The organism is Sphingomonas pseudosanguinis (assembly GCF_014196255.1).
Lineage (GTDB): Bacteria > Pseudomonadota > Alphaproteobacteria > Sphingomonadales > Sphingomonadaceae > Sphingomonas > Sphingomonas pseudosanguinis.
Genome location: NZ_JACIDH010000001.1, coordinates 112,978 through 169,537 on the forward strand (window position 1 = coordinate 112,978; position 56,560 = coordinate 169,537).

Below are 56,560 nucleotides of genomic sequence, written 5' to 3' on the forward strand. Positions count from 1 at the left end.
AGGCGGTGGCGTTGAAGGACGCGTTCGGGCCGGGGGTGATGGTCGACTGGGCGATGCGCTATGGCCGCCCCGCCATCGCCGAGCAGGTGCAGGCGATGAAGGATGCCGGGTGCGAGCGCATCCTGCTGGCGCCGCTCTATCCCCAATATTGCGCGGCGACGACCGCGACCGCCAATGACAAGGCGTTCGCGCACCTCGCGACGATGCGATGGCAGCCGGCGATCCGTACCCTGCCGCCTTATTATGACGACGCGCTCTATATCGATGCGCTGAAGACGCAGGTCGAGGCGCAGCTCGCCACGCTCGATTTCGAGCCCGAGGCGATTCTGGCCAGCTTCCACGGCATGCCGCAGCGGACGCTGGAGCTGGGTGATCCCTATCACTGTCATTGCCGCAAGACCGCGCGGCTGCTGGCCGAGGCGATGAAGGACACGCTGGGCGGCCGCGAACTGCTGGTCGCGTTCCAGTCGCGCTTCGGCCGCGCCAAATGGCTGGAGCCGGCGACCGACACGGTGCTGGAGGCGCTGCCGGGGCGCGGCATCAGGAAGGTGGCGATCCTGGCCCCCGGCTTCTCCGCCGATTGCATCGAGACACTGGAGGAACTGGCGATTCGCGGGCGCGAGAGCTTCGAGGGCGCGGGCGGCACCCATTTCGCCTATCTGCCCTGCCTGAACGATACCGATGTCGGGATAACCATGCTGCGCGGTTTGATCGAACGCGAGCTTCAGGGCTGGTTGCCGTAGCGTAATATTACATTGCACCCGGTCTTCGCCATTGCGGAGAATCGTCGCCCCTTTTAAGCCACAATCTCAAATGGGAGAGGTTTGATGGCTCGGGTTGCAATCGTGACGGGTGGTACGCGCGGTATTGGCGAGGCGATCAGCCTGGCCTTGAAGGACGCCGGCGTCACCGTCGCGGCCAATTATGCCGGTAATGACGAACGTGCGCGCGAATTCTCGGAGCGCACCGGGATCAAGGCGTATAAGTGGGACGTGGCCGATTATGACGCGGTCCAGGCCGGCGTCGCGCAGGTCGCCGAGGAACTGGGGCCCGTCGACATCGTCGTCAACAATGCGGGCATCACCCGCGACGGCACGCTGCTGAAGATGACCTACCAGATGTGGAAGGAGGTCATGGACACCAACCTCGGCGGTTGCTTCAACATGGCCAAGGCGGTGTTCCCCGGCATGCGCGAACGTAAGTGGGGGCGGATCGTCAATATCGGCTCGATCAACGGCCAGGCGGGCCAATATGGTCAGGTGAACTATGCCGCCGCCAAGTCGGGCATCCATGGCTTTACCAAGGCGCTGGCGCAGGAAGGCGCGCGCGTCGGCGTGACCGTCAACGCGATCGCGCCGGGCTATATCGACACCGACATGGTCGCCGCCGTCCCCGCCGACGTGCTGGAGAAGATCGTCGCCAAGATCCCGGTCGGCCGTCTGGGCCAGGCGCATGAGATCGCGCGCGGCGTCGCCTTCCTGTGCTCGGACGAGGCGGGTTTCGTCACCGGCTCGACCCTGTCGATCAACGGCGGCCAGCATATGTATTGAGGCGGATGCCATCCCCACAAGCCGTTCGCGCCGAGCCCTTCGGCTGGCTGGCAAGCCAGCCGCTCAGGATGAACGGAGGTTTTGCAAAATCGTCTCGTGGGGAGGGATAGGACATAAGCAAGAACGCCGGCCTCCCAAGGGGGACCGGCGTTCCGTTCTCGATACGCTACGCGAGAAAACTGGGGCGGGTGGGGCAGATACAGGCTCCGCCCGCCCTAACTATTTAGCGGCAATAGCCCGGACGGCCCGACCGCTCGATCGCCCGGCCGGCCAGCGCACCGCCCGCACCGCCGATCAGCGTGCCCAGCGTGCGATCGCCATCGGTGTCGATGGTGCGACCCAGCAGACCGCCCGCGACCGCGCCGACGATGGTGCCCGTGGTGCCCGAGCGGCGGCACTTGCTCGCCTGATATTCGGCGCGGGCGCCATCGCTGTAACCCCGGTTGTACCGGTCGGCATGATAGGACCGGCGATAGCGATGCGCATCCGCGGCGGTCGCGGGCAGAACAGCGCCGCCGATCATCGCCAGCGTGGTCGCCGCCAGGGTCAGGGTCTTCATCATGGTGTCACTCCCGATACTGTGTTTCGATCGACGGTCCCGTCCGCCGTTAGCCTGCTTCTGGGCGATTCGCGTTGAGCGCTTCCTGAATGCCGCCGTTATCCGCCGTTCATGCAAATGCCGGCGGGACGGGTGGTCGGGAAATGGCGGCTGTCCTGTTGCGGCGCAGCGCGTATGAGGCGGCATGCGCTTGCTTCTGTCCTGTCTGTTGCTGCTGGCCTTCGTGCCCGGATGGTCGGGCGAACAGCGACTGGGCCTGCTGGGCCGCGTGCCGCAGATGGAGGCGCGGCCGGTCGCGCTCGATCCCCGCGATCCGGCGCGGCGGCGGCTGGGCGCGCTGACCTATTTGGGGGGCGTCAGCCTGCATAGCCGCGACCCGGCCTTTGGCGGCTTCTCTTCGCTGGTGGTGACGGGGGACCGGTTCACCCTGCTGAGCGATGGCGGCAATGTCGTGCAGTTCCGCATGGGGCGGGACTGGCGACCGCATGCGCTGCGCTTCGGCAATCTGCCGGCGGGGCCGAGCATCGGCTGGCAGAAGCAGGACCGCGACAGCGAATCGCTTGCCCGCGATCCGCGCACCGGCGCGCTGTGGGTCGGGTTCGAGCGCTATAACCAGATCTGGCGCTATGCGCCCGACTTCACGCGCGCCGAGGGCTATGTCGCGCCGCGCGCCATGGCGGGCTGGCCGCGCAATGGCGGGGCCGAGTCGCTGGCGCGGATGCCCGATGGCCGATTCGTGACCATTTCCGAGGAAGCGACCGCGACCAAGGCCGAACGGCGCGGGTTGAAGGTCGCCAAGAAGGTGACACGACAGGGGCTGATCTTCGCAGGCGACCCTTTGCGCTTTCGTCCGCGCCGCTTCCTCTATCAGGTGTCGCCCGACCATGACGTCGCCGATGCCGCCGCGCTGCCCGACGGATCGCTGATCGTCATCGAGCGGCGATTCCGCCTGCCGTTCCACTTTTCGAATCGGATCATGCTGGTGCCGGCGGATGGAATCGTACCGGGGCGATTGGCGAAGGGGCGGCTGCTGGCGGAGTTGGACGCGCCGCTGATCCACGACAATTTCGAGGGCGTGGCGGTCACGCAGGAGGACGGCGCGACCATGTTGTGGCTGGTATCGGACGACAACCAGACGGTGCTGGAGCGGAGTTACCTGCTGAAATTCCGGTTGGAGGCGCGCGTGGAGAGGTAGGGACGTGGCCTTCGGCTTCGGCGCCGTGCGCCGAAGTTTATCCTGAGCGGCTGGCTTGCCAGCCAGCCGAAGGGCTCAGGCTGAACGGTGTGAGGGGTTGTAGCCATTATTCCAACGCCCGTTCGGCCTGAGCGAAGTCGAAGGCCACGTACGTCACGCAGCCACGAAAATCCGCAAACAACGAAAACCCGCCGCTCCGGAGAACGGCGGGTTTCGAAACCTCAGGCACGCGGCGCGAAATTACGCGGCGGCGGCTTCGGTCTTGGCGCCGGCCAGCTTCTTCACGACGTCGCGCTTCAGGCGACGGGCGCGCAGCGAAAGCTGGTCGTCCGAGGTCTTGACGAGCCAGTTGTCCAGGCCGCCATTGTGCTCGACCGAGCGCAGGCCGTGGGTCGACACGCGAAGACGCACGCTCTTTTCGAGCGAATCGGAAATCAGCGTGACGTTCTGCAGGTTCGGCAGGAACGTACGCTTGGTCTTGTTGTTGGCGTGGGAAACGTTGTTACCCACCTGCCGGCCCTTGCCGGTCAGCTCGCAAATGCGCGACATGATCGTTATCCTGGTTTCAGGCAATGCCCGGAAAGGCCGCGCGGATAACCCGGACCGGCGTCCACGTCAACCGATTCCCTGTGATCGGCCATGCACGATGGGCCGTGCAACCGCCCCCGGGACGAGGCGTTGTTACGGCAACGAACCTGATGGAGCCAGACCCATGCGCGCCTTTCTCGTCCTCATCGGCATCGTCCTGCTGCTGGCCGCCGGCGCCATGGCGATGGGCTGGATCAGCATCGACCAAACCCGCCCCGCCGTCGTCCAGGCGCCGACCTTCCGCGCCGAAGGGCCCAAGGTGTCGGTCGGCACCACCCAGAAGACGGTCGAAGTGCCCACCGTCTCGGTTCAGAAGCCCACCGATAACGCGCAATAACCACGGAGCCTTCCATACCCTTGCCCGCGCGCATCACGCGGGGCAGGGGGATGTGATGTTCCCGCTGCCCGATCCGATGCGCCTCGCACTCGATGCCGCCCGCCAGGCGGGGCAGGCGGGGGAGGTGCCGGTCGGCGCGGTAGTCATGCGACAGGGCGAGGTCATCGCCACCGGGGCGAACGCGCCCCGCCGTCTGCACGACCCCACCGCCCATGCCGAAATCCAAGCGATTCGCGCTGCTGCCGCCAGGCTCGGCCGCGACCGGCTGGAGGATTGCGATCTGTGGGTGACGCTGGAGCCCTGCGCGATGTGCGCCGGGGCCATCGCGCATGCCCGAATCGCCCGACTCTATTATGCGGCCAGCGATCCCAAGGGCGGCGCGGTGGAACATGGCCCGCGCTTCTTCGCCCAGCCGACCTGCCATCACCGGCCCGACATCTATAGCGGGATGGGCGAGGGCGAGGCGGCCGGTCTGCTCCGCGATTTCTTTACGGCGCGTCGCTGAGCGATCCCGGTCGCATCGACATTCCGACCAACCCGCCCTCATTCCTCCGCTGCAAGGGCGCGCGAGGAACCTGACCTCTCCCACGGTACCCCTCCGTCAGGCCTGCGGCCTGCCACCTCCCCTTGCAGGGGATCGCTGCAAAACGCTTTACACCATCCCGGGGCAGGCCGGGGTCCAGTCGGGTAAGCGCTGATAAGCGATGAAGAGCGTTCGGCATCTGGACCCCGGCCTTCGCCGGGGCGGTGCGTGAAGAGCGGGAAACGCCAATTCCGCAACGACGCTCTGCAAGGGGAGGAATAGCGCGAATGTCAGCCAGCGCTAACGCCGCTTTCGGTCATGGAAGAAGCGGACCAGGAACATGGCGACCACGCCGCTTGCGCCACCCACAATGGCCCCGCGGAAGGACGAATGGGGTGCGATGTTCCAGGCATTCAGAATCAGAAGTGCGGAATAGGTCAGTCCACCCGTCAGCAACGCGCCGATCCACAAGACCGCGCGCGACGGTCCGTCCGGTCTTTTCGTCATTCCGATTCGCGTTCTTCGTTGGGAAGGATGCGTGCCTATTGAACACCGGCTGGCGTGACGGACGCATGACGGCGCGATGAAGGCATGAAAAAAGGCCCGGACGGCATCCCGTCCGAGCCCTTTCTTCCCATGCGATATGGCGTGTTTAGCGCAGATCGCCCTCGCGGATCGGTACGATCTTGATCTCGACGCGGCGGTTGGCGGCGCGGCCGGCATCGGTGTCGTTCGACGCGACCGGCTGCGACTTGCCGAAGCCGCGCGTGCCGATACGGGCCGGCTGCACCCCGCGCGAGGCGAGATAGTCGGCGACCGCCACCGCGCGGCGCTCGGACAGCGCCTGGTTATAGCTGTCGCTGCCGGTCGAATCGGTGTGGCCGTACACATCGATATAGGTCTGGCGATACTGCGACAGGATGTCGGCGACCTGATCCAGCGTCTGGCGGAACTGCGGCTGCACCGTCGACGAATCATAGCCGAAGGTGATGCCCGACGGCAGGTTCAGCAACAGGTCGTCGCCCTGGCGGACCACCTGCACATCGGTGCCGGCGGTGCGGGCGCGCAGGTCGCGCTCCTGCTTGTCCATATACGCGCCGATGCCGGCGCCGGCGAGGCCGCCAATGCCGGCGCCCAGGATCTTCTCGGTCCGGTCGCGCCGGCCGCCGACCAGATCGCCGAGCAGATAGCCGCCGACCGCGCCGCCCAGGCCGCCGATCGCCGCCTTGGACAGGCGCTGCTGGCCGGTTTCCGGATCGGTGGTGCAGGCCGAGGTGGCGACCAGCGCCGACAGCGCGGCCATGGTCAGGAACTTTGCGGACGTCTTCATGCGCATAACCCTTGTTAATGTGTCGCGTCTCTTCCCCCGAAACGCGAACCCGGTGGCGCTTGTTCCGCAGGCGATCTGAACGGAAGATGACGACAGGAGTTGTCGAAGACCTGTCCGGCCCGCTATGAGCACTCCACACCGATGGCCACGCTGCCCCCCTTTCCCTGGATCGACGTCCTCATCATCCTCGCGCTCGTCGCGTTGAACGGGGCCTTTGCGATGAGCGAACTGGCGATCGTGTCCGCTCGTCGCGCCCGGCTGGAGGGGATGGCCCGGGGCGGGAGCAAGGGCGCGCAGGCCGCGCTGACGCTGGCCGCCGATCCGGGCAAGTTCCTGTCGACCGTTCAGATCGGCATCACCCTGACCGGCATCATCGCCGGTGCCTATTCGGGCGCGAGTCTCGGCACGCCGACGGCGGCGCGGTTGCAGGCGCTGGGCATCGCGCCCGCGACCGCCGCGACCTTGGGCTTCGCGCTGGTCATCGGCCTCACCACCTATGCCTCGCTGATCCTGGGCGAATTGGTCCCGAAGCAATTCGCGCTGCGCAAGCCCGAGCCGATCGCCGCCTTCGTCGCGCTGCCCATGCGCTGGCTCGCGGTGGGGACCGCGCCGATCGTCTGGGTGCTCGATTCGACCAGCGGCATCATCTTCAAGCTGCTGGGCCTGAACCGCGACAATGAGGATCAGGTGACTGCCGAGGAGCTGCACCTGATCGTCGCCGAGGCGTCCAAGTCCGGCGTGATCGAGGAGCATGAGCGCTCGATCATTTCGGGCGTCGTGCGCCTCGCCGACCGACCGGTGCGCGAGGTGATGACGCCGCGTACCGAGATCGACTGGCTCGACTGCACGCTGGACGACGAGGCGATTCGCGCCAAGCTGCTCGAAAGCCCGCGTACCCGCCTGCCGGTGGGCGAAGGGTCGATCGACGCGGTGGTCGGCGTGGTCCAGGCACGCGACATCGCCATGGCGCTGTTCCGCGGCGATCCGCTCGACCTCAAGACGCTGATGCGCAAGGCGCCGGTGGTGATCGACCGGATCGACGCGATGGACGTGCTGCTGGCGCTGCGTCAGGCCGAGGTGCCGATGGCGCTGATCCATGACGAATACGGCCATTTCGAAGGAATCGTGACCCCGTCCGATCTGCTCGCGGCGATCGCGGGCGAGTTCGCCTCAGACGCCGATCCGGGCGACGCGCCCTCGGTGGTGGAGCGCGACGACGGTTCGCTGCTGGTCGCCGGCACCATGGCGGCCGACGCGCTGGCCGACCGGCTGGGCATCGACCTGCCCGATGACCGCGACTACGCGACCGTCGCCGGCCTGGCGCTGGCCGTGTTCCGCCACCTGCCGGCCGAGGGCGAGAGCTTCGTCGAACAGGGCTGGCGCTTCGAGGTGGTCGATCTGGACGGCCGGCGGATCGACAAGCTGCTGGTCAGCGAGGTTTAGGGGCTTTCGGCTTCGGCGCTGGCGGCAGCGCCACGAAGTCGATCCGCTGAAAATCCGCCTGGTTGACGACGAAGATCACCGCAGCGGTACAGCGATAAGGGATGTCGGCCTCGCTGCCGATCGCAGCCGATACCCAGCTTCGACGGGCTTCCCGTAACGTCGCCACCGCAGCGACATCGTCTTTGGGCAAAGTGAAGAGCTGACCCGCAACCGTCATCATACAGATGTCGGGCGGCGTGTGCGCCATCGTGATCGGCAGGGATGCTTCGACGTTTTTGCTGGATGGTGGCGCAGGCAAAGCCATACCGGCCATCGCCAAGATCGAAGGCACGGTGTCGGTCGACCAGAGCATCATGACGGAAAGCTATCAGTGAGTCGAACCATCGGCAATGCGGATCGAAGCAGGGCGCTATATTGACCATTGTTGGTGCATGGAAATGCTGACAGGATGTGACCATGTCGATGATCCTGCCATTTCTGGTTGCCGCCCTATCTGTTTCTGCCGTGCCCTGTGCGGATGGTGACTGGATATTCAAGGCGGGTGATACATCTCTCTTCCGGTTCGGTGTCCACGCTTCACCCCAAGGGTTGAAGGCGACATGGGATCGGCCGCAAGATTTTGACTTTGATAAGGAAAACTTCACGAACGTCACGGGGCCGGTCATCCGCCGCACCGCGATCAAGGTGCAACCGGTGGGTGACGATCTGGAACTGACGTTCGACGATCCCCGGCCGGGCGCGACTCCGGATATTTTTCGTCTACACTGTCTGGCCGATGGGCAGGTCTCGGCCATGTATCAGGGGGTTGCGTTCGAACCCTTTCTTCTCGGCCGTGCCGTGCCCGGTAAGGATACACTGGGACCCTGGACGGCGGGGGGCATCTATCGGCAGAAAATGGACTATCCCACCAACGCCGAGATGTCGGCCATCTTCAAGGCGGATCAGGACGATCGGCGACGACCGAACATCGACTGGTCGGTGGTCGGCCCGGCCGATGCAAAGCGTAAGGCGCGGACGCAGGAACTGCTCGATGCCGGCGCTCTGCACAGCGGCGATGACTTTTACCACGCCGCCTTTCTGTTCCAGCATGGCGATGGGCCGGGCGACTATCTGAAGGCGCATCTGCTGGCGATGATCGCGGCGGCGCGGGGCAAGCCGAAAGCGGTGTGGATCGCCTCGGCGACGCTCGACCGCTATCTCCAGTCGATCGGCAAGCCGCAGGTGCTGGGCACGCAATATAGCATCCCGCGCGGTGGCGCGGTGACGCAGGAGCCCTATGACAAGGCGCTGGTGTCCGACGCGCTGCGTCAAGCATTGCGCGTGCCCTCGCTGGCGGAGCAGGACAAACGCCGGCAGGCGCTGGCCGACGAGGTGGCGGCGGAGGCGAAGGCGCAGACCGCCGTCTCGCCCAAGCCATGACGCGGGCGGTAAAAATGGTCGAGTGGTGAAACGGGCTTGCCATCATGATGGCATAAGCCCGACCGGTTCGATTCAGGGGGAGGCGCACGATGTTCGATCTGCTTGCACTGGCCGCCGCCGCGCTGACGTCCTGTCCCGTCGAGCGCGCGCATTATGTCCTGCGCGATCACCCTGATGTGACCGCCGATTTCCGATCGGTCGCCAGGGACCCGGACTGGCCGAGCGGTCTGGCGCTGGGGGTGCATCACACGGCGTCGGGCAGGACCTTCTGGTGGCTTCCCTGGAATGGCGGCAGCGATGGCCTGCAAAATGTCGCATCGACCGGGGATGTGAGCGCCAAGGGCTGGCATCCGCCCGATCCGGATGGCGGTCCCCGGCCCTTTGGTAGCCAACACTATATCGGGACGGATGCCGCCTATCACATTCTGAACCGCGTACCGAACCGGGGCGAGCCGGCACCGGCGCATATGCTGTTCCCCGATTCGGCAGGGTCGCAGGATCACGTCTTCGTCGCCCGACAGTTCTTTGATCTGGCAGGCTGCCGCCCGAGAGGCGGTTAGGCCTCCAGCCGAATATCCCCCGATGCCACGACGCGCGCGATGTGCGGGAAGATATGGTCGATCGCAAAGGCATGGAGTTCGCTCGATCGCGAGGCGCAGGCGTCCTCGGCGATGACCACGTCATAGGACAGCTCCCACGCCGAACGCGCGGTCGATTCGACGCCCATATTGGTCGAGATGCCCGCGATCACCACGGTGCGCACGCCACGCCGCCGCAGTTGCAGGTCGAGATCGGTGCCGGTGAAGGCGCCCCAGTGATGCTTGCGCACCACGACATCGCCGGGCTGGCGTAGGTCGGGGACGAATTCGCTGAATTCGGGCGGGGTGCCGGCCGCCGGCAGGCTGGGCCGGTCGACATTCTGGCTGGGCATCGTCTCGGGCGTGAAGCCGACATGGACGAGGATGACGGGCGCATCGGCGTCGCGGAAACGCTGTGCCAGTGCCTTGGCCGTCTTTACCACCGTGTCGCCGGAGCGCGGGCCGCCGGCATGCGGGACGATGCCCTGTTGCAGGTCGATGAGGATCAGGGCGGTGGTGCGGGGATCGAGCATGGTCATGCCCGCTCAACGGCATCCCCGCCGCGCCGTTCCGTGATCAGAGGCGTCCGAACACCGCCTCGAAGCCCTTGCGATCGCCGGCCGCCAGCAGCCTTGCCTGCTCCAGCCAGCGGTCGCGCGCCATGCGGCCGGAAAACGGCCCGAGCTGCGCGTCGAGCGCCTGCGCCTGCGCCTCGCTCAGTCCCGCCATGTCGCCGACCGTGGTGATGCCGTGTTCGGCCAGCTTCTGGGTCAGCTTGGGACCGAGACCCTTTAGCAGGGTGATGGGCTGATCCTGGGGCCGTACCTCCTCGGCGGCGGGCTGCGGTGCGGCCTCGGCGGCGGGGCTGGCGTCCATCGGCGCGGCGGCGGCGACGGGTTCGTCGTGCAGCGGATCGCTGGTGACCGCCGGTTCTTCGGGGACGGCGGGGGCCGGCATGACCGGCGGCGCGGCCGGCACCGGCGCGGGGGCGGGTGTCGGCGCGACGGTCGGTTCGGGGGCGGGAGCGGGAGCGGGGGCAGGGGCCGGCGCCGGCGTCGGGCTCGGCTGGGCAGCCTTGGGCTGCGTCAGTTCGGCCTCGTCCAGCGGCGCGCGGTCGGGCTGGCGCAGGTTCACGCCCGCTTCCTTTGCATTCCGGTCGACCTGTCGCGCGGCATGGGTCCGGCGGCGCTTCAGGCGCATGCCGATCAGGATGACCGCGATCGCCGCGATCGCAACCAGCCCGATGAAAACGAAATGGATGGTCGTGATGGCAGCCACGCCATCGGGGATCAGGCTTTCAGCCGGTGCTGCCGTCGTATCGTTCATCGCTTTACCCTATTGTGCCATCGCCCCGATCGCGAGCCCGATCGACGGGCCCAATCGACAGGCCTAGTGCGCGGTTCCCGTAGCGTCCGCTTCGCGCGCGACCTCGCGCCAGCCGATGTCGCGGCGGCAGAAGCCATCGGGGAAGTGGATCGCATCGACCGCGCGGTACGCGGCGGCCTGCGCCTCGCCCACGGTGGCGGCGCTGGCGGTGACGGCCAGCACGCGGCCGCCGCTGGCGACCAGCTGTTCGCCCTGCATCTTGGTGCCCGCCTGGAACACCACCGCACCGGTCGCCTCGGCGGCGTCGATCGCGTCGATGGACCCACCCGCCTTGGGCGTGCCGGGATAGCCCGCCGCCGCCATGACGACGGTCAGCGCCGGATCGTCCGAGAAAGCCGGTGCGGGCAACTCGGCCAGCCGCCCTTCGGCCACCGCCAGCATCACCGCCAGCAGATCGCCCTGGAAACGCAGCATCAGCACCTGGCATTCGGGATCACCGAAGCGCGCGTTATATTCGATCAGCTTGGGGCCCTGCTCGGTCAGCATCAGCCCGGCATAGAGCACGCCCGAGAACGGCGTTCCCTCGGCGCGCAAGCGTTCGACGGTCGGCCGCACGATCCGGTCGATCGCCTGGGCTTCCAGCTCGGGCGTCAGGACACGCGCGGGGCTATAGGCGCCCATGCCGCCGGTATTGGGGCCGGTGTCGCCGTCGCCGACGCGCTTGTGATCCTGCGCCGAACCGAACGGCAGGAGGGCCTCGCCATCGGTCAGGACGAAGAGGCTCGCCTCCTCGCCCTCCAGAAATTCCTCGATCACCACCTCGGCGCCGGAGACCGAGAACAGGTCGGTGATCGCGCCTTCCGCCTCGGCCTTGGTGAAGGCGACGGTCACGCCCTTGCCCGCCGCCAGGCCATCGGCCTTGATGACGACCGGCAGGCCGAAGGTGGTCGCGAGCGCGGCTTGCGCCTCCGCCAGCGTGTTCACGCGGACATAACCGGCGGTCGGGATGTCGGCGCGGCGGCACAGGTCCTTGGTGAAGCCCTTCGACCCCTCCAACTGCGCGGCGGCCTTGCTCGGCCCGAACACTGGAATACCCTCGGCGCGCAGCGAATCGGCCAGGCCATCGACCAGCGGTGCTTCGGGGCCGACCACGACCAGGCCGATGGCGTGGTCCTTCACGAACGCCACGACGGCGGCGTGATCGGTCGCGTTCAGCGCGACACAGGTCGCATGCTGCGCGATACCGGGGTTGCCGGGCGCGGCGTAGAGCGTATCTAACCCGTTCGACTGTGCCAGCTTCCACGCCAATGCGTGTTCGCGGCCACCCGATCCCAGCAGCAGGACGTTCATGCCCGATCCTTATCCCTATGACGAAAGTGCAAGGCTGGTAGCCGAGGAGATCGCCGGCGACAACGCACTCGCATTGTCGGTGGGCGAACTCAGCCTGAAGCTGAAGCGGATGGTGGAGGGCGAATTCGGCCATGTCCGCCTGCGCGGCGAAATTTCCGGGTATAAGCGCGCGACCTCGGGCCATGTCTATATGAGCCTGAAGGACGAGAACGCCGTCATCGACGCGGTGATGTGGAAGGGGGCGGCGAACACGTTGCCCTTCCAGCCGCAGGACGGGGTGGAGGTGATCGCGACCGGCCGCCTGACCACCTTCCCCGGCCGGTCCAAATACCAGATCGTCGTCGAGCGGATGGAGCTGGCGGGTGCGGGCGCGCTGATGGCGCTGTTCGAGAAGCTGAAGGCGAAACTGGCGGACGAGGGACTGTTCGCCCGTGAGCGGAAAAAGCCGCTGCCCTTCATGCCGCCGGTGATCGGCGTCGTCACCTCGCCCACGGGGGCGGTGATCCGCGACATCCTCCACCGGCTCGAGGATCGCTGCCCGACCCATGTCATCGTCTGGCCGGTCAAGGTGCAGGGCGCCGGCTCGGCGGACGAGGTGGCCGCGGCGATCCGGGGTTTCGACGCGATTGCGCCCGGCGGCCCGGTGCCGCGTCCCGACTTGGTGATCGTCGCGCGCGGTGGCGGTTCGATCGAGGATCTCTGGTCGTTCAATGAAGAGGTGGTGGTGCGCGCGGTGGCGGACTGCGCGATCCCGATCATCTCGGCGGTCGGGCATGAGACCGACACGACGCTGTGCGACTATGCCGCCGATCTGCGTGCACCGACCCCCACGGCGGCGGCGGAGATCGCGGTGCCGGTGCTCGCCGACCTGCGCCTGACGGTAGCGAGCCATCGCCAGCGCACTGAACGCTGCGCGCGCCGCTACGTCGAGCGGGGACGCGAACGACTCGAGGCGATGGCGCGGCTCCTCCCCAAGCGCGACCAGTTGCTGGGTCCCCAGCGCCAGCGTGCGGACGAAGCGGGTGCGCGGCTCGATCGCGGTCTGGAGCGGCGGGTGACGCTGGCGCGCGGTGGCCTCGACCGGGCGGGCGCGGCGCTGCGGCCCGCCATCCTGGAGCGGCAGGTCGAGCGCGGCCGCTACCGGCTCGCCGCGACCTGGCGGCTGGTCCAGTCGCTCAACCCCGACCGCATCCTGGAGCGCGGCTATGCCCGGATCACCGCACGACCGGGCGGCGAGACGCTGTCCTCGGCAGAGGCGGCGCGGGTGGCCGATACGCTGACGCTGCGGTTCCGCGACGGCACGGTCGATGTCGCGGTAGATCAGGCCGGACTTGAGCGCCCCGCACCCAAAACCTATGACAAGCCCAAGCGGGAGCCGAAGGCCGATCCGTCCCAGCCCAGCCAGCCCACGCTCCTCTGATCCAAGGCAGACCCATGTTGATGTCGAACACCGATCGTCCCGCGCGGCTCCACTATCTGGCCAATGGCTTTCGCGTCCTGTCGCCGGGCGATCATGTCGTCTGCGGGGTGACCGGACGGCGCATCGCGCTCGAGGACCTGAAATATTGGAGCGCCGAGCGGCAGGAAGCCTATGCCGACGCCCATGCGACCGCACAGGTGCTCGGCCCCCGATGACAATTGGGCGCGGGTTCGCGCTGGCGCTGCTGGCGGCGGGGCTGGCTCCGGCATCGGTGCTGGTCGCGCAGAGCGCTGCTCCCCAGTCCGCGTTCCGCTGGACCGGAGAGCTTAGCCAGGGCGGATTGATCCGGGGGCAGGCGCCGGCCGGCACCGTCTCGCTGACCCTCGACGGACAGGATGTGCCGCTGACGCCGGAGGCCGCGTTCCTGATCGGCTTCGATCGGGATGCCGGCCCCCAGGCCGAGCTGGTCGCGACGCTCTCGGATGGCCGCCAGATGCGCCAGAGCCTGAGTGTCGCCCCGCGCGCCTGGCGGATCGAGCGGCTCGACCGCCTGCCCAAATATCCCGTCCCCGATCCCGAGTTCCAGCGGCTGCGCCCGCCCGAGCTCGAGCAGATCCGCGCCGCCCGCGCCGAGACGACCGATGCGCAGGGCTGGCGCCAGCCGCTGCAATGGCCGGTCAAGGGCCGCATCTCGGGCCTGTTCGGCGCGCAACGCCTCTATCGCGGCGAGCCGGGCAGCTATCATTCGGGCACCGACATCGCCGCCGCCACCGGCACCATCGTCCGCGCGCCGGCCGATGGCGTCGTGATCCTGGCCGCCGACCAGCCCTTCACGCTGGAGGGGCATCTGCTGATGCTCGACCATGGCCAGGGCCTCAACAGCGCTTTCCTGCACCTGTCGCGCATCGACGTCCGCCCCGGCGAGCATGTCCGCCAGGGCCAGCCGGTCGGCGCCGTCGGCGCCACCGGCCGCGCGACCGGCCCGCACCTCCACTGGAGCCTGCAATGGCGCGGCCGCAAGCTCGACCCGCTGCTGGTGACGGGGCCGATGGGGTGAGGATACGCCGTTAGCGGATGCGTTTGGCGCCGATCGAGCGGCCACCTTCGACGGACAGGCGATAGCTGCCGAACGCGCCTTCCTTGATCGTGACGGCAGCGCCGGCCTTGGGCGGAAAATTCAACGCCTCTATCGTCTGCCAGACCGATCCATTGGCCAGCTGTATGTCGAACCGGCCATAGGCCTTAGCGGGCATGGCGGTGATGACCTTGCTGTCCAGTTGGCGGACTTCGGTCGATGCATCAGCGTCGCCGCCGCCGAACATCTCGCTGGTCGGCGTGATCAGGCCAAAACGCTGCTGTTTGCGCGCGACCACGGTCTTTCGGTCGAGGATCATCAGATCGCCCGATGCCCGTGCGTTTGAGGCGCTTTCCGCCGCGCGATCAAAACAGGCCAGCCGCGTCGCCGCTTCGCGGATCGTGCGGCAGCCGATCAGGTCGTCGATCGCCCCGGAGCGATCCTTCCCGTTTTGCGCGCAAACGGCCGCGGGTATCAGTAGCGCGGCCAAGGGTAACGATTTTAATGGGTTCGGCATATTTCGATCCTTTCCTTCTGCCGTAGCGCAACATTGCCGACCTTTATGTGACCCTTTTGTCACATCATGCATAAAGATGATCATGTCGGTCAAAGGGGGCTCGCTTTACGTTTGCGTCCGGAGCGGCCCCGTTTGTAATGAAATGGCAACGCTCGGATATTTTCGAGTGGCAAACGTCAGGTCACAAGGCCGGCTAAAAGGGGTTAACTCTATGAAAACAAACGCTCGCGTGCGTCTGCTCGCCTCGACGCTGCTGATGGGGGCAGGTTTCGTCGCCACGTCCGCCCAAGCTCAGGTCATCGCGCAGGATCAGGCCGTCGAACAGACCAATGCCGATGGCTCGCCCGTCACCACCGAAACCAGCCAGGGTGATATCGTCGTCACCGGCACGCTGATCCGCAATCCGAACCTCGTTTCGTCGAGCCCGGTCGCGGTCGTGGGTCGCGAGGAACTGACGCTGCGTCAGACCAACACTGCCGAGGAAGTGCTGCGTCAGCTGCCCGGCGCGGTGCCCAGCATCGGTACCGCCGTCAACAACGGCAATGGCGGCGCGTCGTTCGTCAACCTGCGCAACCTGGGTTCGAACCGCAACCTCGTCCTGCTCGACGGCAAGCGCATCGCGACCGCAGGTCTCGACGGCCAGACCGACCTCAACAACATCCCGCTCGCGCTCCTCGAGCGTATGGACGTGCTGACCGGCGGTGCGTCCACCTCCTACGGCGCCGATGCCGTGTCGGGTGTCGTCAATTTCGTGACCCGTTCGGACTTCGCGGGCGTCGATGCGACGGCCAGCCAGCAGATCTCGCAGCGCGGCGACGGCAACTATTTCCGTGCCGACCTGACCATTGGCGCGAATTTCGACGATGGTCGTGGTAACGCGGTGTTCAGCGTCGGCTATCAGGAAGCCGATCCGATCTATCAGGGTGATCGCCCCTATGCGTCGAGCACTATCAGCTCGACCACCGGCCGCGCTGCGGGCGGCTCGCCGACCTCCGTCCCGGCCTCGTTCGCGCTCGCGGGCCAGTCGGGCCTGCTGCAGGTGAATCCGGGTAGCAATCTGCTGGTCGCGCCGTATCAGGACTTCAACTTCAGCCCGTACAACATCTTCTTCACGCCGTTTAAGCGCTACAACATGTACGGCTCGGCGCATTACGATGTGTCGGACACAGTCACCGTCTATACGCGCGGCCTGTTCTCGAAGAACCGCGTGTCGACGATCATCGCACCATCGGGCATCTTCGGCGAATCGCTGACCATCCCGGGCAGTAATCCATATCTGCCCGCCGGCATTCGCGACCAGCTCTGCTCCGCTGCGGGGATCGCGCTGGGGGCGACCTGCAACAGCAACACCGCAATCCCGATGCCGGAAGTCTATCGTCGTACGGTCGAACTCGGGCCGCGCGTCAGCGAGTATGAGACGACCCTGTTCGACTATACCGCCGGTATTCGCCTCAACCTGACCAAGTCGATGAACCTGGACGTCTATGGTTCGTATGGCGAGAGCCAGAACACCCAGACCCAGTCGGGTTACGTGCTCCGCTCGCGCGTGCAGCAGGCGCTGAATGCCACCAACACCACGACCTGCACCGTGACCACCAACGGCTGCGTCCCGCTGAACCTGTTCGGCCAGGCGGGCAGCATCTCCCCCGGGCAGGCGGCGTTCCTGAACGGCCAGAGCACGATCACCACCAAGACCCAGCTGTCGCAGGTTCACGCGCTGCTGAACGGTGACTTCGGCTTCGCTTCGCCCGCCGCGTCCACCCCGATCAGCTTCGCGGTCGGTGCGGAATATCGTGATTACGGTGCGCAGCGCATTCCGGACGCCTATGCCCTTGTCCCGGGCGAGCTCGGCGGCGCGGGCGGCGCGGTCCTGCCGGTCAACGGCGGCTTTAACGTCACCGAATTCTTCGGTGAAGTGATCGCACCGCTGGTCGAAGACAAGCCGTTCTTCCGCAATCTGACGGTCGAAGGTGGTATCCGCCAGTCGCGGTACAAGATCGACGCAGCCGGCAACCCCAGCTTCAACGCTACCACCTGGAAAGCGGGCGGCAGCTGGGAACCGATCGCGGACTTCAAGCTGCGTGGTAACTATCAGCGCGCGGTCCGTGCGCCCAACATCGGCGAACTGTTTGCGCCGGTATCGACCTATCTGGTCAACCTGACGGTAGATCCGTGCGCGGGCACCGCGCCAACCGCCAATGCGAACCTCCGCGCAATCTGCTTGGCGCAGGGCGCTCCGGCGGCGGTGATCGGTACGATCCAAAGCCCGGCGTCGGGCCAGCCCAACGCGACCGGCGGCGGCAACCCGAACATTCGTCCGGAAGTCGCCGACACTTTCACCGTCGGCGCGATCCTGACCCCGCGTACGTTGGTTGAAGGGCTGACGATCAGCGTCGATTACTTCAACATCAAGATCAACCAGGCGATCACCGCCGCTACCCCGGCAGACATTCTGGCGGCGTGCTTCGGTAACGTTACGGCGGCCTCGGCTACCTCGACGGCCTGCACCAGCATCCGTCGTTCGGCTACCACGGGCCGTCTGAGCGGTTCGTCGGCGACGGTGGGGGGCCTGCCGCAGCCGCTGACCAACCTGGGCCGTATCGCAACCGACGGTATCGATCTTGGCGTCGACTATCGCCGCGATTTGGGCTTTGCGAAGCTGAACCTGAACTTCCAGGGTACCTGGACGAACAGCAACACCTTCCAGGCCTCGCCGAGCTCGGTTGTTCGCGAATGCGTCGGCTATTACAGCGCCAACTGCCTGACCATCCAGCCGAAGTTCGCCTGGAACCAGCGCACCACGCTGACCTTCGGTGATGTCGACCTGTCGCTGCTGTGGCGCCATATCGACACCGTCCGCTATGAGCCGGGCCTGACCCCGCTCTTCTCGGGTGCGATCACGGGCAACACCCCGATCGCGGGCCAGAACTGGAACTTCAACCGGATCAAGGCCTATAACTACCTCGACCTGGGCACGCGCATCCGCGCTGCCGAGAATTTCGAGTTCACGATCCTGGTCACCAACCTGCTCGACAAGCAGCCGCCGATTGTCGGCTCGAACGCCGGTTCGACCTCGTACAACAGCGGCAACACCTATCCGTCGACCTATGACGCGGTGGGCCGTGGCTTCCGCGTGGGTGCGCGCGTCCACTTCTGATCGGACGTTCGCGACTGACGTCGCTAAGGGAAAGGGCGGTCCGGCTTGGGCCGCCCTTTTTCATGGAAGGAGGATCATGGCGCATTTCGTGCCCGCCGGGGGAGCCATGGCCGCCAATGATGGGGCGACAGATGGGCGCCGCATGCCGGCGTTCCTGCTTCTGATCATGCTGACCATCCCGGCGCTGGGGGTCTGGTTCTTTTTGGCTCGGGGTTTCCGGCCCGACTTGCGGCGAACGGCCTTATTCTATGCCTTGGCAATCCACGGCATCGGTCTGCTCGGTGCGATCGCCACCTGACGACCTGCCCCATCGGCCTGGGGTGTCGCGGCGGAACGAGAGGCCGATCGGTGGTGGAGCGTGCGACACCCTTGAAACCATCCCGTTTCACCACGCATAACCAGTGTCATGACCCAGTCGCTTTCCGCGCCCGCCATGTCGTTGCTTCAACAGGCCCAGGCTGCGGGCAATGGGCCTGCGTCACGGCGTTTGCTCGAACAGGCCCTGGGGTACGATCCGGATCATCCGATCCTGTGCAACGCCATGGGAATGAACCTGCTCGCGAATGATCCAGCAGAGGCCGCGATCTGGTTCGCACGCGCCATTCGCGGCGATGCCGACGCCCCCCCGCTATGGATGAACCTGGCGACCGCACACCGCGACGCGGGCGATACGGCCGGAGAGCAGGAAGCATTGCGGCAGGTGCTCCACCGGGATCAGCGGCACGTCATGGCGAATGTCCGTATGGCGGAATGGCATGAGCGGGCGGGGGAGGACTCGCAGGCTCAGTTCCGCTGGCACGGCGTGGCGACGGTTTTGCAATCGCTACCGGAACGCTCGGCGGGGCTGGACCAGTTGCTCACCCATGCTCAGGCGCGCGTGGCCGCGCGCGCGCAGGTGGTGAGCGACCGACTAGACGCTGCACTGATGCCACAATGGGGCGATGTGCCACCCAACCGACGTCGTCGCTTCGATCGCTGCGTCGATGCACTGCTTGGGCGGCGCAGCATCTATCACAACATCTGTCACGGCGTTCATTTTCCCTTCCTGCCCGCCGACGAGTTTTTCGACCGGGCGCTCTTTCCCTGGTTTGCCGAATTGGAGGCCGCCACGCCTCTCATTCGTGCAGAGTTGGAAGCGCTGCTCGCGCGGCCCGACAGCGGCTTTGCGCCTTATGTTGCGATGGAGGCCGGGACCCCTGAGAATAAATGGACCGCGCTCGATCATTCCGAGGCATGGAGCGCTCGTTATCTGTGGCGCTACGGCGTGCGCGACGAGGAGATGGCGGCGGCTTGTCCCGGGACGATGGCGGTGCTGGGGCAGATGCCACTTGCCGAAATACCCGGTAAGGGGCCGACGGCTTTCTTCTCCGTTCTGAAACCAGGCACGCGACTGCCTGCGCATACCGGGGTCAGCAACATCCGGGCGATCGTCCATTTGCCGTTGATCGTCCCGCAGGGATGCGGCTTCCGGGTCGGTGGCGAAACTCGCGTCTGGACCGAAGGCGAAGCCTTCGCGTTCGACGACACGATCGAACATGAAGCCTGGAATGACAGCGCGCAGCTACGGGCCGTGCTGATACTGGACGTCTGGAACCCCCATTTGACGCAGGAAGAACAGGCGATGTTGCGCGATCTGTTCGTCGCGCTTGGTCGGATCGAAGGCGGCGGCGCACTGGCGGCCATCGCCGAATAGCGCCGTCCGCTCAACGGCATGACGTAAGGTCCATATTGCTCGCCACGGGCCGGCCTCGTGGGCGTGTCATCTGATCGACATTGCGAGCGAAGCTTTTCGAGCGCGCCCCTCCGCGTGATCAACAGTCACGCGCCTTTACCGTGATTCCATCCCATTGGTTCGGCGCTAGATGTGCGCCTCCTGCGCGCTGCCATAAGGCATAAATATTGTCGCAATTTGTATCAGCTGTTACCTGACAGCAATGTTTTGCAATCGATGGCAAAGGAGTGAGAAAGGGAAGGTGCCCCATCATGTGCGACGCAACAGGTCGCCCGTCCGAGACATTTTCCCATCTTTACAACGCGTCGACATCCCCGCAAGCAAGCAACATTCGGTTACCGAACGGAAAAGTCGTTCGATGGGGCCGAGATGTCGACGCACCGAAAACGGGCGTCGGGTGACGAAAAGGGGTAATGATGATGACCAATTCGTGGATCGGTCAGCGCAAGCGGGGCTTGCTGGCGACCGTCGCGCCATTGTCGGTGCTGCTGGCGGCGCCCGCCGTCGCGCAGAGCGTGCCGGCGGCGAACCAGAATGCCGAGGACAATGCCCAGGTCGCGCAGGGCGCCGAACAGGCGGATGCGGGCACCGGCGGCGATATCGTCGTCACCGGCTCGATCATTCGCGGCGCGGATGCCGGCGTATCGCCCGTCTCGACCATCACCGCCGAGAATCTCGATGCGCGCGGCATCAACACGGTGCAGGCGGGTATCCAGGCGTTGGCGTCGAATAACGGCCCGGCGCTGACCAACTCGTTCACCGCCAACGGCGCGTTCGCGTCGGGTGCGTCGTCGGTGTCGCTGCGCGGCCTGTCGACCAATTCGACGCTGGTGCTGTTCGACGGCCTGCGCGCCGCCTACTATCCGCTGTCGGATGACGGTACGCGCAACTTCGTCGACCTGAACACCATTCCCGACGACATCGTCGACCGTGTCGAAGTGCTGCGCGACGGCGCCTCGTCGAGCTATGGCGCGGACGCGATCGCGGGCGTGGTCAACATTATCACCAAGCGCTCGGTGAAAGGCGTCATGGGCCGCGCCGAGGCCGGCATTTCCGAGCGCGGCTATAACGCCAATCAGCGCCTGTCGCTGACCGCCGGCACCGGCGACCTCGATGAGCAGGGCTATAACGCCTATATCAGCGGCTTCTATTATCGCTCGGAGGGCGTGCGCGCGCGCCAGCTGCCCGGGCCGTTCAATTCGAGCGACGAGCGCGGCATCTGCTCCAACCGCACCGGCGACACGATCTGCGGACCCAACAACATCGCCAACGGCCTGGACCTGAACGGCCAGTATACCAATGGCTTCGCGATCAACACGCCGAACTTCTATGTCCGCCCGGCCGATGCGACCAACACGACCGCGCTGGGTCGCTATCAGCTGCTGAACCCGGCGGCGGGCTGCCTTACCGGCAATCCGTACAACCCGACCGCGGCCGAGCTGGCGCTGCCCGCCAACGCGACCGCCCCCGGCACCGTCTGCCAGGTCGACACCCAGCGTCTGTACGGCAACATCACGCCCGACATCGAGCGCGTCGGCGGTTCGGCGCGCTTTACCGCCAAGATCGGTGACACGTCGGAAGCCTATCTGCAGGTCAATTTCCAGCAGGCGACGACCAGCTATACCGGCTCCCCGACGACGATCCGCGCCAATGCGCCCGCCGGTATCCTGTTCCCGCAATATTCGACGTCGCAGAACCCGACCTCGGCGATCGATCCCAATTCGGCGATCCTGGCGCTGCCGGTCTATATCTGCCCGCGCACGACCGTCGGCGCGTGCAACGAAACCAATGGCACGCTGAATCCGAACAATCCGTTCGCCGCCGCCGGTCAGGTCGCACGGCTGGTCGGCCAGCTGCCGAACAGCTTCGAATCGACCAAGACCCGCAGCCGCGTCTATCGCGCCGCCTTCGGGATCAACGGCACGATCTTCGACGATGTCGACTACCGCTTCGACGCGACCGCGATGCACACCGACCTGCGTCTGCAGCAGGACGGCTATGTCTACATCCAGCACCTGCTCGACGTCATTAAGGACGGCAGCTACAACTTCCTCAATCCGGGCCTCAACAGCCAAGCGACGCTCAACTATCTGACGCCGACCAACATCACCAACGATAGCTCGGACCTGCTCCAGGCGCAGTTCACGCTGGGCAAGGCGATCATGGCGCTGCCGGGTGGCGATCTGCGCGTCGCGGTCGGCGGATCGATCTTCTACGAGGCGATCGACGCGCCCAGCGCCAACTCGGACGAAAATGGCCCGACCCAGCGCTATTTCCGCCTGAACGCGTTCGGCACCCAGGGCAACCGCACCGTCTCGTCGGGCTTTTACGAGGTCAACGCGCCGGTCCTCGACCAGCTGACGCTGAACGCCTCGGGTCGCTATGACCATTATTCGAGCGGCCAGAGCGCCTTCTCGCCTAAGTTCGGCGCGATCTTCAAGCCGATCCGCCAGCTGACGCTGCGCGGCACCTACTCACGGGGCTTCCGCATCCCGTCGTTCGGCGAGGCCAACGCCCTGCCGACCACGGGGTATGTGACCCAGTCGCTGAGCAGCATTCCGGACTCGTTCCTGCGCCAGTACAGCATCAATCCGGGCGCCGGGCAGATCTGTACGCAGAAGACGCCGACCAACTGCGCAGGCTATATCGCCAATTATTCGATCGGTCAGACGACGCTGGCGTCGCAGAATCTGGACCCCGAAAAGTCGCGCAGCTTCACCGCCGGCATCAAGGTCGATCCGGTGCGCGGCCTGTCGTTCACGGTCGACTATTACAACATCCGCAAGACCGGGGCGATCACCACGCCCGACCTGTCGCCCGCGATCGCCGCTTATTATGCCGGCACCGCGATCCCCGACGGCTTCACGGTCATCCCGGATGCGGTCGACGTCAACAACCCGACCGCCACGCCGAAAATCGCTTTCGTCCGGTCGCAGCTGATCAATGCCCAGACGATCAAGTCCGAGGGTATCGATTTCGGCATCAACGGCTTTTACGACTTCGGCACGTTCCGCTGGACCACCAATCTGAACGCCAGCCTGATCCTGGAGCTGAGCACCACGGTCGACGGCGTGCGCCAGACCTATGTCGACACGCTGGGCAACTTCAACCTGACCGCCGGTTCGGGCACGTTCGAGTGGAAGGGCAACTGGGTCAACACCTTCGACTTCGGCGACTTCGCGCTGACGGGGACGGTCAACTACACCTCGGGCTATGACCTGTCGGCCATGGACCAGGGCGATGCGTACAAGGATTGCGGCCAGGCCCCGGCCTATTTCGGTTGCCGCGTGAAGAGCTACATCACGGCGGATGCGAACGCGTCGTTCAAGGTCAACGACAAGTTCACCTTCTATGTGAACGTGCTCAACGTCTTCAACCGCCTGCCTCCGATCGATCCGGTCACCTACGGCGCGTATCTCTACAACGCGGTGCAGGGCGGCGACGGCATCTTCGGCCGCCAGGTCCGCGCGGGCGCCAAGTTCAACTTCTAACCCCGGTTCGCCTCGGCGAACCCCACTGGGGGCGGTTCCTGCGGGAGCCGCCCTTTTTGTTTGGGCTGATCGAGTGAAAGGTCGAATCGATAGAGGTGTCGTGCAGTATTATTCTAGCATATCACCTGTGTTCAGGCTTTAGGCAGGTCGCATCTAACATGCCGACAATTGAAACATTAGGGCAGAGGGTCTGTCTATAAGTGTGACTTTGCTGCACAGGCTGATCTGTAAAATAGATATTGTATTAAATTTCTGTTGCAATCGAATGTCACCTTTCTGACATAGATTAGGTGGGTGCCGCTCAGGGGAAGGCATCCGCGAGAGCCGTGACGACGCGGTTCGCAGAGGGGACATTGCTGATGACGAAGAGAGGGTTTTTCTCGAAAACCGGGCTGCGCCGTGGTGCCGCGTTGCAGGCCCTGGCGATGCTGGGTGCGGGCGCTGGTGCCGTCGCGATCGCGACGCCGGCGATGGCGCAGGACTATACACAGGTGAACGCGACCGGGCGTGTGCTAGGGACCGATGGGACGCCGCTGGGCGGCGCCACAGTGACGGTGACGTCGACGGCGCAAGGCTTCACACGCAGCGCGACGACGCAGGCGGACGGCTCCTACGCAATCGCCGCGCTGCCGCAGGGTACTTATAGTTTCACGATCACCGCCGACGGCTATGACAGCTTCACCGATCCCGCCGTCCGCCTGATCCGGGGCCGCGCGGCGAACCAGTTCAACCTCCAACCGGTGCATGCGGGCACCAGCGGCGACATCGTCGTGACCGCCGGACGTGTCCAGGTCATCGACTTCAGCAGCAACACGGTCGGGCAGACGATCGATGTCGGCGATCTGGCGACCCGCATTCCGGTTGGACGCGACCTCACCTCGGTCGTGCTTCTGGCACCGGGCGCTGTCGGCGGCGACAGCCGCTTTCCATCGCTACCATCGATCAACGGTGCGTCGGTGTCGGAAAATGTCTATTACATCAACGGCCTGAACGTCACCCAATTCCGTAACGGTCTTGGTGCGGTAACCGTGCCCTTCGAATTCTATCAGACGGTCGAGGTCAAGGTCGGCGGCATTCCTGCTGAGTTCGGCCGCTTCACCGGCGGTATGGTCAATAACACGACCAAGTCCGGCTCGAATGAATGGCATGGCGGCGTCCTGTTCAACTGGCAGCCGAACAGCCTCGTCTCTAAGACGCGCAACACCTACGCGGCGGACAACGATTCGGCCTATTCGGATCGCCATGAGTTCGTCGCGCAGCTGTCGGGTCCGATCATCAAGGACCATCTGTTCTTCTACGGCATCTACAACGCCCGTGACGTTCGTTCCGGTCAGGGTTACACAGGCGTCGCCTCTGCAACCGCCACCGGCGCCAATGGCTGTGCCAGCAATCCGGCGCTCTGTGCGAATTTCGCTGATCTGAACACCTTCAACCAACAGATCGTCGGCACGTCCTATAGCCAGAATCGCAATACCAGCCCGTTCTGGGGCGCCAAGATCGACGCCGTGATCGTCGATGGCCAGCGCCTCGAAGGTACCTATTGGGATACGCGCGGCACGACCGTCGAGAATGTCTATGGCACCAGCCAATATTCGCTCGCCAGCGGCCAGCGTTACAACCTGAACACCAATCGGCCGGGTGGCTATGTCGCCACCAACATCTACCGGTCGGGTGGTGAGAACTATGTCCTGCGCTATACTGGCAGCTTTACCCAGTGGCTGACCCTGTCGGCGGCCTATGGCGTCAACAAGAACAGCGACACCACCGAGTCGAGCCTCCCCGATCTGCCTTCGGTGGTCGATCAGCGTAACGGCGCGAACAGCAGCATCGGCAATACCCAGTCCAACGCTTCGTTGAACTTCGACAAGCGCACCTTCTATCGTGCCGATGCCGATGTGCGGTTCGAACTGCTGGGGTCGCATCACATCCGGGGCGGCTATGATCGCGAGGATTTGGACCTCAACTCGCTGACCGTCGCCAATGGCGGGGCGCAATACACGTTGCTGACCGCGTCGGGCAACGCCGCGACGATCGATCCGGTGGTCGGCCTGCCGGGCGGTACGTCCTATGTCACCGCGCGCACCTTCCGCACGGGTGGTGAATTCGCGACGCGGAACACGGCCTATTATGTGCAGGACCAGTGGACGCTGCTCGACGACCGGCTGAACCTGAACCTGGGCATCCGTAACGACCGCTTTGAGAGCCGCAATGCGGCGGGTGACGTGTTCTTCCTGGCGAAGAACCAGTGGGCGCCGCGCCTAGGCGCCAGCATCGATCCGCTGGGCGATGGCCGGACCAAGTTCTTCGGATCGTTCAGCCGCTACTTCCTGCCGGTGGCGGTCAACACCAACGTCCGTCTGGCCGGCGGCGAGCTGGACTCCAGTGCCTATTACCGCCTTGCCGGTCTGACCGCAAACAACACGCCGATTCTGGGTGCGCCGATCACGACCGGTGCGGGCTTCACCGCCTGTCCGAACAACTCGCCTGCCGGTACGGCGTGCGTCGTCAGCAATGACGGCACGGTGCCCAGCACGGTATCGGTCGTCGCCTCCAACCTGAAGCCGCAGTCGGTCGACGAGATCGTCTTTGGCGTGGAGCGTCGCTTCGCCAACCGCATCAAGCTCGGTTTCAACTTCACCCAGACGAAGTTGAACAACTCGCTGGAGGACGCCGCGCTCGACCAGGCGATCGTTCCGTACTGCATCGCACAGGGCAAGGCGGCGGCGGATTGCCGTGCGATCTGGAGCGGCGTGCATCAGTTCGCGCTGATCAATCCGGGCCGGGACGTGGCGGTGACGCTGAGCGATCCGTTGCCCGGTGAGACGACCGCACGTCAGGTCGTCCTGTCGGCGGGTTCGCTCAACTATCCGCGTGCGCAGCGCACCTATCGCGGCGTCAATGTCACGTTCGAGCGCGAATGGGACGGCATCTGGTCGCTGAACGCCAATTACACCTATTCCAAGATTTACGGGAATATCGAAGGTGGCGTGCGTTCGGACAATGCCCAGAGCGATGCGGGTCTCACGACGGCGTTCGATTTGCCGGTGCTGGTCAACGGCACCTACGGCTATCTGCCCAACGACCGCCGCCACAACTTCAAGGCATGGGGTTCGTACAAGGCGTCGGATTGGCTGACGCTGAGCTTCACCGCTTCGGTTGCGGCACCGCGTAAGTTCGGTTGCTACGGCCGTCCGCCGGCCAGTGCCGATTATGACGCCACGGCGCCGGGCGGTATTGCAGGTCTCTATTACCGGACGAGCGCGGCCTATTGTAACGTCGTGAACGGCTCCGTCGTCCGCAACCCCAATGGCTTCACCGTCATCAACGACCCGTTCAACCGGGCCGGCGGTGCACGCCCGAGCACGTTGCAGGTCGTCAATCGTGGTTCGCAGTTGAAGTCCGACTGGCTGGCGCTGCTGGGCTTCGATGCACAGGTTGCGGTGCCGACCGATGCCTTCAGCGGCTTCATCCGCGTGTCGGTGTTCAACGTCCTCAACTCGAAGCCGGTACTGCGCGTTCAGGAAACGGGCACGACCTCGGCGGGTGCACCGCAGCCGGTCTACTCGCTGCCGACGTCGTACAATGCCGGTCGTTCGGCCCGCATCCAGTTCGGGGTCAACTTCTAACCCCAGGGGTCCTCACGGACTCCAACTTCGGGGGCGGTCCTTTGCGGGCCGCCCCCTTTTTCGTCGGGTTTACGCCACCGACAGCGCCAGTTTGCCGTCGCCTTCGTCGACCGTGACGGTCGACCCGTCCTTGACGTGACCGCGCAGAATTTCCTCGGCCAGCGGGTCCTGGAGGTGGCGTTGGACCGCGCGGCGCAGGGGCCTTGCGCCGTAGACCGGGTCGTAGCCTACCCGGCCCAGCCATTCGCGCGCGGCGTCGGTCAGGTGCAGGCTGATCTTGCGATCGGCCAGCAGCTTGGCGACGCGGCCGACCTGGATGTCGACGATCGGGCCCATATGGCTCTGGCCCAGACGGTGGAACAGGATGATCTCGTCCAGCCGGTTGAGGAATTCGGGGCGGAAGTGACCGCGCACGATTTCCATCACCTGCGGCTCGACGCTCTCGACGCTCTGCCCGTCCTCGACCGCCGCCAGATACTGGCTGCCCAGGTTCGAGGTCAGAATGATCAGCGTGTTCGAGAAGTCGACCGTCCGGCCCTGACCATCGGTCAGGCGTCCGTCGTCCAGCACCTGGAGCAGCACGTTGAACACGTCGCCATGCGCCTTCTCCACCTCGTCGAACAGCACGACCTGGTAGGGCCTGCGCCGCACCGCCTCGGTCAGGACGCCGCCTTCCTCATAGCCGACATAGCCGGGAGGAGCGCCGATCAGCCGGGCGACGCTGTGTTTCTCCATGAATTCGCTCATGTCGATGCGGACCATCGCTGACGGATCGTCGAACAGGAATTCGGCGAGCGCCTTGGTCAGCTCGGTCTTGCCCACACCCGTCGGCCCCAGGAACAGGAACGAGCCCAGCGGCCGGTTCGGGTCCTGTAGTCCGGCCCGCGCGCGGCGCACGGCGGTGGAGACGGCGCGAACCGCATCCTCCTGCCCGATCACGCGCTTGCCGATCACCTCCTCCATGCGGAGCAGCTTTTCGCGTTCGCCCTGGAGCATCCGGTCGACCGGCACGCCGGTCCAGCGGCTGACCACGCCCGCGATGTCGTCGGCGGTCACCTCCTCGCGAAGCATCGCGCCCTCGGTCGCGGACTGCGCTTCGGCCAGCTGCTTCTCCAGCTGGGGGATGCGGCCGTAGGACAGCTCGCCCGCTTTCGCGAGGTCGCCCGACCGCTGCGCCTGGTCGAGTTCGATCCGCGCCTGGTCGAGTTGCTCCTTCAGCTTCGCCTCGCCCGCGATCTTGTCCTTCTCGGCCTGCCAGCGCTGGGTCAGCGCGTGCGACTGCTCCTCGAGGTTGGCGAGCTCCTCCTCCAGATGGCCGAGCCGGTCGATGCTGGCGGCGTCGCTCTCGCGGCGCAGCCCCTCGCGCTCGATCTTCAGGCGCAGGATGCGGCGGTCGAGCGTCTCGATCTCCTCGGGCTTGGACTCCACTTCCATGCGGATGCGGCTGGCGGCCTCGTCCATCAGGTCGATCGCCTTGTCGGGCAGGAAGCGGTCGGTGATGTAGCGGTTGGACAAGGTCGCCGCCGCCACCAGCGCGCCGTCGGTGATGCGCACGCCGTGATGGAGTTCGTACTTTTCCTTCAGTCCGCGCAGGATCGAGATGGTGTCCTCGACCGTGGGCTCGCCGACAAAGACCGGCTGGAACCGCCGCTGGAGCGCGGGGTCCTTCTCGACATATTTGCGATACTCGTCGAGCGTGGTCGCGCCGACACAGTGCAATTCGCCGCGCGCCAATGCAGGCTTCAAGAGGTTGGACGCGTCCATCGCCCCGTCGCCCTTGCCCGCCCCGATCAGCGTGTGCATCTCATCGATGAACAGGATGATGTCGCCCTCGGCGGCCTTCACCTCGTCGAGTACGCCCTTCAGCCGCTCCTCGAACTCGCCGCGATATTTGGCACCGGCAATGAGGGCACCCATGTCGAGCGCCATCAGCTTGCGGTCCTTCAGCGTGTCCGGCACGTCACCGTTCGCGATGCGCAGCGCGAGCCCTTCGGCGATCGCGGTCTTGCCGACGCCGGGTTCGCCGATCAGGGCGGGATTGTTCTTGGTGCGACGGGCGAGAATCTGAATGGTTCGGCGAATTTCCTCGTCGCGGCCGATGACGGGATCGAGCTTGCCGTCGCGCGCCACCTGGGTGAGGTCGCGGGCGAATTTCTTGAGCGCGTCATAGCGGTCCTCCGCGCCCGCCGTGTCGGCGGTGCGGCCCTGGCGCAGCTGTTCGATCGCGCCGTTCAGCGCTTGAGGGTTCACGCCACCCGCCGCCAGCGCCTTGCCCGCTGCCGTGGTGGACGACAGTGCGAGCGCCAGTAGCAGCCGCTCGACGGTGACGAAGCTGTCGCCAGCCTTTTGCGCGACCTGTTCGGCCTGGTCGAGCACGCGGACCAGATCATTGTCGAGGCCGGGCGAGCTCTGCGCGCCCGAGCCGGAGACGGCCGGGATCTTCGCCAAGGCCGCATCGGTCTCGCGCTCGACCCGCTTGGCGTCGCCGCCCGCCGCCTGGATCAGGCCGGACGCCATGCCCTGATCGTCCTCGATCAAGGCCTTGAGGAGATGTTCGGGGGCGATGCGCTGATGACTGTTGCGGATCGCCACGGTCTGCGCGGCTTGTAGAAAGCCTTTCGCGCGGTCGGTGAATTTTTCGAGGTTCATCTGGTCTTCCTGTCGCTTTCCAGGTCAGATGGTGTTGCATTTTGGCAACACAAGGGGTGGGCGGAATTTCCTGTCCGAGAACATGGGAAGGCCGTTTCGATTGCGAAAGGGTAACCGCGAAAGACGATGACATTCGCGCTTCTTAACCGGGATTGCGGTCCGCCGCCCGCCCGCTATGCTCGACCCATACACCGAGTGGGGAGACTCAAGGAAATGCGTATCAAGTCCGTGGCGCTGGCCGGCGTCGCCGCGCTGGCGTTCGCCATGCCCGGTCAGGCCGTCCTGGCCCAATCCGCGCCCGCCACCCAGGCCGCGCCCGTCGCCACGCTGGTGAAGGCGGTCGACATCCCCTATCAGCAATTCACCCTGAAGAACGGTCTGCGCGTCGTCGTCCATACCGATCGCAAGGCCCCCGTCGTCGCGGTGAGCGTATGGTATGACGTCGGGTCGAAACATGAGCCCAAGGGCAAGACGGGCTTCGCGCATCTGTTCGAGCATCTGATGTTCAACGGATCGGAAAACGCGCCGGGCGACTTCTTCGCACCGCTCAAGTCGGTGGGCGCCACGGACTATAACGGCACCACCTATTTCGACCGGACCAATTATTTCGAAACGGTGCCGACCGCCGCGCTCGACCGTGCGCTGTTCCTGGAATCGGATCGCATGGGGCACCTGCTCGGCGCGGTGACGCAAGGCGTGCTCGACGAGCAGCGCGGCGTCGTCCAGAACGAGAAGCGCCAGGGCGACAACCAGCCTTACGGCCTGACCCAGTACAAGATCCTGAGCGGCCTGTTCCCCGAGGGTCATCCTTATGCCCACTCCACCATCGGTTCGATGGCCGATCTGGACGCCGCCTCGCTCGACACGGTGAAGGACTGGTTCCGTAGCCATTACGGCCCGAACAATGCCGTGCTGGTGCTGGCGGGCGATGTCGATGTTGCGACCGCCAAGCCTTTGGTCGAGAAATATTTCGGCGACATCCGCAGCGGCCCCGAAAGCGTCCTGCCGACGGTGACGATCCCGACGCTGCCCGCGCCCGTCAACGAGACGATGACCGACCGGGTCGCCGCCGTGATGATCAGCCGCAACTGGGCGGTGCCCGGCCTCAACGATCCCGAAAGCGCGCCGCTGGTCGTCGCCGGGTCGGTCTTGGGCGGCCTCGCCTCGTCGCGGCTCGACAATATCCTGGTCAAGCAGGAGAAGCTGGCGGTGCAGGTCTCGGCCAGTGACCGGGTGTTCTCGCAGGTCGGCATGTTCAACATGACCGCGATCGTCCGCCCCGGCGTCGACCCGGCGCTGGTCAGCAAGCGGATGGACGAGATCCTCGCCGATTTCCTGAAGAACGGCCCCACCGCCGACGAGGTGAAGCGCGTCGCCACCTCCATGGTGTCGGGCCGCGTGCGTGGGCTGGAATCGGTCGGCGGCTTCGGCGGCAAGGCGGTCGCGCTGGCCGAGGGCGCGCTCTATTCCAACGATCCGGGATTCTACAAGAAGCAGCTGCAGGCGATCGCCGCGCAGACCCCCGCCAGCGTGAAGGCGGCGGCCGACAAATGGCTGTCGCGCCCGGCCTATACGCTGACCGTCGTCCCCGGAAAGCGTGACGCCTATGAAGAGGCCAAGGTGCCGCCGCGCGCCGATGTGCCGCCCGCGCCGGAACAGCCGGTCAAGGGCACGCGCGGGCCGCTGCCCGAGGTGGGCGAGGTCAAGCCGCTGAGCTTCCCGGCCATCCAGCGCACCCGCCTGTCGAACGGCGTCGAGCTGGTCTATGCCCAGCGGACCGCCGTGCCGGTGACGCAGATCGCCACCTCGTTCGATGCGGGGCTTGCCGCCGACGTGCCCGGCAAGCTGGGCACCGAGCGGATGATGCTCGGCCTGCTCGAGGAGGGGACGACCCGCCGCACCTCGATCGCCATCGCCGAGGAGCAGGAACGGCTGGGCGCCTCGATCGGCACCGGCGCATCGAACGACCGCACCACCGTCGACATGAGCGTGCCGAGCGCCAATCTGGCGCCGGCGCTCGACCTTTATGCCGACGTCATCCGCAATCCCGCCTTTGCCGAGGCCGAACTGGCGCGCGTGAAGGCGCAGGCGCTGGCGGGGATCAAGCAGGAGCTGACCAGCCCGCAGGGGCTGGCCGGCCGCGTGCTGCCGCCGCTGCTCTATGGGCCGACCAGCCCCTATGCCAAGGCGCAGGGGCTGGGTGATCCGCGCGCGGTCGCGGCGCTGACCCGCGCCGATCTGGTCGCCTTCCATCAGGCGTGGCTGCGCCCCGACAAGGCGAAGATCTTCGTCACCTCGGATCGTCCGCTGGCCGAGGTGAAGGCGGCGCTCGACCGGGCGTTCGGCGACTGGCGCGGTGTCGGTGCGGCGGGGACCAAGAGCTTCGCCGCCGGCACGCCTTCGGCTCCGCGCATCGTCCTGGTCAACCGGCCGGACAGCCCGCAGTCGATGATCATGGCCGGCGCGCCCACCCCGTTGAAGGGCACCGACGACCTGCTGCTGGTCAACACCGCCAATGACGCGCTGGGCGGCAGCTTCCTCAGCCGGATCAACACCGACATCCGCGAGACCAAGCACTGGTCCTACGGCGTGCGCGGGGGCTTCCAGACCTCCGAATATGCCGCGCCCTATGTGATGTCGGCGCCGGTGCAGGCGGACAAGACCGGCCCGTCGATCGACGCGCTGCGCACGGACGTCGCCGAGTTCCTGACGACCAAGCCGATGGACGCGGTCGAGTTCGACCGGGCCATCACCGGTGCGATCCGCTCGCTGTCGGGCAATTTCGAAACCTCGGGCGCGGTCCTGTCGGCGATGCAGACCAACGACCTGCTGCGCCGGCCCGACAATTACTATGCGACGATCACCCCGCGCTACCGCGCGATGAATGTGGGTGAACTGAACAAGTCGATCCAGGCGGCGTTGGACCCCAAGGATTTCGTCTGGGTCGTCGTCGGCGACGCCAAGTCGGTCAAGCCGCAGCTTGACGGGCTGGGCCTGCCGGTCGAAGTCATCGAAGCCGCCGACGTGGCGGGGGCGGCACCCGCCGCACCGGCCGGTGCCAGCCGGTAACGCCGGGTCACCCCGTCACGCCGGATTATAAGGAGAGCGAACATGGCCGATATTGACGGCACCTGGAACTGCACCGTGAAGTCGCCGCTGGGCGACCAGGACATGACGCTGACGGTCACGACCGAGGGTGATCGCTTCACCGGATCGGGCGGTGGCCAGATGGGCGCGATGGACATTGAGGGCGATGTGTCGGGCAACACCATCACCTGGAAGATGTCGATCACCACGCCGATGCCGATGACGCTGGACTGCGAAGCGACCGCCGATGGCGACACGCTGACCGGTTCGGTGGGCGCGGGCGCGTTCGGCAGCTTCCCGCTGTCGGGGACCCGCGCGGCCTGATCATCGCGCCGTGATGTGGGGAAGGGCGGTGCGTCGGGGTGGACGCGCCGCCCTTTTCCGTTGGGGGCGTGGGCTTCGACTTCGCTCAGCCTGAACGGGATTTGGTATCCAGACCCACATCCCAACCTCCGTTCAGGCTGAGCGAAGTCGAAGCCCAAGGGATGAACCCCACCACATAACCGGTTCAATTCCCGCCAAATCCCGTTACGCTGCCGCCCGAAAACCAAAACAGGGGGACAAGCATGATCGACCGGCGGCATTTCCTGGGCAGTACGGCGGCCCTCGCCATGGCGGCCGGCAGCGACGGGGTGATCGCGCAGACCATCCCTGCCACCCGCCTGACCGCGCTGTTCGATACGCTGGTTCAGGAGCAGCTCCGCCGCAGCCCCGAGAGTGCGACCAGCCTCGGCCTCGACACCGGTGCCAATGCCGATCTGCGCAGCAAGCTCTCTGACCAGTCCCCGGCGGGACTCGCGGCGGCGAAGGCGGCGACCAAGGCCGATCTGACCCGGCTCCAGGCGATCGACCCCGCCACGCTGTCGCCCGAGGAGCGGATCGATCTGGAATCGATCCTTTATACCCGCCGCTCAGCCCAGGCGGTGCAAGCGTTCGACTTCGGCGGCAGCTCCTATGGCCCCAGCCCCTATGTCGTCTCGCAGCTGTCGGGCGCGTATCAGTCGGTCCCCGACTTCCTCGACACCAAACACAAGATCGCCAGCGCGGGCGACGCCGATGCCTATCTGATGCGGCTGCGCGCCTTTGTACGACAGATGGACGCACAGACCGAGCGGATGCGGCATGACGCCGGGCAGGGCGTGGTGCCACCCGACTTCATCCTCGACCTGACCATCGAACAGATGGGCAAGACCCGCCAGCCCGCCGCCGAAGCGCTCGTCGTTCAGTCGCTCGCCCGTCGCGCCGCCGAAAAGGGGTTGGGCGATCGCTATGCCCGGCAGGCGGCGACCATCTATGAGGCGGAGGTCCTGCCCGCGCTCGACCGGCAGCTGGCCTATGCGAAGCAACTGCGAACCAAGGCGACGCATGACGCCGGCGTCTGGAAGCTGCGCGAGGGCGCGGCCTATTATCCGGTCGCGCTCAAGGCCAATACGACGACCAGCTTCTCGCCCGACGAGGTGCATCGTTTCGGCCGCGATCAGGCGGCGATGCTGTCCGCGCGGCTCGACGCGCTGTTGAAGAAGCAGGGCTATACCAAGGGCACGGTGGGTCAGCGCATGGCCGCGCTCTACAAGAACCCCGACCAGCTCTACCCCAATACCGACGAGGGAAAGCGCGCCGCCATCGCCTATTGCAACGCCCGGCTCGACGCGATCCGCACCCGCCTGCCGCAGGTGTTCGAGCGTATCCCGCCTTACGGCTTCGAGGTGCGCCGCGTGCCGCCCCAGACCGAGGCGGGCGCGGCGGCGGCCTTCGCGCAGGCTCCGGCGATCGACGGCTCGCGTCCCGGCCTGGTCTATTTCAACCTGAAGGACAGCGCCGACTGGCCCAAATTCTGCCTGGCGACGACCGTCTATCACGAAGGGCTGCCCGGCCATCAGATGGAGAGCGGCCTCGCGCTGTCGAACACGCGCCTGCCGCTGATCCGCAAGATCAACGGCTTTTCGGGCTATGGTGAGGGCTGGGCGCTTTATGCCGAGCAGCTGGCGGATGAGATCGGCATGTATGATGATGATCCGCTGGGGCAGCTGGGATACCTCAAGTTCCTGCTGTTCCGCGCCAATCGCTGCGTCGTCGATACCGGGCTGCATCACCTGCGCTGGACCCGCGAACAGGCGATCCGCCATTTCGTCGAAGCGGAGGGTGAGGCCGAGGGCTTCGCCACCCGCGAGGTGGAGCGTTACTGCGTCAATCCGGGCCAGGCGGCGAGCTACAAGCTGGGCCATTCGGTGTTCGTCGACATTCGTGACCTGGCGAAGAAGCGACAGGGCGACCGCTTCGACCTGAGGGCGTTCCACACCGCCGTGCTGCGCCACGGCCGCGTGCCGCTCGACGTGCTGCGCCGGATCGGAGAGGACTGGGCGCGGGCTTGACCTGAATCAGCATCGCGGTGATCTTCGGGTCGGGAGAACATCGCGATGCAGGGCAGGCTTTTGGTCCGGCAGGATAGGGGGCGGCGACGCACGGCCATCACGGCCACGGCGACAGTGCATGTCGCGATCCTGGCGCTCCTGCTTTGGGGACCACCGCATCGCGCGATCGAGGGGCCGGAGCGACCCGCGCTGACGCTGTTCGATGTGCCGCGACCACCCGATCCGCCGCCGGTTCCGGTTCCACCGCCGCCGATCACGCCGCAGCCGGTGACGCGGGAGGGCACCGTCATCCGCCCGACCGCCGGCGGCGGGTCGCCCCGCCCGATGCGCGCGCCGGCCGCCACGCAAGCGGCTCCGGCCGCAGCCAGTCCGGCGCGGTTCGACCGCGTCGATCTGCCCGCGCCCGCCGCCGACATCAGCGCCGACCTGCCTTTGCGGGTTGGCACGGCCGCCTCCGACGGGCGCGGGGCCGGTATCGCCAGTGGTCAGGGGACCGGCGGCGAGGGACGCGGCACCGGTAACGGGCGGGGCGATGGCGATGGACCCGGGGCGGGACGGCTACGCTTCGCGCTGGCCGAATGGATCGAAAAGCCGCCTCAGTCCATGATCGACGAAGCCTTTCCGAAGATGGCCCGGTTCGGCGGGGTGAGTGGGGTGGCGGTTCTGCTGTGCGTCGTGCCCAAACCCGGCCGCCCCAAAAGCTGTTCGATCGCGGCGGAGCGGCCCAGGGGGCGGGGCTTCGGCCCGGCGGCCTTGGGGCTGTACCCCAATTTCCGCATCCGCCCGGTGATGAAGGGGGAGGAGGTGATTCAGGCCGAAGTGCTGGTGCCCGTGACCTTCACCATCCACAAATAGGCGTCAGCGCGCGACGCGCGTGACATGCCCCATCTTGCGCCCCGGCCGCGCCTCGGCCTTGCCATATAAATGCAGATGCGTGCCCTTCTCGCCGAGCGCGCCTTCCCAGGCGTCGTCGCCGATCAGATTCTCCATCTCGACCCGTGCGCCCGTCAGCGACGTATCGCCCAGCGGCAGGCCGCAGATCGCGCGGATGTGATTCTCGAACTGCGAGGTTTCGGCGCCCTCGATCGTCCAGTGGCCCGAATTATGGACGCGCGGCGCCATTTCGTTGAAGACGGGGCCGTTCTCGGTCGCGAAGAACTCGCAGGCCAGCACGCCGACATAGCCCAGTTCCTCGGCGATGCGGATCGCGAGCGCGGTCGCCTCCTCGGCCTGGGCGGCGATCTCCGCAGGCGCGGGCAGGGTCGAGGTGCGCAGGATCGCGTCGCGGTGGACGTTGTGCGGCGGGTCGTAGCGGACCGTCTTGCCGTCTTCGCCGCGCGCGATCAGGATCGAGAATTCGTGGGTGAAGTGGATGAACCCCTCCAGCACCGCAGGTCCGCCGATCGCCTCGAATGCGGCGGGCGCGTCGGCGATGTCGCGGATCAGCGCCTGCCCCTTGCCGTCATAGCCGAAGCGCGTGGTCTTCAGGATGGCGGGGCAGCCGATCCGCTCCAGCGCGGCGGTCAGATCGGCGGCGCAGTTTACCTCGGCCCAGGGGGCGGGGCGGCCGCCAACCTTTTCGACGAAGCTCTTCTCGGCGATCCGGTCCTGCGCGACGCGAAGCGCGGCCGGCGCGGGGTGGACCGGCAACCGCTCGGCCAGCCATTCGACCGGCGTCACATCGACATTCTCAAACTCATAGGTCACGACGTCGCACGCGGCGGCGAAGTCGGCCAGCACGACCGTGTTGTGATAGTCGGCGCGGGTCAGCGAGGACGCGGTCTGCGCCGCGACGCTTTCTTCATCGGGGGCGAGCACATGGGTGCGATAGCCCAGTTGCGCGGCGGCCACCGCCAGCATCCGGCCCAGCTGGCCGCCGCCCAGAATCCCGATCGTCGAACCCGGCTTCAACATGCGGCTCACCCTTGCGGATCGTTGGCGACGCTGTCGGTCTGGCGCTGACGCCAGTCCTTCAGCCGTTCGGCGAGGCCCTCGTCGGACAGCGACAGGATCGAGGCGGCGAGCAGGCCGGCGTTGATCGCCCCCGCCTTGCCGATGGCGAGCGTCCCGACCGGGATGCCGCCGGGCATCTGGACGATCGACAGCAGGCTATCCATGCCCTTCAACGCCTTGGATTCGACCGGCACGCCCAACACCGGCAGATGCGTCATCGAGGCGGCCATGCCCGGCAGATGCGCGGCACCACCGGCGCCCGCGATGATGACCTTGATCCCGCGATCGGCGGCACCCGTGGCATAATCATACAGGCGCTGCGGCGTGCGATGCGCGGAGACGACGCGGGTCTCATGCGCCACACCCAGCGCATCGAGCGTCTCGGCGGCATGCCGCATGGTTTCCCAGTCCGACGTGGACCCCATGATGATTCCAACCGAAACCATATCCGCTGTTCCGCCTTGCCCCTGTGGCCCCGGTGCCGAGGGAAGCGCGCTGACTAGCGGGACGAGGCGAGGGGGGCAACCTATCTATACGTCACCCGTCCCCTATTTCAGCGCGCCACGCAGCGCGGGGATGGACCGCCCCGCGGGCGTGCCGTCGAACTTCCCCGAATAGGTCGGATCGACCGCCCAGCGTCCGCCCTCCTCGCGCAGCACCACGGCGGTGCGAAATTGGGCGTTGGGAGAGGATACGTCGTAGATCAGGCCGATCCGCTGCCGCTGACCATCGGGCGGAACAATGCCTGCGGCGACCAGCGCGTCACAGCTATAGACCTCGGTGTCGTCGACCCCCATCGTCATCAATCGCTGACGCTCGATCGTCACGCCGCACTGACCCGCGGACAGGCCGTGATTTTCGATGATCCTGAACCCCGAGAGCGTTACCCGGTGCTTGTCGGTCAGCGTGATCGTCACAGGCTTGCCGTCGGGCGTGCCCGGCGGTGTCGTGGTAGGAGAGGGTGAGGGCACCGCCGGAACCGAGGCGCCAGGGGCCGCGCCATTGTCGGGCTCGGCCGGAACCGATCGCGCGGGCGCTCCGCAGGCGAGGAGCAGCAAGGCGGCTGGCAAGCCGATGGTCGGGTGGGGGCGCATCGTCGTCATGGCGCGCTGCCTGTCAAGATAACGGGAACAGACGTGGAGACTGCACGATCCGTGGCGTGGATCAAGCCTTGGCCGATGGGCGCGACCGACCCATCGGCCAGGCGATGGGTCGGCCTTATGTCGGGATCGCTCAGCGCTCCGACAGGTAATAGCGGTCGGTCGGCGTCAGGTCGTCGGCCAGTTCATAGACGATCGGCTGGCCGGTCGGGATTTCGAGACCCGTGATCTCGTCGTCCGGAATGTTCGACAGATGCTTGACCAGCGCGCGGAGCGAGTTGCCGTGCGCCGAGATCAGCACGCGGTTGCCGTCGCGCAGGGCGGGGGCGATACGCTCGTCCCAATAGGGTAGGACGCGCTCGATCGTGTCCTTCAGGCTTTCGGTGGCGGGCACCGGGATGCCGGCATAACGACGGTCGTTCGACAGGTCGAACTCTCCACCCGCCTCGGCCGGGGGTGGGGGCACGTCGAAGCTGCGGCGCCAGATCTTGACCTGCTCGTCGCCATGTTTGGCCGCCGTCTCCGCCTTGTCGAGGCCGGTCAGCCCGCCATAATGGCGCTCGTTCAGTCGCCAATGCTTCTCGGTCGGCAGCCACAGGCGACTCATCACTTCGAGCGCGAGATTAAGCGTCTTGATCGCGCGGGTCTGAAGGCTGGTGAAGGTCAGGTCGAAGTCGAGGCCCTTCTCGGCCATCAGCGCACCCGCCGCACGCGCCTCGGCCGCGCCTTGAGCGGTGACGTCGACATCCCACCAGCCGGTGAAGCGATTCTCCAGATTCCAGGCGGACTGGCCGTGGCGGATCAGGACGAGCTGGGGCATGGAAACTCCTTCAATGTGATGACGCCCGCATAGAGAAGCGGGGCGGCGGGGTCGAGGTCAGCCGCGAAAACGGGTCTGGTTGGATGCGGGATTGGCCTTCAGCACGCGGCCCATGCGCGTCGGCCGGTCGAGCAGCTCGCCGCCGCAATCGGGGCAGGTCTCGTCCAGGTCATCGGCGCATTCGGCGCAGAAGGTGGTCTCCAGCGAACAGATGAACGCGCCGCCCTGCGACGGCGGCAGGTCCGCGCCGCAGCGCTCGCAATCGGGGCGCATCTCCAGCATCAGGCGGCCACCTCGCGCACCACGTCGCAGATGCGGTCGACCAGCGTCTCGACCTGACGCTGGTCCTCGCCCTCGGCCATCACGCGGATGACGGGCTCGGTGCCCGACGGGCGGATGACCAGGCGGCCGCGCCCGGCCAGTTCGGCCTCGGCGGCGGCGATGACGCCCTGTACCTTCTCATGTTCCAGCGGCTTGCCACCCGCGAAGCGGACATTCTTGAGCAGCTGGGGGAGGGGATCGAAGCGGTGCAACACCTCGCTGGCGGGCGCGCCGGCGCGCTTGAGTTCGGCCAGCACCTGGAGGGCGGCGACCAAGCCGTCGCCGGTGCGGGCATAGTCGGACAGGATGATATGCCCGGACTGCTCGCCGCCGACATTATAGCCGCGCGTGCGCATCGCCTCCAGCACATGGCGGTCGCCGACCTTGGTGCGGACGAGGCCCAACCCTTGCGCGGCCAGATGCCGCTCCAGTCCCAGATTGGACATGACGGTGGCGACCAGGCCGCCGCCGGCCAGCCGACCCTCGCGCGCATAGCTGGTGGCGATCGTCGCCATCAACTGGTCGCCATCGACGACCATGCCCTTTTCGTCGACGATGATCAGCCGGTCGGCGTCGCCGTCCAGCGCGATGCCGATGTCCGCGCCGCTCGCCACGACGGTCTCGGCCAGTGTCTGCGGCGCGGTCGAGCCGACGCCGTCATTGATGTTGGTGCCATTGGGGGTCACGCCGATCGCGACGACATCCGCGCCCAGCTCCCACAAGGCGGCCGGCGCAACCTTGTAGGCGGCGCCGTTCGCGCAGTCGATCACGACCCGCAGGCCGTCGAGGCGCAGCGACTGCGGAAAGGTCGACTTGGCGAAGTGGATATAGCGGCCGGCGGCATCCTCGACCCGGCGCGCGCGGCCGATCTTGCCCGAGGCGACCAGCGGCACCTTCTCCTCGATCAGCGTCTCGATCGATTCCTCGGCCTCGTCGGACAGCTTGTAGCCATCGGGACCGAACAGCTTGATGCCGTTATCGGCGAAGGGATTGTGGCTGGCCGAGATCATCACGCCGATATCGGCGCGCATCGAATGGGTCAGCATCGCGACCGCCGGCGTGGGCAGCGGACCGACCATCACCACGTCCATGCCGACGCTGGTGAAGCCCGCGACCAGCGCGGATTCGAGCATGTATCCCGACAGGCGCGTGTCCTTGCCGATCACCACGCGGTGGCGGTGATCGCCGCGCAGGAAATAGGCGCCGGCCGCCATGCCGACCTTCATCGCCATCTCGGCGGTCATCACCGCGCCATTGGTCGCACCGCGAATGCCATCGGTGCCGAAATATTTTCTTGCCATACAGCCGGGTCCCTGCCGGATTAGGAGCGAGGCGCCATACACGCCCCTGGATGGTTACGTCCTTAGCGCGGGGTGGCGCAAAGCTCAAAGAACCGAACCGTCCCAAAACAATATGCCCGAACCCAAGGTGGAATTGTCATGTCGCGTGCCACGCTGATCCTCCTGAGCCTTGCCGCGGGGCTGATCGCCGGGGTTGCGGTCGCGAGCTTCGCGCCCGGCGGGGCCGAGACCGTCGTCGCGGTGGCGCGGCCGATCGGTACATTGTGGCTCAACGGGTTGCAGATGACGGTCATCCCGCTGGTCGTCACGCTGCTGATCACCGGGGTCGCGGCGACCGCGCAGGCGGCGCAGGCCGGGCGGATCGCGGGGCGGGCGATCATGACCTTCCTGTCGCTCGACGCGCTGACCGCCAGCATGGCCGCGCTCGTCACGCCGATCCTGCTGAGTCTCGCCCCCATGCCGCGCGCGGCGGGCCAGGCGCTGCGCGCCGCGCTGGGCCATGCCGAGCCGGTCGCGCCGTCGCCGCCGATCGCCGAGTTCGTCACCAATATCGTGCCGACCAACATCTTCGCGGCGGCGGCCAACAATGCGCTGTTGTCGCTGATCCTGTTCACCCTGGCCTTCGCCTTCGCCATTACCCGGATCGAGGGGGAGGCGCGCGACCTGCTGCTGCGTGTGTTCACCGCGATCCGCGACGCGATGCTGGTCCTGATCGGCTGGGTATTGTGGCTGGCGCCGCTGGGGGTGTTCGCGCTGGCGCTGGTCGTGGGGGCGAGTGCCGGCGGCGCGGCGTTCGGGGCGCTGGCGCATTATATCGCGATCATCGCCAGCGTCGGCGTCGTCGTCATGCTGATGGCGTACGGCGTGGCGGCCATCCTGGGCCGGACCGCGCCCGCCCGCTTCGCCCGTGCGCTGGCCCCGGCCCAGGCGGTCGCCGTCTCGACGCAAAGCTCGCTCGCCAGCCTGCCGGCGATGATCGAGGGGACCCGGGCCTTGCGCATCGCGCCGGAGACCGCCGGGCTGGTCCTGCCCATGGCGGTCGCGATGTTCCGCGCGACCCAGCCGGCGATGAACGTCGCGGTCTCGCTCTACATCGCACACTGGTTCGGGATCGCGCCCGACCTGACCTCGGTCGCGGCCGCCGTGGTGGTGGCGATCCTGGTATCGCTGGGCTCGGCGAGCCTGCCGTCGCAGATCACCTTCTTCGCCTCGATCGCGCCGGTCTGCGTCGCGCTGGGGGTGCCCGCCGCGCCTTTGGGTCTGCTGATCGCGGTGGAGACGATTCCGGACATTTTCCGGACCCTGGGCAATGTCAGCATGGACCTTGCCGCCACCGCGACCGTTTCGCGGTGGAGCGGCACAACCGGCAAGGACGTCCCATGAAATATCGCACGCTAGGCCCCGAGTTCGAGGTTTCCGCATTGGGCCTCGGCTGCATGCCGATGGCCGGTATCGGCCGGAACATGTATGGCGAGGCGAGCGAGGCGGAGAGCATCGCGACCATCCACCGCGCGATCGAGCTGGGCGTGACCCTGTTCGACACCGCCGAAATCTATGGCCCGCTGGTCAATGAGGAACTGGTCGGGCGCGCCATTCGCGGCAAGCGCGATGCGGTCGTCATCGCGACCAAATTCGGCTTTCGCTATGACGAGAACGGGATGACGGGTGTCGACTCCACCCCCGCCAATGTCCAGCGTTCGTGCGAAGGCTCGCTCAAGCGGCTGGGCGTCGAGACGATCGACCTGTTCTACCAGCACCGCGTCGACCCTAATGTCCCCATCGAGGACACGGTCGGCGCGATGGGGCGGCTGGTCGAGCAGGGGAAGGTGCGTCGGCTGGGCCTGTCCGAGGCGAGCGCCGAGACGATCCGCCGCGCCGCCGCCGTCCACCCGATCGCTGCGGTGCAGTCCGAATATTCGCTGTGGGAACGCGATATCGAAGCCGACATCCTGCCGGTGGTACGCGAGCTGGGCATCGGCTTCGTGCCGTACAGCCCGCTGGGACGCGGGTTCCTCACGGGGCAGATCACGAAGCGCGAGGATTTGCCCGAGGGCGATTACCGCCGCAACGACCCGCGCTACTCGGAAGAGAATTTCGACCGTAATATGAAGGTGGTCGAGGTGGTGAGGCAGATCGCCGCCGCGCATGACGCGAGTGCCGCGCAGGTGGCGCTGGCATGGCTGTTGGCGCAAGGCGACGACATCGTGCCGATCCCGGGCTCCAAGCGGCGCGTGACGCTGGAGGATTCGATGAAGGCGGCGGATCTGGTACTGTCGGCGGAGGAACTGGCCCGGCTCGACGAAGCCTCGCCGCGTGGCGGTACGGCGGGTCCGCGTTATGGCGAGCGGGCGATGGCGATGACGCGGCTCTGAGCCAGGCGTCCCCAACTCCGTTCAGGCTGAGCGAGGTCGAGGCCCACGCACCGGACTTTCCGCGAGTGGCATCCCGTGCACTTCGACTTCGCTCAGTGCGAATGGAGGCAGGGTGTTTCGCGCGGAGACGCGGAGACGCGGAGGGGGGCGTATCCAGCCGCCAGGCTGGCTTAACATAACAGCGGTGAGGCAAAGCGGAACGGTGAATTGCGCGAGTGCGCCGAAGCGCATCCGAACCTCTCTGCGCCTCCGCGTCTCCGCGCGAACAAAAATCTTCGCGTCTTCGCGTCTTCGCGTCTTCGCGAGATCGAATCCCATCCGCGCAAAGTCAGGCGGGTAAGCTTCGACTTCGCTCAGCCTGAACGGTGGTCGGGGTAGGAGAAAGGGGTGGTCCGGCACGCGCCCCGACCGCCCGGACCCCATCAATGCGGCTTCTGCTCCAGCCGCGTATCGACTCCGGCCGCCGCCGGCTCGGCCAGTTCCTTGTCACCCGCCAGCGCGGCTTCGGCCTTCAACAGGTCGAGGTGCATCAGCTTGGCGATCAAGGGCGAGACGACCAGCACCACCGCGCCGATGCCGATCGAGTACCAGCCGATCCGGCTATAGACTGCCAGCACCGTGTCCGGCCCCGCGCCCTCGCCACCGGTCGCCTGCGCGATCAGGCCGGCGATGAAGTTGCCGCCCGCCGTCGCCAGGAACCAGGTGCCCATCATCAGCCCGGTCATGCTGGGCAGCGACAGCCGCGTCATGGCCGCCAGCCCGACCGGCGAGAAGCACAGCTCGGCCATGGTGTGGATCAGATAGACCAGGATCACGAAGATCACCGGCGTCGGTGCGCCGGCATAGGCCGCCGCACCCGCCACCAGCACCAGGAAGCCCGCGCCCACGCCGACCAGGCCGATGCCGAACTTGAACGGCGCGCTCGGCTCCAGCCCGCGCTTGCCCAGGATGGTCCACAGCGCGGCGAAGGCCGGTGCCAGCAGGATGATGAAGATCGAATTGACCGACTGGAAGGCCGAGGCCGGGATGGTCCAGCCCATCAGCGTCCTGTCGACCGAGCGATCGGTATAGACGTTGAGCGAGGAACCCGCCTGTTCGAACAGCGCCCAGAAAAGCGGGCACAGCGCGATCAGGAACAGCGCGGCGAAGATGCGGTCGCGGTCGACCTTGGGCAGGGTGAATACCGCGCGCCACAGGATGAAGGCGACGGTCGCGGCGGCAAAGACGACCAGCAGCGTGCCGACCGCATCCTGATGCTGGATCAACTGCCAGGTGATCAGGGTGGCGACGATCGCACCCAGATAGATCAGCCATTCGCGCGACAGGCCGGCGACGACCGGCGCGCGCAGCACGGGCAGCGACGGCGCTTCGCCCGCGCCGTGCAGCTCCCGCTTCAACGCGATGAAGGCGGCCAGACCCAGCAGCATGCCGACGCCCGCCGCGCCGAAGCCGTAAGCCCAGCCCACCGTCTCGCCCAGCACGCCGCACACGATCGGCCCCAGCGCGCCGCCCGCATTGATGCCCATGTAGAAGATCGAGAAGGCGGGATCGCGGCGCATGTCGTCGCGCGCATAAAGCTGTCCCACCAGCACCGAGATATTGGCCTTGAGGAAGCCGGTGCCGATCACGATCGAGGCGAGCGCGAGGTAGAAGCCCTCCAGATAGGCCCCCGTCGCGCCCTGCGGCCCCTCCATCACCGCGATCAGGATATGGCCGAAGGCGATGAACAATCCGCCCGCCAGCACCGCGCGTCTGGCCCCCAGATAGCGGTCGGCCAGATAGCCGCCGATGACGGGCGTGACGTACACCAGCGAGGTATAGGCGGCGTAGATGCCGAAGGCCGGTTCGTCGGAAAACAGGAAATGCTTGGTCAGGTAGAAGACCAGGATGGCGCGCATTCCGTAATAGGAAAAACGCTCCCACATCTCGGTGAAGAACAACAGGAACAGGCCCCGGGGATGCCCCAAAACCGTCTTGCCGCGCGCGGCGGCCTCATACGCAGTCGCCATGCCGGCGTTCACTCCATCGGGATCGCCCCCGGCGCGCCGGGGGCACGCGGAAGGGGCGTAATGGTTCGGTAACCTAACGCCAAAGCGGCGACTGTAAATATCATGCGCGACGACGTAAGGATCGATCGCATGAGTGACATGGCCTTCAACGACCGTTCGACCCCGCTGACGCTGCTGGAAACTCGCCGCTCGGGCAAGCCGCGTGACCTGATCGCACCCGGCCCCGATGCCGATCAGCTGGACCATATCCTGCGCATCGCGGCGCGTACCCCCGATCATGGCAAGCTGGCTCCCTGGCGCTTCGTGATCGTGGCGGATGACGCCCGCGCCAAGCTGGCCGAGGTGATCACCACCGCCTACCGGGCCGAACGGCCGCAGGCGAGCGCGACCGAGATCGCCGCGCTGGAACAGTTCGCGCATCAGGCGCCCAGCCTGGTCGTCGTCCTGTCCTCCCCGCGCACCGGCAGCCATATTCCGTTGTGGGAACAGGAATTGTCGGCCGGCGCGGCCTGCATGAACCTGCTCCACGCCGCGCATGCCATGGGGTTCGCCGGCGGCTGGCTGACCGGCTGGCCCAGCTTTTCCGATGCGGTGCGCGATGCCTTCGGCCAGGCGCCCGAGCGGATCGCCGGCTTCCTGTTCCTCGGGACGCCCGGCCGGCCGCTCGACGAACGCCCGCGTCCCGATATGGAGGCGATCGTCTCGCACTGGACCGGCCCCGTCGCGTGACCGCATCGGGCCGTCTGCAAACGTTATCGGTTTGCCCCTCGACTTTACCGGTCCGCTGCTGTATTAACTTGGCATGACAGCTCTTAGCGGTGACGACAGCCCGGTTTACATCCGCCTGCGCGGAACGATCGCGGCGGGTATCCTCAACGGCACCTACCGGGCGGGCGACCAGCTTCCCTCGGTCCGTGCGTTGGCGGCGGAGCAGGGGGCCAACCCGCTGACGGTCGCCAAGGCGTATCAGAGCTTTCAGGACGACGGCTATGTCGAGGTGCGGCGCGGGGTCGGGATGTTCGTGATGCCGGGCGCGGCCGACCGGCTGCGCGCCGCCGAGCGTGAGACCTTCCTGCGCGTGCAATGGCCGCGCATCCGCGATCACATCACGCTGCTGGACCTCGACGTCGCCGATCTGCTGAACGCCGAGCGGGTCTGACCGCCGGGCGGCGCGCTCGGCCGATCAGGCCGGTCGTCGCGACCCAGATAGCCAGCACCCCGGTCAGTGCGGCGAGCGGAATCCCAATCCAGGGCATGGATTGCCCTTCGTGCAGCCGGCTGATCCAGGACAGCGCGACCGGCACGGCCAGCGCCGGGGCGGAGACCGCGCCGGCGGTATCGTCGGCGACCTTGACCGTTCCATAGACCGAATCGTCGAAGCGCAGCGTCCAGTCGGGCGAGCGTTCGGTCGGCCATTCGACCGCGACCAGCCGCCCCTGCGACCAGTGACGTGCGCTGGCGACGACATGCCGGACCGACAGGGCGGGGCGGGGGACGGGCGGCGTCGACAGGGCGACGGCGTGTCCCGGCGACACGGCGAGCACGATGCCGGACGCCGTCATCGCCAGTACCGGGATGGCGGACCACAGCCCGATGCGGGCGTGCCACGAGGCTTTGCGCGTCTCTTTTCGCGGCGGACCTTTGGCGGCGGGCTTCGCACGCTGGCGGAATAGAGACGCCCATAGTCCGGTCAGGCTGGCGAGCAGCGCCCCCATGCCCCCGATCGCGACGATCCAACGACCGACGCCCGACAGGAACAGCCCGCCATGCAGCCAGCGCACCACACCCGTCACCCCGCCATCGGCCCAGCCGCTGGCCAGCACCTGCGCGGTCGGCGGGTCGAGGAACAGCTGACGCCGCGCGCGGTCGCTCACCCGGTCCAGCGTGACGATGACCGGCGACGACCCCCCTTCCATCGACAGCGCCGCGATCCGCTCGCCGGGGCGCAGGCGGCGATACGCCGTATCGGCATAGGCACCGGCGTCGCGCCGCGTCTCGCCGCTGATCCGATAGCGCGCGGGGGCGGCGATCCGCTCGATCAGCGGCGCGCAGGCCAGCAGCGTTCCCGACAGCGCCAGCGCGATGGCAAGCAGCCCGATCGCCAGCCCCAGCCAGCGATGGACCCGCACTCCCGAGTCGCGAAGGGAAATTCCGGCCACATGACCCCCGAAACAGACGGCGCGCCCTGCCGGACCCGACGGGCGGCGTCAATCGCGGGCGGGCCTGTCCGCGCTCAATTCCAATCACCGTTCGGGGTGAGCGGGGGCGAAGCCGGCGTGGGTCGTTTGCCCCAATGGGGAAGGGGGGTGTGTGGTTGAGGTTGTCCCGTGGCCTTCGACTTCGCTCAGGCGGAACGGGGGATTGGTTCGCGCGGAGACGTGGAGAGGGCCGGTGACCGGTGGCTCGATCCGAAAAGGCGCACCCTTATCGCCAATCCCTCTCCTCCGTTCAGGCTGAGCGAAGTCGAAGCCCACGCCGATCGCTTGCCGCAGGGAAGCACGAGGTCCTGCGTGATAGGGGCTGTCCCGTGGCCTTCGACTACGTTCAGGCGGAACGGAGGATTGGTTCGCGCGGAGACGCGGAGAGGGCTTATGATCGGTGGCGCCATCCGAGGAGGTGCCCCCTGATCCGCCCCCTCCGTTCAGGCTGAGCGAAGTCGAAGCCCACGCCGATCGCTTGCCCCAAGGACAAGGTTCACCCCTTTGCCTTCGACTGCGCTCAGGCTGAACGGAGGTTGGGGAGATTTGGTTCGCGAAGAGGCGCAGAGACGGGCATGGCGGCGAGGCCAGTGAGACCCCTCTCGGCGCCCTCCGCGCCTCCGCGCCCCATCACCGCCGCAGGAACAGCCACGACCGGATCGCGCTCGCCAGGTTCGGCGGGTCGTCCGCGACGATCCGCAGCGCGTCGATCTCCGCCACCAGCGCCGACAGCGGTAGGCCATGCGCCACGGCGGCTTCCTCCAGCGCGGTCCAGAAGACCGGCTCCAGGCTGATCGAGGTCTGGTGCCCGGCGATGGTGATCGAGCGCTTGACCGGGCCGACGAACCCTTCCGCCGGGGCCGCGATCCGGCTCATTCGGTGTCGAACAGGGCGGCCAGCTGCTCGATGATCGTGCCGCCCAGCTGTTCGGCGTCCATGATCGTCACCGCGCGCGCATAGTAACGCGTCACGTCATGGCCGATGCCGATCGCGATCAGCTCGACCGGGCTCTTGCTCTCGATCCAGCCGATCACCTGGCGCAGATGCCGCTCCAGATAGCTGCCCGAATTGACCGACAGCGTCGAATCATCGACCGGCGCGCCGTCGGAGATGACCATCAGGATGCGCCGCTCCTCGGGCCGCGCGATCAACCGGCTGTGCGCCCACATCAGCGCCTCGCCGTCGATATTCTCCTTGAGCAGTCCTTCGCGCATCATCAGGCCCAGATTGTTGCGCGCGCGCCGCCACGGCTCGTCGGCCTGTTTGTAGACGATGTGGCGGATGTCGTTCAGCCGGCCCGGCTGCGGCGGACGCCCGGCGGCGAGCCATGTCTCGCGGCTCTGCCCGCCCTTCCAGGCGCGGGTGGTGAAGCCGAGGATTTCGGTCTTCACCCCGCACCGCTCCAGCGTGCGCGCGAGGATGTCGGCGGAGATCGCGGCGATGCCGATCGGCCGCCCGCGCATCGACCCCGAATTGTCGATCAGGAGCGTGACGACGGCATCGCGGAAATCGGTATCGCGCTCGATCTTGTAGGACAGCGACTGGCCGGGATTGACTACCACCCGCGCCAGCCGCGCGGCGTCGAGAATGCCCTCTTCCTGGTCGAAATCCCAGGAGCGCGACTGCTGCGCCATCAACCGGCGTTGCAGCCGGTTGGCAAGCTTCGACACGGCCGATTGCAGATGCGCCAGCTGCTGGTCGAGATAACCGCGAAGCCGTGCCAGTTCGTCGGCGTCGCACAGTTCTCCGGCGGCGATCACCTCGTCATATTGGGTGGTCCAGGGTTTATAGTCGAACTGCGACGCCAGATCGGTCAGCGGGCGGTTGGGCCGCGTCGGCTGGCTGCCTTCGTCGCCATCCTCGCCGGGTTCGCCGTCGAGATCGTCGAGCGAATCCTGGCTCTGTTCCTGCGACTCGCCGTCCTCGCTGTCGGCGTCACGCTTCTCGGCGCGCGCCTCGACCTCGCCGTCGCCTTGGCCCTTGTCGTCGTTATCCTCTTCGCTCTCGTCCTGCTGCTGCTCGTCCTCGCCCTCTTCGTCGTTACCGCCTTCATCGGCCTGATCGGGTTCGGCGGGCGGCTCGGCGAGTTCGAGGTCGGCGAGCATCTTGGCGGCGAGCATCTGGAACGCCTTCTGGTCGTCCATCGCGCCCGCCAGCGCGTCGAGATCGGTCGCCCCCTCCAGCCAGTCGCGCACCAGCGCCAGCGCGGGCGCGGTTTCGGCGGGCGAGGGCCGCCCCGTCATCCGCTCGCGCAGGAGCAGACCGAGCGCGGTAGACAGCGGCACCTCGTCCCGGTTGCGCGCCCGCGTCATCGGGTCGGAGCGCAACCGCACATCCAGCGCATGCGCGAGGTTGTCGCCGATCCCGGCATAGCCGCGCGCGCCCAGCGCCTCGATCCGCGCCGTCTCCACCGCGTCATAGACCGCACGCGCCACCGCCTCGACCGGCGCGGCGCGGGCGTGGAGCGCGGTGTCGTGCAGCTTCAGCCGCAGCGCAAAGGCGTCGGCGAACCCGCGCGCTTCCGCCACCTGCTCGGGCGGCAGCGCGCGACCCGGCATCGGCACACGGATATGCTTGCCCGATGACGTCGGCGCATCGGCGGTGAAGGCGAGCTCGACCTCCGGCTCCTGCGCGAGTGCGCGCGCCGTGCCGCCGAGGACCGCCTTGAACCGGTCGAGAGGGGTTTCGTTCGCCACGGGGATCAAGCCCGGCCGACGACGCTTTCGGGCAGGTCCTTGCCGAAGACGCGCTGATAATATTCCGCCACCAGCGCGCGCTCGTTCTCGTCGCACTTGTTCAGGAACGACAGGCGGAAGGCGAAGCCCGGATCGCCGAAGATCAGCGTGTTCTGCGCCCAGGTGATGACGGTGCGCGGGCTCATCACGGTCGAGATGTCGCCGTTGACGAAGCCCTTGCGGGTCATGTCGGCGACGCGGACCATGTTCTCGACCAGCTGCTTTCCGTCGGGCTTGTCATATTCGCCCGACTTGGCGAGCACGATCTGCGCCTCGGTGGCGGCGGGCAGATAGTTGAGCGTGACCACGATGTTCCAGCGGTCCATCTGGCCCTGGTTGATCTGCTGCGTGCCATGATAGAGTCCGCTGGTGTCGCCCAGACCCACCGTGTTGGCGGTGGCGAACAGGCGGAACCATTTGTTCGGGCGGATCACCCGGTTCTGGTCGAGGAGCGTCAGCTTGCCCTCGGTCTCCAACACGCGCTGGATCACGAACATCACGTCGGGGCGGCCGGCGTCATATTCGTCGAAGACGAGCGCGGTCGGCGTCTGGAGCGCCCAGGGGAGCAGGCCCTCGCGGAATTCCGTTACCTGCTGCCCGTCCTTCAGGACGATGGCGTCGCGGCCGATCAGGTCGATACGGCTGATATGCGCGTCCAGGTTGATGCGGATGCACGGCCAGTTGAGGCGCGCCGCCACCTGTTCGATATGGCTCGACTTGCCGGTGCCGTGATAGCCCTGCACCATCACGCGGCGGTTGTGCGCGAAGCCTGCCAGGATCGCCAGCGTGGTGTCGGGATCGAACACATAGGCGGGATCGAGATCGGGGACGCGCTCATCGGCCTCGGAGAAGGCAGGCACCTCCATGTCGGTGTCGATGCCGAACAGGTCGCGCACCGACACCATCTTGTCGGGCGCATCGAGAATCGTCGTATCGCGGCTGTCGGGAAGCGTATTCGGGATGTTGGTCATCAGGCCCTCGTCTCGTCGCTCAACGCCTTAAGCCAAGCGCGGCTCCCTACTCAATGCCGGTGATCGCACGAAGATGGCGGGTGGACGCCCCGGCGGAGCGATTGCGTGCGCGGCGCATCGCCGTCATTCTGCCCCCGCGAGTCGACAGGCAGAGGCGACAACACCGTCCGCTGTCGAGGAAAGCATGAAGAGGGGTGGGGATATGGCGAATTTCATCTGGTACGAATTGCTGACCGACGATGCGGGGCGCGCGCAGGCCTTTTACGCCGCGGTGATCGGGTGGCAGGTGGGCGACAGCGGCATGACCGGCATCGACTATCGCATCTTCGCCACGCCCGAGGGCGAGGCTATCGGCGGCCTGATGCAGCGTCCCGAGGACGCACCGGGCAAGCCGGTCTGGCTGGGCTATCTCCCGGTCGTCGATGTCGACGAATCACTGGCAACCATCGTCGAGGATGGCGGCCAGGTGCTGATGCCCGCCTGGACGATGGACGGGGTGGGGCGCATGGCGCTGGTCACCGATCCGCTGGGCGCACCCTTCTACATCATGGCGCCGCAGGACCCGCAGCCGTCGCGCGCCTTTATCGAGCATGGCACCGGCCCCGCTGTCGGCCATGTCGTGTGGAACGAGCGGATCGCCAGAGATCCCGACCGCGCGCTGGCCTTTTTTGGACGGCATTTCGGCTGGAGCCATCAGGGGGGCATGCCGATGGGCGAGCTGGGCGAATATCGCTTCCTGGCGGACGGGCCGGTGATGCTCGGCGCGCTGATGGGCGTGCCGTCGGGGGGTGAGCCGGGCTGGCATTTCTATTTTGCGGTGGACGATATCGATGCGGCGGCCGCGCGGGTGAGCGATGCGGGCGGCACGATCGAATTCGGGCCGATGGAGATTCCCGGTGGGGACTATTCGCTGTCGGCGCGCGATCCGCAGGGCGCCAGATTCGGGCTGGTCGGGCCGCGCAGATAAAATTCCTCCCCGGTACGGGGAGGGGAACCAGCGAAGCTGGTGGAGGGGTGTCCCCGCTGATGGTGACACCCCTCCGTCAGTCCTGCGGACTGCCACCTCCCCTTGCAGGGGAGGAATAAGCGGTTAGGCGAACGCCGGCGCCTGGCGGAGTTGCTGATACGCCGCGATGACCTTCTGCAACCGCCCTTCATGGCTCCTGTCGCCGCCATTGCGGTCGGGGTGATAGCGCCGCACCAGCTCGCTATAGCGCCGCCGGAGCGCACCGCGATCGGCGTCCGCCTCCAGACCCAGGACCTTCAGGCTCTCACGATCCTGCCCCGACAGCGGCTTGCCATCCTTGCGCTCCGGCGCCGCCTCGCGGCGATAGCGTGCGGCGATGGCGTCGAGCGGATCGGAAAAATCGGCCCAGCGCGGCCCCGGATCGGCGCCGCCCTGCGCAAAGGCGCGCGTCTCGCGCTCCCAACCCGCATAGGGGCGTTGTGCGCGGTGGATCTCGTCCGCGCTCATCCCGTCGAAGAAATTATAGCGGCTGTTGAACGCGCGGACATGCTCCAGGCAGAACCAGCGGAACTGGCCCGGCCCGTCGCCGCTGCGCGTGCCCTCGGCCGGCGGCGCACGGAACTCGCCCGCGTCCTCGCAACCGGGATGATCGCAGGCGCGACCGGTATTTTCGACCCGGCCGTGAAACCGTGCGCCGGGTTTATTCTTGGGGGTATCGCTGCTCGACCGACGCGCCACTGCTATCCGCTTGTCCCGAGAAACCGTCTATATAGGGGCCATGACCGATATCACCACCGCCCCAATCGCCGACCAGATCACCGCCCGCCTGACCGAGGCGCTGTCGCCCACGCACCTCGACGTCATCAACGAAAGCGCGATGCATCGCGGCCATCTGGGCGATGACGGCACCGGGGAAAGCCATTTCCGCGTCATCGTCGAATCGCCCCTGTTCGCCGGGGAATCGCGCGTCGCCCGCCAGCGCAGGGTGAACCACGCACTGGCCGATCTGTTGTCGGAGCGCATCCACGCGCTGGCGATCAGCGCGAAAGCACCTGGAGAATAAGCCCATGCCCTATGACCTGTGGTACTGGCCCGGCCTGCCGGGACGCGGCGAGTTCATCCGGCTGACGCTGGAGGCCGCAGGTCTGGCTTACCGCGACCGAGGCGTGGAGGAGGGGGCCGAGGCGCTGCTTGCCGATATGCGCAAAGGTAGCCGCCTGCCCTTCGCACCGCCTTATTTGCGCGCCGAGGGACAGGCAATCGCGCAGGTCGCCAACATCCTCCACTGGCTGACCGAACGGCACGACCTGGCGCCGGAAGCCGACCGCATCTGGTTGAATCAGTTGCAGCTGACGATCAGCGACATGGCGGCGGAGGTGCACAACGTCCATCACCCGGTCGCGATGATGGCCTATTATCACGAACAGAAGCCCGAAGCCGCGCGCGCCGCCGCGCAGTTTCGCGAGGAACGCATCCCCAAATTCCTCGGCTATTTCGAGGATGCGGTGGAGGGCCGCGACTGGATGGCGGGCGGGCGCTGGTCGCCGGTCGACACCTCGTTGTTTCAGTTGGTCGCTGGCTTGCGCTACATGTTCCCGAGGCGGATGGCGGCGGTCGAAGGCGATTATCCCGCGCTGATCGCGCTGCACGACCGGGTGACGACGCTGCCCGGTATCGCCGCCTATCTGGACAGCGACCGGCGACAGGCGTTCAATGAGGACGGAATCTTCCGCCATTATCCGGAGCTTGATGCCGAATGACCCGCTTGCCCCGTCCCGCCGCGCGCATCCTGTTGGTGGATGGGACGGGCCGGACCCTGATTTTCCGCTTCACCCCCGATGATCGCCCGCCCTTCTGGTGCACGCCCGGCGGCGCGGTCGATCCGGGGGAAAGCTATGAGGACGCCGCGCGGCGCGAGTTGCTGGAGGAAACCGGGCTCGACCGCGATTGCGGGCCGCAGGTCGCGCGGCGGCAGGTCGAATTCCGCACCATCGAGGGCGTCGAGGTCGAGGCCGACGAACGCTATTTCCGCGTCGACATCGACACGCATGAGGTGACGGGCGCCGGCCATACCGTCCTCGAACAGCGGGTGATGCAAAGCTGGCGCTGGTTTACCCGGCAGGAGCTGGCGGCGCACGACGAACCCTATTTCCCGACCGATCTGGTCGAATTGCTCGACGCCACGGAGCCGACTCATGTTTGACGATTTCCTGCTGCGCACCCTGCAACCCTCCAGCCACGATCTGGGCGGGTTCAAGGTGCACCGGACGCTGCCCAACAAGGAGCGAACGATGGTCGGCCCCTTCATCTTCTTCGATCAGATGGGCCCGGCGCAGCTGCTGCCCGGGGCGGGGATCGACGTGCGGCCGCATCCGCATATCAACCTGTCGACCGTCACCTATCTGTTCGACGGCGCGATCGGCCACCGCGATTCGCTGGGCAGCGATCTGGTGATCGAGCCGGGCGCGGTGAACCTGATGACGGCGGGCAGCGGCATCGTCCATTCCGAACGCTCGCCCAGCGACGTGCGGCCGCAGGGGCCGACGCTCTCGGGTATCCAGACTTGGCTGGCGATGCCCGAGGCGCTGGAAGAGATCGACCCGGCGTTCGAGCATGTTCCCGCCGAAGCGCTGCCGGTGATCGAGGGGCGGGGGGCGACTGCGCGGGTCATCATGGGCGACCTCTGGGGCCAGCGTGCGCCGACGACGACTTATGCCGGCACCATCTATGCCGACATCGCGCTGGAGCCGGGTGGGAGTATTCCCATCGATTCTTCGGCCGAGGAGCGCGCGGTCTACTGCGCGTTGGGGGAAGCGAGTCTGGAGGGGATGCCGCTCGAGCCGCAGCGGCTCTACATCCTGAAGCCGGGGATCGCGGCGACCTTGCGGTCGACAAGCGGCGGCCGGGTGATGCTGTGCGGCGGGGACGCGTTCGCGACGCCGCGGCATGTGTGGTGGAATTTCGTCTCGTCCCGCCGCGAGCGGATCGAGGAGGCCAAGCGGGCCTGGAAGGCGCGGGAGTTTCCGGCGGTGCCGGGGGACGATCTGGAGCGGATCGAGATTCCGGAGATTCCGAAGACAGTGAGTTATCCGTGATTGAAGCCCCTCTCCCGGCAGGGAGTTTCAGGTCGGTCATGCTCCCAGCATGACCTAAACGATGCGGGGCATCGTTTACCGGAAACTGGGTTGGGGAGGGGCAAGAGTCACAAGCCAGGCTCTCTGCGAGGCACCTTGCCCTCCCCCGGCCCCTCCCGCCTGCGGGAGGGGAGAGAATATTTGGTGAGGTTGGACTGTGGCCTTCGACATCGCTCAGGCTGAATGGGGTTTGGTATTCCGGGCCTGATCCCACAGCCGTTCAGCCTGAGCGAAGTCGAAGGCCACGGTCCAACACCAGCCACACGAAAATAGTCCGCCAAACAGCGAACCGCTAAAACACCATCGATTGTGGGGGCAACCTAGAACTGCCCCGGCCTTATGAAGGCAAACGTGTTTCTGCAACCTTACCCATGCAAGCCGAATTGCCCCAATGCCTATCAAGCCAATCTCGTACTGCTCAAGAGTGCGGTCGATCGAACAGATTGAGTGGGATGACCCTGCCATTGAAGCAACTGGCCGCGAAAATATTGCACGCGAGAGCGGCGCCTAACCGGCCCTTCGGTTTCCCAGAATTTGCCATTCTCGCATGAGAGCCAGCGTCAGCGATCGGCCGCCGCGGGCATGATGTACGCGAACGCATTATTATCCCATCAGTGCTTCGTCGCTCAACTTAGCGGATTGCAAGACGCAAGCCAGTCGTCGAAGCACCATCGAGGCCAGCCGGCTGGCGACTGTGGGGGCCCTAGGACATGGCTCGTCTCGTGCCACGCTGCGGCAGGTCCGATCCCGATGCGGGCGGCGGCCTCTGGCGTCGCTACATATCCGCGTGCGATGGCGAGCACCTCCTCGACTTCGACCAGGAGCGACCTGGGGCCCTTGTCAAAGCGGAGGAGTTTCGCCGATGCGAGCGGCGGGCCGTCGATCTGACGCAGGTTCAGAACCGTCATGGCATCCATCTGCGACATGGATGGCGAGATAAACGCTCCGTCAAGGATGCCCTCGTTGGCGTTGCGCGTTGTGTGGTGGGCGATGTCAGCAGGAAGGACGCGGATGCGCCTGACGATGGGTGCCGGGCCGTCTTCCATCCACGCCGTCAGCCTTTTGCTGCGAACTGCGTCGAGCACCTGCCTCCACGGCTTCAGGCGGCCGCCCACGATCTTCAGCGCCGTGTCCAGCTGCACCACGCCCGGGGGTGGTGCTTCGCGCCGGCAGGCTTCCACGAGGGATGACAGGTAGGCATCGGTGGAGGCGGTGAGCGTTCGCGGCTGGTCGGCCAAAGTTAGTGCGAACGGATGCGTCTCGCGGGCGACGTCCCCTGCACCAACAATCCTTTCGCAAGCATAGCGAGGTAGGCCCAGCGCCCGGATCAACCTGGCGATCGGGTCGGATCGCCT

The 56,560-nt window shown here is 66.5% G+C and carries 52 protein-coding genes (2 of these 52 running past the window's edge); 29 read left to right on the top strand and 23 right to left on the bottom strand.

Annotated features, from left to right (window positions below; genetic code table 11):
- Positions 1-743 carry the 3' portion of a ferrochelatase gene (hemH, locus tag GGR48_RS00545; RefSeq protein WP_183949791.1) on the top strand. The gene continues 271 nt to the left of window position 1, outside the view, so the window shows 743 of its 1,014 coding nt (coding positions 272-1,014); its start codon lies off the left edge, out of view; it ends in the stop codon at positions 741-743.
- An 84-nt stretch (positions 744-827) separates the two neighbouring features.
- Positions 828-1,550, top strand: a complete 723-nt coding sequence (gene phbB, locus GGR48_RS00550) for an acetoacetyl-CoA reductase (RefSeq protein WP_183949793.1) — start codon at positions 828-830, stop codon at positions 1,548-1,550.
- Between the two features lie 223 nt (positions 1,551-1,773).
- On the opposite strand, the gene GGR48_RS00555 is transcribed toward phbB, so the two are convergent.
- Positions 1,774-2,112: a glycine zipper 2TM domain-containing protein gene (locus GGR48_RS00555; RefSeq protein WP_183949795.1), complete on the bottom strand. Its 339-nt coding sequence runs from the start codon at positions 2,110-2,112 to the stop codon at positions 1,774-1,776.
- Between the two features lie 181 nt (positions 2,113-2,293).
- Between GGR48_RS00555 and GGR48_RS00560 the strand changes: the two genes are divergently transcribed.
- On the top strand, positions 2,294-3,304 hold the full coding sequence (locus GGR48_RS00560; protein WP_183949797.1) for an esterase-like activity of phytase family protein: 1,011 nt from the start codon (positions 2,294-2,296) through the stop codon (positions 3,302-3,304).
- Positions 3,305-3,544: 240 nt separating this feature from the next.
- On the opposite strand, the gene rpmB is transcribed toward GGR48_RS00560, so the two are convergent.
- Positions 3,545-3,853 carry a 50S ribosomal protein L28 gene (gene rpmB, locus GGR48_RS00565; RefSeq protein WP_183949799.1) on the bottom strand — a complete coding sequence of 103 codons (309 nt, stop codon included), beginning with the start codon at positions 3,851-3,853 and terminating at the stop codon, positions 3,545-3,547.
- A gap of 163 nt (positions 3,854-4,016) precedes the next feature.
- Between rpmB and GGR48_RS00570 the strand changes: the two genes are divergently transcribed.
- Positions 4,017-4,229, top strand: a complete 213-nt coding sequence (locus tag GGR48_RS00570) for a hypothetical protein (protein WP_183949801.1) — start codon at positions 4,017-4,019, stop codon at positions 4,227-4,229.
- Positions 4,230-4,284: 55 nt separating this feature from the next.
- Positions 4,285-4,734, top strand: coding sequence for a nucleoside deaminase (locus tag GGR48_RS00575; RefSeq protein ID WP_240456139.1), 450 nt, complete (start codon positions 4,285-4,287; stop codon positions 4,732-4,734).
- 318 nt (positions 4,735-5,052) lie between these two features.
- Here GGR48_RS00575 and GGR48_RS00580 read toward each other — a convergent pair whose 3' ends face one another.
- Together GGR48_RS00580 and GGR48_RS00585 are read right to left on the bottom strand one after the other, a co-directional pair.
- On the bottom strand, positions 5,053-5,223 hold the full coding sequence (locus tag GGR48_RS00580) for a hypothetical protein (RefSeq protein ID WP_221211330.1): 171 nt from the start codon (positions 5,221-5,223) through the stop codon (positions 5,053-5,055).
- Positions 5,224-5,404: 181 nt separating this feature from the next.
- The gene (locus tag GGR48_RS00585; protein WP_183949805.1) at positions 5,405-6,082 is read right to left on the bottom strand and encodes a YiaD family glycine zipper/OmpA-like lipoprotein; all 678 of its coding nucleotides are present in this window, start codon (positions 6,080-6,082) and stop codon (positions 5,405-5,407) included.
- 141 nt (positions 6,083-6,223) lie between these two features.
- Here GGR48_RS00585 and GGR48_RS00590 point away from each other — a divergent pair, with 141 nt between their 5' ends.
- On the top strand, positions 6,224-7,525 hold the full coding sequence (locus GGR48_RS00590) for a hemolysin family protein (protein ID WP_183949807.1): 1,302 nt from the start codon (positions 6,224-6,226) through the stop codon (positions 7,523-7,525).
- Here the strand turns inward: GGR48_RS00590 and GGR48_RS00595 are convergent.
- A complete protein-coding gene (locus GGR48_RS00595; protein ID WP_183949809.1) occupies positions 7,512-7,880 on the bottom strand; it encodes a hypothetical protein in 369 nt (122 codons plus the stop codon). The two genes, GGR48_RS00590 and GGR48_RS00595, sit on opposite strands and share 14 nt — an antisense overlap.
- A gap of 95 nt (positions 7,881-7,975) precedes the next feature.
- On the opposite strand from GGR48_RS00595, the gene GGR48_RS18025 reads away from it, so the two are divergent.
- Both GGR48_RS18025 and GGR48_RS00605 read left to right on the top strand, forming a co-directional pair.
- Positions 7,976-8,944, top strand: a complete 969-nt coding sequence (locus GGR48_RS18025; protein WP_240456140.1) for a hypothetical protein — start codon at positions 7,976-7,978, stop codon at positions 8,942-8,944.
- A gap of 89 nt (positions 8,945-9,033) precedes the next feature.
- Entirely contained in the window at positions 9,034-9,504 is a 471-nt protein-coding gene (locus GGR48_RS00605; RefSeq protein ID WP_206362528.1) for a hypothetical protein, read from the top strand.
- Here GGR48_RS00605 and GGR48_RS00610 read toward each other — a convergent pair.
- The 3 genes from GGR48_RS00610 to purD all read right to left on the bottom strand — a co-directional run bounded on the left by GGR48_RS00610 (position 9,501) and on the right by purD (position 12,198).
- Positions 9,501-10,061 carry a hydrolase gene (locus tag GGR48_RS00610; RefSeq protein WP_183949811.1) on the bottom strand — a complete coding sequence of 187 codons (561 nt, stop codon included), beginning with the start codon at positions 10,059-10,061 and terminating at the stop codon, positions 9,501-9,503. The two genes, GGR48_RS00605 and GGR48_RS00610, sit on opposite strands and share 4 nt — an antisense overlap.
- 37 nt (positions 10,062-10,098) lie before the next feature.
- Complete coding sequence (locus GGR48_RS00615; RefSeq protein ID WP_183949813.1) at positions 10,099-10,848, bottom strand: hypothetical protein; 750 nt, start codon at positions 10,846-10,848, stop codon at positions 10,099-10,101.
- Positions 10,849-10,911: 63 nt separating this feature from the next.
- The gene (purD, locus tag GGR48_RS00620; RefSeq protein ID WP_183949816.1) at positions 10,912-12,198 is read right to left on the bottom strand and encodes a phosphoribosylamine--glycine ligase; all 1,287 of its coding nucleotides are present in this window, start codon (positions 12,196-12,198) and stop codon (positions 10,912-10,914) included.
- On the opposite strand from purD, the gene xseA reads away from it, so the two are divergent.
- From xseA to GGR48_RS00635, 3 genes are read left to right on the top strand one after another with little or no spacing between them, the layout of a single operon-like run.
- Positions 12,197-13,618: an exodeoxyribonuclease VII large subunit gene (gene xseA / locus GGR48_RS00625; RefSeq protein ID WP_183949818.1), complete on the top strand. Its 1,422-nt coding sequence runs from the start codon at positions 12,197-12,199 to the stop codon at positions 13,616-13,618. The two genes, purD and xseA, sit on opposite strands and share 2 nt — an antisense overlap.
- A 14-nt stretch (positions 13,619-13,632) precedes the next feature.
- Positions 13,633-13,833, top strand: a complete 201-nt coding sequence (locus GGR48_RS00630; protein ID WP_183949819.1) for a DUF2093 domain-containing protein — start codon at positions 13,633-13,635, stop codon at positions 13,831-13,833.
- Positions 13,830-14,675, top strand: a complete 846-nt coding sequence (locus GGR48_RS00635) for a M23 family metallopeptidase (RefSeq protein ID WP_183949821.1) — start codon at positions 13,830-13,832, stop codon at positions 14,673-14,675. Before GGR48_RS00630 ends, GGR48_RS00635 begins: the two co-directional genes overlap by 4 nt.
- A 10-nt stretch (positions 14,676-14,685) precedes the next feature.
- On the opposite strand, the gene GGR48_RS00640 is transcribed toward GGR48_RS00635, so the two are convergent.
- A complete protein-coding gene (locus GGR48_RS00640; protein WP_183949823.1) occupies positions 14,686-15,303 on the bottom strand; it encodes a hypothetical protein in 618 nt (205 codons plus the stop codon).
- A 118-nt stretch (positions 15,304-15,421) separates the two neighbouring features.
- On the opposite strand from GGR48_RS00640, the gene GGR48_RS00645 reads away from it, so the two are divergent.
- The 5 genes from GGR48_RS00645 to GGR48_RS00665 all read left to right on the top strand — a co-directional run bounded on the left by GGR48_RS00645 (position 15,422) and on the right by GGR48_RS00665 (position 27,216).
- The gene (locus tag GGR48_RS00645) at positions 15,422-18,367 is read left to right on the top strand and encodes a TonB-dependent receptor domain-containing protein (RefSeq protein WP_183949825.1); all 2,946 of its coding nucleotides are present in this window, start codon (positions 15,422-15,424) and stop codon (positions 18,365-18,367) included.
- Positions 18,368-18,443: 76 nt separating this feature from the next.
- Positions 18,444-18,665, top strand: coding sequence for a hypothetical protein (locus GGR48_RS00650; protein WP_183949827.1), 222 nt, complete (start codon positions 18,444-18,446; stop codon positions 18,663-18,665).
- Positions 18,666-18,773: 108 nt separating this feature from the next.
- Positions 18,774-20,060 carry an aspartyl/asparaginyl beta-hydroxylase domain-containing protein gene (locus GGR48_RS00655; RefSeq protein WP_183949829.1) on the top strand — a complete coding sequence of 429 codons (1,287 nt, stop codon included), beginning with the start codon at positions 18,774-18,776 and terminating at the stop codon, positions 20,058-20,060.
- A 458-nt stretch (positions 20,061-20,518) separates the two neighbouring features.
- Complete coding sequence (locus tag GGR48_RS00660; protein ID WP_183950586.1) at positions 20,519-23,590, top strand: TonB-dependent receptor domain-containing protein; 3,072 nt, start codon at positions 20,519-20,521, stop codon at positions 23,588-23,590.
- Positions 23,591-23,949: 359 nt separating this feature from the next.
- Positions 23,950-27,216, top strand: a complete 3,267-nt coding sequence (locus GGR48_RS00665) for a TonB-dependent receptor (protein ID WP_183949831.1) — start codon at positions 23,950-23,952, stop codon at positions 27,214-27,216.
- 69 nt (positions 27,217-27,285) lie between these two features.
- On the opposite strand, the gene clpB is transcribed toward GGR48_RS00665, so the two are convergent.
- Entirely contained in the window at positions 27,286-29,865 is a 2,580-nt protein-coding gene (gene clpB, locus GGR48_RS00670) for an ATP-dependent chaperone ClpB (RefSeq protein ID WP_183949834.1), read from the bottom strand.
- Between the two features lie 213 nt (positions 29,866-30,078).
- Here clpB and GGR48_RS00675 point away from each other — a divergent pair, with 213 nt between their 5' ends.
- From GGR48_RS00675 to GGR48_RS18255, 4 genes are all read left to right on the top strand, one after another.
- Complete coding sequence (locus tag GGR48_RS00675) at positions 30,079-32,934, top strand: M16 family metallopeptidase (protein WP_183949836.1); 2,856 nt, start codon at positions 30,079-30,081, stop codon at positions 32,932-32,934.
- 42 nt (positions 32,935-32,976) lie between these two features.
- Positions 32,977-33,276 (top strand): hypothetical protein, encoded by a 300-nt coding sequence (locus GGR48_RS00680; RefSeq protein WP_183949838.1) that lies wholly within the window; start codon positions 32,977-32,979, stop codon positions 33,274-33,276.
- 242 nt (positions 33,277-33,518) lie between these two features.
- The gene (locus tag GGR48_RS00685) at positions 33,519-35,324 is read left to right on the top strand and encodes a DUF885 domain-containing protein (RefSeq protein WP_183949840.1); all 1,806 of its coding nucleotides are present in this window, start codon (positions 33,519-33,521) and stop codon (positions 35,322-35,324) included.
- Positions 35,325-35,369: 45 nt separating this feature from the next.
- A complete protein-coding gene (locus tag GGR48_RS18255; RefSeq protein ID WP_183949842.1) occupies positions 35,370-36,179 on the top strand; it encodes an energy transducer TonB in 810 nt (269 codons plus the stop codon).
- 3 nt (positions 36,180-36,182) lie between these two features.
- Here the strand turns inward: GGR48_RS18255 and GGR48_RS00695 are convergent, their stop codons facing one another.
- The 6 genes from GGR48_RS00695 to glmM form a co-directional block, all read right to left on the bottom strand.
- A complete protein-coding gene (locus tag GGR48_RS00695; protein ID WP_183949844.1) occupies positions 36,183-37,238 on the bottom strand; it encodes a 5-(carboxyamino)imidazole ribonucleotide synthase in 1,056 nt (351 codons plus the stop codon).
- 5 nt (positions 37,239-37,243) lie between these two features.
- Positions 37,244-37,702 (bottom strand): 5-(carboxyamino)imidazole ribonucleotide mutase, encoded by a 459-nt coding sequence (gene purE, locus GGR48_RS00700; RefSeq protein ID WP_240456141.1) that lies wholly within the window; start codon positions 37,700-37,702, stop codon positions 37,244-37,246.
- Positions 37,703-37,825: 123 nt separating this feature from the next.
- Positions 37,826-38,380, bottom strand: a complete 555-nt coding sequence (locus tag GGR48_RS00705; protein WP_183949848.1) for a hypothetical protein — start codon at positions 38,378-38,380, stop codon at positions 37,826-37,828.
- A 130-nt stretch (positions 38,381-38,510) separates the two neighbouring features.
- Positions 38,511-39,197 (bottom strand): 2,3-diphosphoglycerate-dependent phosphoglycerate mutase, encoded by a 687-nt coding sequence (gene gpmA / locus GGR48_RS00710; protein ID WP_183949850.1) that lies wholly within the window; start codon positions 39,195-39,197, stop codon positions 38,511-38,513.
- 57 nt (positions 39,198-39,254) lie between these two features.
- Complete coding sequence (locus GGR48_RS00715; protein WP_183949852.1) at positions 39,255-39,479, bottom strand: DUF1272 domain-containing protein; 225 nt, start codon at positions 39,477-39,479, stop codon at positions 39,255-39,257.
- A complete protein-coding gene (glmM, locus tag GGR48_RS00720) occupies positions 39,479-40,819 on the bottom strand; it encodes a phosphoglucosamine mutase (RefSeq protein ID WP_183949854.1) in 1,341 nt (446 codons plus the stop codon). The genes GGR48_RS00715 and glmM overlap by 1 nt, the downstream gene beginning before the upstream one ends.
- Before the next feature lie 138 nt (positions 40,820-40,957).
- On the opposite strand from glmM, the gene GGR48_RS00725 reads away from it, so the two are divergent.
- Positions 40,958-42,202: a dicarboxylate/amino acid:cation symporter gene (locus GGR48_RS00725; RefSeq protein ID WP_183949856.1), complete on the top strand. Its 1,245-nt coding sequence runs from the start codon at positions 40,958-40,960 to the stop codon at positions 42,200-42,202.
- A complete protein-coding gene (locus GGR48_RS00730) occupies positions 42,199-43,191 on the top strand; it encodes an aldo/keto reductase (protein ID WP_183949858.1) in 993 nt (330 codons plus the stop codon). The genes GGR48_RS00725 and GGR48_RS00730 overlap by 4 nt, the downstream gene beginning before the upstream one ends.
- Before the next feature lie 422 nt (positions 43,192-43,613).
- Here GGR48_RS00730 and GGR48_RS00735 read toward each other — a convergent pair whose 3' ends face one another.
- Entirely contained in the window at positions 43,614-45,200 is a 1,587-nt protein-coding gene (locus tag GGR48_RS00735) for a peptide MFS transporter (protein ID WP_183949860.1), read from the bottom strand.
- A 129-nt stretch (positions 45,201-45,329) separates the two neighbouring features.
- Here GGR48_RS00735 and GGR48_RS00740 point away from each other — a divergent pair, with 129 nt between their 5' ends.
- Both GGR48_RS00740 and GGR48_RS00745 read left to right on the top strand, forming a co-directional pair.
- Positions 45,330-45,929, top strand: coding sequence for a nitroreductase family protein (locus tag GGR48_RS00740; protein WP_183949862.1), 600 nt, complete (start codon positions 45,330-45,332; stop codon positions 45,927-45,929).
- Positions 45,930-46,002: 73 nt separating this feature from the next.
- The gene (locus GGR48_RS00745) at positions 46,003-46,359 is read left to right on the top strand and encodes a GntR family transcriptional regulator (RefSeq protein WP_183949863.1); all 357 of its coding nucleotides are present in this window, start codon (positions 46,003-46,005) and stop codon (positions 46,357-46,359) included.
- On the opposite strand, the gene GGR48_RS00750 is transcribed toward GGR48_RS00745, so the two are convergent.
- From GGR48_RS00750 to cobS, 4 genes are all read right to left on the bottom strand, one after another.
- On the bottom strand, positions 46,307-47,329 hold the full coding sequence (locus tag GGR48_RS00750) for a PepSY domain-containing protein (protein ID WP_206362529.1): 1,023 nt from the start codon (positions 47,327-47,329) through the stop codon (positions 46,307-46,309). The two genes, GGR48_RS00745 and GGR48_RS00750, sit on opposite strands and share 53 nt — an antisense overlap.
- A 699-nt stretch (positions 47,330-48,028) precedes the next feature.
- A complete protein-coding gene (locus GGR48_RS00755) occupies positions 48,029-48,274 on the bottom strand; it encodes a ribbon-helix-helix domain-containing protein (RefSeq protein ID WP_183949867.1) in 246 nt (81 codons plus the stop codon).
- Positions 48,271-50,094 (bottom strand): cobaltochelatase subunit CobT, encoded by a 1,824-nt coding sequence (gene cobT / locus GGR48_RS00760; RefSeq protein ID WP_183949869.1) that lies wholly within the window; start codon positions 50,092-50,094, stop codon positions 48,271-48,273. Before cobT ends, GGR48_RS00755 begins: the two co-directional genes overlap by 4 nt.
- 5 nt (positions 50,095-50,099) lie before the next feature.
- On the bottom strand, positions 50,100-51,104 hold the full coding sequence (cobS, locus tag GGR48_RS00765; RefSeq protein WP_058743933.1) for a cobaltochelatase subunit CobS: 1,005 nt from the start codon (positions 51,102-51,104) through the stop codon (positions 50,100-50,102).
- A gap of 202 nt (positions 51,105-51,306) precedes the next feature.
- Here cobS and GGR48_RS00770 point away from each other — a divergent pair, with 202 nt between their 5' ends.
- Positions 51,307-52,071, top strand: coding sequence for a VOC family protein (locus GGR48_RS00770; RefSeq protein WP_183949872.1), 765 nt, complete (start codon positions 51,307-51,309; stop codon positions 52,069-52,071).
- Between the two features lie 123 nt (positions 52,072-52,194).
- Here the strand turns inward: GGR48_RS00770 and GGR48_RS00775 are convergent, their stop codons facing one another.
- Positions 52,195-52,809 carry a DnaJ domain-containing protein gene (locus tag GGR48_RS00775; RefSeq protein WP_183949874.1) on the bottom strand — a complete coding sequence of 205 codons (615 nt, stop codon included), beginning with the start codon at positions 52,807-52,809 and terminating at the stop codon, positions 52,195-52,197.
- 40 nt (positions 52,810-52,849) lie between these two features.
- Between GGR48_RS00775 and GGR48_RS00780 the strand changes: the two genes are divergently transcribed.
- From GGR48_RS00780 to GGR48_RS00795, 4 genes are read left to right on the top strand one after another with little or no spacing between them, the layout of a single operon-like run.
- On the top strand, positions 52,850-53,134 hold the full coding sequence (locus GGR48_RS00780) for a BolA family protein (RefSeq protein ID WP_183949876.1): 285 nt from the start codon (positions 52,850-52,852) through the stop codon (positions 53,132-53,134).
- Between the two features lie 4 nt (positions 53,135-53,138).
- Positions 53,139-53,831 carry a glutathione S-transferase gene (locus GGR48_RS00785; protein WP_183949878.1) on the top strand — a complete coding sequence of 231 codons (693 nt, stop codon included), beginning with the start codon at positions 53,139-53,141 and terminating at the stop codon, positions 53,829-53,831.
- A complete protein-coding gene (locus tag GGR48_RS00790; RefSeq protein ID WP_183949880.1) occupies positions 53,828-54,274 on the top strand; it encodes an NUDIX hydrolase in 447 nt (148 codons plus the stop codon). The genes GGR48_RS00785 and GGR48_RS00790 overlap by 4 nt, the downstream gene beginning before the upstream one ends.
- A complete protein-coding gene (locus GGR48_RS00795; protein ID WP_183949882.1) occupies positions 54,267-55,166 on the top strand; it encodes a pirin family protein in 900 nt (299 codons plus the stop codon). The genes GGR48_RS00790 and GGR48_RS00795 overlap by 8 nt, the downstream gene beginning before the upstream one ends.
- A 665-nt stretch (positions 55,167-55,831) precedes the next feature.
- Here the strand turns inward: GGR48_RS00795 and GGR48_RS00800 are convergent.
- Positions 55,832-56,560, bottom strand: the 3' portion of a protein-coding gene (locus tag GGR48_RS00800; RefSeq protein ID WP_183949884.1) for a hypothetical protein. The gene runs 1,101 nt beyond the window's last position; only the last 729 of its 1,830 coding nucleotides appear in the window; its start codon lies off the right edge, out of view — the gene reads right to left on this strand; it ends in the stop codon at positions 55,832-55,834.

Excerpts from the sequence above, each read along its gene's own strand:
- GGR48_RS00570 (WP_183949801.1), top strand. The coding sequence starts at position 4,017 with ATGCGCGCCTTTCTCGTCCTCATCGGCATCGTCCTGCTGCTGGCCGCC.
- GGR48_RS00705 (WP_183949848.1), bottom strand. The coding sequence starts at position 38,380 with ATGACGACGATGCGCCCCCACCCGACCATCGGCTTGCCAGCCGCCTTG.
- GGR48_RS00585 (WP_183949805.1), bottom strand. The coding sequence starts at position 6,082 with ATGAAGACGTCCGCAAAGTTCCTGACCATGGCCGCGCTGTCGGCGCTG.
- GGR48_RS00615 (WP_183949813.1), bottom strand. The coding sequence starts at position 10,848 with ATGAACGATACGACGGCAGCACCGGCTGAAAGCCTGATCCCCGATGGC.
- GGR48_RS00795 (WP_183949882.1), top strand. The coding sequence starts at position 54,267 with ATGTTTGACGATTTCCTGCTGCGCACCCTGCAACCCTCCAGCCACGAT.
- clpB (WP_183949834.1), bottom strand. The coding sequence starts at position 29,865 with ATGAACCTCGAAAAATTCACCGACCGCGCGAAAGGCTTTCTACAAGCC.
- GGR48_RS00595 (WP_183949809.1), bottom strand. The coding sequence starts at position 7,880 with ATGATGCTCTGGTCGACCGACACCGTGCCTTCGATCTTGGCGATGGCC.
- GGR48_RS00740 (WP_183949862.1), top strand. The coding sequence starts at position 45,330 with ATGAGTGACATGGCCTTCAACGACCGTTCGACCCCGCTGACGCTGCTG.
- GGR48_RS00635 (WP_183949821.1), top strand. The coding sequence starts at position 13,830 with ATGACAATTGGGCGCGGGTTCGCGCTGGCGCTGCTGGCGGCGGGGCTG.
- rpmB (WP_183949799.1), bottom strand. The coding sequence starts at position 3,853 with ATGTCGCGCATTTGCGAGCTGACCGGCAAGGGCCGGCAGGTGGGTAAC.
- GGR48_RS00630 (WP_183949819.1), top strand. The coding sequence starts at position 13,633 with ATGTTGATGTCGAACACCGATCGTCCCGCGCGGCTCCACTATCTGGCC.
- glmM (WP_183949854.1), bottom strand. The coding sequence starts at position 40,819 with ATGGCAAGAAAATATTTCGGCACCGATGGCATTCGCGGTGCGACCAAT.
- GGR48_RS00680 (WP_183949838.1), top strand. The coding sequence starts at position 32,977 with ATGGCCGATATTGACGGCACCTGGAACTGCACCGTGAAGTCGCCGCTG.
- purE (WP_240456141.1), bottom strand. The coding sequence starts at position 37,702 with ATGGGGTCCACGTCGGACTGGGAAACCATGCGGCATGCCGCCGAGACG.
- GGR48_RS18255 (WP_183949842.1), top strand. The coding sequence starts at position 35,370 with ATGCAGGGCAGGCTTTTGGTCCGGCAGGATAGGGGGCGGCGACGCACG.
- GGR48_RS00695 (WP_183949844.1), bottom strand. The coding sequence starts at position 37,238 with ATGTTGAAGCCGGGTTCGACGATCGGGATTCTGGGCGGCGGCCAGCTG.
- GGR48_RS00745 (WP_183949863.1), top strand. The coding sequence starts at position 46,003 with ATGACAGCTCTTAGCGGTGACGACAGCCCGGTTTACATCCGCCTGCGC.
- GGR48_RS00785 (WP_183949878.1), top strand. The coding sequence starts at position 53,139 with ATGCCCTATGACCTGTGGTACTGGCCCGGCCTGCCGGGACGCGGCGAG.
- GGR48_RS00780 (WP_183949876.1), top strand. The coding sequence starts at position 52,850 with ATGACCGATATCACCACCGCCCCAATCGCCGACCAGATCACCGCCCGC.
- GGR48_RS00590 (WP_183949807.1), top strand. The coding sequence starts at position 6,224 with ATGGCCACGCTGCCCCCCTTTCCCTGGATCGACGTCCTCATCATCCTC.
- phbB (WP_183949793.1), top strand. The coding sequence starts at position 828 with ATGGCTCGGGTTGCAATCGTGACGGGTGGTACGCGCGGTATTGGCGAG.
- GGR48_RS00610 (WP_183949811.1), bottom strand. The coding sequence starts at position 10,061 with ATGACCATGCTCGATCCCCGCACCACCGCCCTGATCCTCATCGACCTG.
- GGR48_RS00560 (WP_183949797.1), top strand. The coding sequence starts at position 2,294 with ATGCGCTTGCTTCTGTCCTGTCTGTTGCTGCTGGCCTTCGTGCCCGGA.
- GGR48_RS00555 (WP_183949795.1), bottom strand. The coding sequence starts at position 2,112 with ATGATGAAGACCCTGACCCTGGCGGCGACCACGCTGGCGATGATCGGC.
- GGR48_RS00685 (WP_183949840.1), top strand. The coding sequence starts at position 33,519 with ATGATCGACCGGCGGCATTTCCTGGGCAGTACGGCGGCCCTCGCCATG.
- GGR48_RS00575 (WP_240456139.1), top strand. The coding sequence starts at position 4,285 with ATGTTCCCGCTGCCCGATCCGATGCGCCTCGCACTCGATGCCGCCCGC.
- GGR48_RS00650 (WP_183949827.1), top strand. The coding sequence starts at position 18,444 with ATGGCGCATTTCGTGCCCGCCGGGGGAGCCATGGCCGCCAATGATGGG.
- GGR48_RS00675 (WP_183949836.1), top strand. The coding sequence starts at position 30,079 with ATGCGTATCAAGTCCGTGGCGCTGGCCGGCGTCGCCGCGCTGGCGTTC.
- GGR48_RS00725 (WP_183949856.1), top strand. The coding sequence starts at position 40,958 with ATGTCGCGTGCCACGCTGATCCTCCTGAGCCTTGCCGCGGGGCTGATC.
- GGR48_RS00665 (WP_183949831.1), top strand. The coding sequence starts at position 23,950 with ATGACGAAGAGAGGGTTTTTCTCGAAAACCGGGCTGCGCCGTGGTGCC.
- GGR48_RS00655 (WP_183949829.1), top strand. The coding sequence starts at position 18,774 with ATGACCCAGTCGCTTTCCGCGCCCGCCATGTCGTTGCTTCAACAGGCC.
- gpmA (WP_183949850.1), bottom strand. The coding sequence starts at position 39,197 with ATGCCCCAGCTCGTCCTGATCCGCCACGGCCAGTCCGCCTGGAATCTG.
- GGR48_RS00730 (WP_183949858.1), top strand. The coding sequence starts at position 42,199 with ATGAAATATCGCACGCTAGGCCCCGAGTTCGAGGTTTCCGCATTGGGC.
- GGR48_RS00715 (WP_183949852.1), bottom strand. The coding sequence starts at position 39,479 with ATGCTGGAGATGCGCCCCGATTGCGAGCGCTGCGGCGCGGACCTGCCG.
- GGR48_RS00755 (WP_183949867.1), bottom strand. The coding sequence starts at position 48,274 with ATGAGCCGGATCGCGGCCCCGGCGGAAGGGTTCGTCGGCCCGGTCAAG.
- cobS (WP_058743933.1), bottom strand. The coding sequence starts at position 51,104 with ATGACCAACATCCCGAATACGCTTCCCGACAGCCGCGATACGACGATT.
- xseA (WP_183949818.1), top strand. The coding sequence starts at position 12,197 with ATGCCCGATCCTTATCCCTATGACGAAAGTGCAAGGCTGGTAGCCGAG.
- GGR48_RS00660 (WP_183950586.1), top strand. The coding sequence starts at position 20,519 with ATGACCAATTCGTGGATCGGTCAGCGCAAGCGGGGCTTGCTGGCGACC.
- GGR48_RS00735 (WP_183949860.1), bottom strand. The coding sequence starts at position 45,200 with ATGGCGACTGCGTATGAGGCCGCCGCGCGCGGCAAGACGGTTTTGGGG.
- GGR48_RS00605 (WP_206362528.1), top strand. The coding sequence starts at position 9,034 with ATGTTCGATCTGCTTGCACTGGCCGCCGCCGCGCTGACGTCCTGTCCC.
- purD (WP_183949816.1), bottom strand. The coding sequence starts at position 12,198 with ATGAACGTCCTGCTGCTGGGATCGGGTGGCCGCGAACACGCATTGGCG.
- GGR48_RS00645 (WP_183949825.1), top strand. The coding sequence starts at position 15,422 with ATGAAAACAAACGCTCGCGTGCGTCTGCTCGCCTCGACGCTGCTGATG.
- GGR48_RS00790 (WP_183949880.1), top strand. The coding sequence starts at position 53,828 with ATGACCCGCTTGCCCCGTCCCGCCGCGCGCATCCTGTTGGTGGATGGG.
- GGR48_RS00770 (WP_183949872.1), top strand. The coding sequence starts at position 51,307 with ATGGCGAATTTCATCTGGTACGAATTGCTGACCGACGATGCGGGGCGC.